This window comes from Enterococcus sp. AZ095b (assembly GCF_051714725.1).
Lineage (GTDB): Bacteria > Bacillota > Bacilli > Lactobacillales > Enterococcaceae > Enterococcus_B > Enterococcus_B pernyi.
This window is the reverse complement of record NZ_JBIOSL010000001.1, coordinates 1080001-1137671: the sequence shown is the minus strand read 5'-3', so window position 1 is coordinate 1137671 and position 57671 is coordinate 1080001. Positions and strand designations below refer to the sequence as shown.

Annotated in this window: 51 protein-coding genes, 1 tRNA gene, 2 pseudogenes and 1 riboswitch (2 of these 55 only partly in view); of the genes and pseudogenes, 16 read left to right on the top strand and 38 right to left on the bottom strand. The window is 37.6% G+C overall.

Annotated features, from left to right (window positions below; genetic code table 11):
• From IGJ99_RS05480 to IGJ99_RS05470, 3 genes are all read right to left on the bottom strand, one after another.
• Positions 1 to 1293: the 5' portion of a cation-translocating P-type ATPase gene (locus tag IGJ99_RS05480; protein ID WP_438770916.1), read on the bottom strand. 1077 nt of this gene lie to the left of the window's left edge; 1293 of the gene's 2370 nt are visible here — the first part of the coding sequence; the start codon lies at positions 1291 to 1293; the stop codon falls past the left edge of the window.
• A 248-nt stretch (positions 1294 to 1541) separates the two neighbouring features.
• Positions 1542 to 2378 (bottom strand): DUF368 domain-containing protein, encoded by an 837-nt coding sequence (locus IGJ99_RS05475; RefSeq protein ID WP_041684401.1) that lies wholly within the window; start codon positions 2376 to 2378, stop codon positions 1542 to 1544.
• A gap of 102 nt (positions 2379 to 2480) precedes the next feature.
• On the bottom strand, positions 2481 to 3110 hold the full coding sequence (locus IGJ99_RS05470; protein ID WP_010735791.1) for a lysozyme family protein: 630 nt from the start codon (positions 3108 to 3110) through the stop codon (positions 2481 to 2483).
• Between the two features lie 210 nt (positions 3111 to 3320).
• Between IGJ99_RS05470 and IGJ99_RS05465 the strand changes: the two genes are divergently transcribed.
• Together IGJ99_RS05465 and mprF are read left to right on the top strand one after the other, a co-directional pair.
• Positions 3321 to 4037, top strand: a complete 717-nt coding sequence (locus IGJ99_RS05465; protein WP_010735792.1) for an alpha/beta fold hydrolase — start codon at positions 3321 to 3323, stop codon at positions 4035 to 4037.
• A gap of 23 nt (positions 4038 to 4060) precedes the next feature.
• Positions 4061 to 6646 carry a bifunctional lysylphosphatidylglycerol flippase/synthetase MprF gene (gene mprF, locus IGJ99_RS05460; protein WP_178946743.1) on the top strand — a complete coding sequence of 862 codons (2586 nt, stop codon included), beginning with the start codon at positions 4061 to 4063 and terminating at the stop codon, positions 6644 to 6646.
• Between the two features lie 74 nt (positions 6647 to 6720).
• Here mprF and fic read toward each other — a convergent pair.
• The 3 genes and pseudogenes from fic to IGJ99_RS05445 form a co-directional block, all read right to left on the bottom strand.
• Positions 6721 to 7233, bottom strand: a pseudogene (fic, locus tag IGJ99_RS05455) (protein adenylyltransferase Fic); the annotation flags it as partial.
• Between the two features lie 180 nt (positions 7234 to 7413).
• The gene (gene tuf / locus IGJ99_RS05450) at positions 7414 to 8601 is read right to left on the bottom strand and encodes an elongation factor Tu (protein ID WP_438770667.1); all 1188 of its coding nucleotides are present in this window, start codon (positions 8599 to 8601) and stop codon (positions 7414 to 7416) included.
• Positions 8602 to 9008: 407 nt separating this feature from the next.
• A complete protein-coding gene (locus tag IGJ99_RS05445) occupies positions 9009 to 10892 on the bottom strand; it encodes a glycosyltransferase family 2 protein (RefSeq protein WP_023519459.1) in 1884 nt (627 codons plus the stop codon).
• A gap of 241 nt (positions 10893 to 11133) precedes the next feature.
• Between IGJ99_RS05445 and IGJ99_RS05440 the strand changes: the two genes are divergently transcribed.
• Complete coding sequence (locus tag IGJ99_RS05440; protein WP_029594083.1) at positions 11134 to 11490, top strand: YxeA family protein; 357 nt, start codon at positions 11134 to 11136, stop codon at positions 11488 to 11490.
• Between the two features lie 129 nt (positions 11491 to 11619).
• Here the strand turns inward: IGJ99_RS05440 and IGJ99_RS05435 are convergent, their stop codons facing one another.
• Positions 11620 to 12624: a nucleoid-associated protein gene (locus IGJ99_RS05435; RefSeq protein ID WP_019723512.1), complete on the bottom strand. Its 1005-nt coding sequence runs from the start codon at positions 12622 to 12624 to the stop codon at positions 11620 to 11622.
• Positions 12625 to 12783: 159 nt separating this feature from the next.
• Here IGJ99_RS05435 and IGJ99_RS05430 point away from each other — a divergent pair, with 159 nt between their 5' ends.
• The 3 genes from IGJ99_RS05430 (at position 12784) to IGJ99_RS05420 (ending at position 14952) form a co-directional block, all read left to right on the top strand.
• Positions 12784 to 13635 (top strand): aldo/keto reductase, encoded by an 852-nt coding sequence (locus IGJ99_RS05430; RefSeq protein WP_010735800.1) that lies wholly within the window; start codon positions 12784 to 12786, stop codon positions 13633 to 13635.
• Positions 13636 to 13657: 22 nt separating this feature from the next.
• On the top strand, positions 13658 to 13903 hold the full coding sequence (locus IGJ99_RS05425) for a hypothetical protein (RefSeq protein ID WP_010735801.1): 246 nt from the start codon (positions 13658 to 13660) through the stop codon (positions 13901 to 13903).
• 308 nt (positions 13904 to 14211) lie between these two features.
• Positions 14212 to 14952 carry a hypothetical protein gene (locus tag IGJ99_RS05420; protein WP_438770666.1) on the top strand — a complete coding sequence of 247 codons (741 nt, stop codon included), beginning with the start codon at positions 14212 to 14214 and terminating at the stop codon, positions 14950 to 14952.
• 122 nt (positions 14953 to 15074) lie between these two features.
• Here IGJ99_RS05420 and IGJ99_RS05415 read toward each other — a convergent pair whose 3' ends face one another.
• From IGJ99_RS05415 to IGJ99_RS05400, 4 genes are all read right to left on the bottom strand, one after another.
• Complete coding sequence (locus tag IGJ99_RS05415) at positions 15075 to 16676, bottom strand: phosphatase PAP2/LCP family protein (protein WP_077151656.1); 1602 nt, start codon at positions 16674 to 16676, stop codon at positions 15075 to 15077.
• A gap of 20 nt (positions 16677 to 16696) precedes the next feature.
• A complete protein-coding gene (locus IGJ99_RS05410; RefSeq protein ID WP_010735804.1) occupies positions 16697 to 17836 on the bottom strand; it encodes an FtsW/RodA/SpoVE family cell cycle protein in 1140 nt (379 codons plus the stop codon).
• Entirely contained in the window at positions 17826 to 18971 is a 1146-nt protein-coding gene (locus IGJ99_RS05405) for an FtsW/RodA/SpoVE family cell cycle protein (protein ID WP_438770665.1), read from the bottom strand. Before IGJ99_RS05405 ends, IGJ99_RS05410 begins: the two co-directional genes overlap by 11 nt.
• 84 nt (positions 18972 to 19055) lie before the next feature.
• Positions 19056 to 19223, bottom strand: a riboswitch (M-box (ykoK) riboswitch).
• Between the two features lie 393 nt (positions 19224 to 19616).
• Positions 19617 to 22055 (bottom strand): hydroxymethylglutaryl-CoA reductase, degradative, encoded by a 2439-nt coding sequence (locus tag IGJ99_RS05400; RefSeq protein ID WP_084812837.1) that lies wholly within the window; start codon positions 22053 to 22055, stop codon positions 19617 to 19619.
• A gap of 455 nt (positions 22056 to 22510) precedes the next feature.
• On the opposite strand from IGJ99_RS05400, the gene IGJ99_RS05395 reads away from it, so the two are divergent.
• Positions 22511 to 23668 (top strand): hydroxymethylglutaryl-CoA synthase, encoded by a 1158-nt coding sequence (locus IGJ99_RS05395; RefSeq protein ID WP_062805420.1) that lies wholly within the window; start codon positions 22511 to 22513, stop codon positions 23666 to 23668.
• 30 nt (positions 23669 to 23698) lie between these two features.
• On the opposite strand, the gene IGJ99_RS05390 is transcribed toward IGJ99_RS05395, so the two are convergent.
• Entirely contained in the window at positions 23699 to 24421 is a 723-nt protein-coding gene (locus IGJ99_RS05390; protein ID WP_438770664.1) for a class I SAM-dependent methyltransferase, read from the bottom strand.
• Between the two features lie 202 nt (positions 24422 to 24623).
• Positions 24624 to 27290: a cation-translocating P-type ATPase gene (locus tag IGJ99_RS05385; RefSeq protein ID WP_010735810.1), complete on the bottom strand. Its 2667-nt coding sequence runs from the start codon at positions 27288 to 27290 to the stop codon at positions 24624 to 24626.
• Positions 27291 to 27626: 336 nt separating this feature from the next.
• On the opposite strand from IGJ99_RS05385, the gene cls reads away from it, so the two are divergent.
• A complete protein-coding gene (cls, locus tag IGJ99_RS05380) occupies positions 27627 to 29078 on the top strand; it encodes a cardiolipin synthase (protein WP_224434639.1) in 1452 nt (483 codons plus the stop codon).
• Positions 29079 to 29192: 114 nt separating this feature from the next.
• Here cls and thiD read toward each other — a convergent pair whose 3' ends face one another.
• The 3 genes from thiD to IGJ99_RS05365 all read right to left on the bottom strand — a co-directional run bounded on the left by thiD (position 29193) and on the right by IGJ99_RS05365 (position 32191).
• The gene (gene thiD, locus IGJ99_RS05375; protein ID WP_062805421.1) at positions 29193 to 30008 is read right to left on the bottom strand and encodes a bifunctional hydroxymethylpyrimidine kinase/phosphomethylpyrimidine kinase; all 816 of its coding nucleotides are present in this window, start codon (positions 30006 to 30008) and stop codon (positions 29193 to 29195) included.
• 149 nt (positions 30009 to 30157) lie between these two features.
• A complete protein-coding gene (locus IGJ99_RS05370) occupies positions 30158 to 30598 on the bottom strand; it encodes a universal stress protein (protein WP_010735813.1) in 441 nt (146 codons plus the stop codon).
• Positions 30599 to 30793: 195 nt separating this feature from the next.
• Positions 30794 to 32191 carry a glycoside hydrolase family 1 protein gene (locus IGJ99_RS05365; protein WP_224434638.1) on the bottom strand — a complete coding sequence of 466 codons (1398 nt, stop codon included), beginning with the start codon at positions 32189 to 32191 and terminating at the stop codon, positions 30794 to 30796.
• 153 nt (positions 32192 to 32344) lie between these two features.
• Here IGJ99_RS05365 and celB point away from each other — a divergent pair, with 153 nt between their 5' ends.
• The 4 genes from celB (at position 32345) to IGJ99_RS05345 (ending at position 36494) form a co-directional block, all read left to right on the top strand.
• On the top strand, positions 32345 to 33616 hold the full coding sequence (gene celB, locus IGJ99_RS05360; RefSeq protein WP_010735815.1) for a PTS cellobiose transporter subunit IIC: 1272 nt from the start codon (positions 32345 to 32347) through the stop codon (positions 33614 to 33616).
• A 303-nt stretch (positions 33617 to 33919) separates the two neighbouring features.
• Positions 33920 to 34642, top strand: coding sequence for a GntR family transcriptional regulator (locus IGJ99_RS05355; RefSeq protein ID WP_224434636.1), 723 nt, complete (start codon positions 33920 to 33922; stop codon positions 34640 to 34642).
• A gap of 251 nt (positions 34643 to 34893) precedes the next feature.
• Positions 34894 to 35871 carry a ring-cleaving dioxygenase gene (locus IGJ99_RS05350; protein ID WP_023519446.1) on the top strand — a complete coding sequence of 326 codons (978 nt, stop codon included), beginning with the start codon at positions 34894 to 34896 and terminating at the stop codon, positions 35869 to 35871.
• A gap of 20 nt (positions 35872 to 35891) precedes the next feature.
• Positions 35892 to 36494 (top strand): alpha/beta hydrolase, encoded by a 603-nt coding sequence (locus tag IGJ99_RS05345; RefSeq protein WP_153830369.1) that lies wholly within the window; start codon positions 35892 to 35894, stop codon positions 36492 to 36494.
• A gap of 207 nt (positions 36495 to 36701) precedes the next feature.
• On the opposite strand, the gene IGJ99_RS05340 is transcribed toward IGJ99_RS05345, so the two are convergent.
• From IGJ99_RS05340 to IGJ99_RS05285, 12 genes and pseudogenes are all read right to left on the bottom strand, one after another.
• Positions 36702 to 36965, bottom strand: a complete 264-nt coding sequence (locus tag IGJ99_RS05340; protein ID WP_010735819.1) for a hypothetical protein — start codon at positions 36963 to 36965, stop codon at positions 36702 to 36704.
• A gap of 372 nt (positions 36966 to 37337) precedes the next feature.
• Complete coding sequence (locus tag IGJ99_RS05335; RefSeq protein WP_023519445.1) at positions 37338 to 37643, bottom strand: hypothetical protein; 306 nt, start codon at positions 37641 to 37643, stop codon at positions 37338 to 37340.
• Positions 37644 to 37652: 9 nt separating this feature from the next.
• Positions 37653 to 38900: a lipase gene (locus IGJ99_RS05330; RefSeq protein ID WP_438770662.1), complete on the bottom strand. Its 1248-nt coding sequence runs from the start codon at positions 38898 to 38900 to the stop codon at positions 37653 to 37655.
• The gene (locus IGJ99_RS05325) at positions 38897 to 39292 is read right to left on the bottom strand and encodes a hypothetical protein (RefSeq protein WP_375152662.1); all 396 of its coding nucleotides are present in this window, start codon (positions 39290 to 39292) and stop codon (positions 38897 to 38899) included. Before IGJ99_RS05325 ends, IGJ99_RS05330 begins: the two co-directional genes overlap by 4 nt.
• A gap of 70 nt (positions 39293 to 39362) precedes the next feature.
• A complete protein-coding gene (locus IGJ99_RS05320) occupies positions 39363 to 39770 on the bottom strand; it encodes a hypothetical protein (protein WP_410779309.1) in 408 nt (135 codons plus the stop codon).
• Positions 39771 to 40011: 241 nt separating this feature from the next.
• Positions 40012 to 40410 (bottom strand): hypothetical protein, encoded by a 399-nt coding sequence (locus tag IGJ99_RS05315; protein WP_244062939.1) that lies wholly within the window; start codon positions 40408 to 40410, stop codon positions 40012 to 40014.
• A gap of 19 nt (positions 40411 to 40429) precedes the next feature.
• Entirely contained in the window at positions 40430 to 40675 is a 246-nt protein-coding gene (locus IGJ99_RS05310; protein WP_244062940.1) for a hypothetical protein, read from the bottom strand.
• On the bottom strand, positions 40672 to 41067 hold the full coding sequence (locus IGJ99_RS05305; RefSeq protein ID WP_438770661.1) for a hypothetical protein: 396 nt from the start codon (positions 41065 to 41067) through the stop codon (positions 40672 to 40674). Before IGJ99_RS05305 ends, IGJ99_RS05310 begins: the two co-directional genes overlap by 4 nt.
• Before the next feature lie 8 nt (positions 41068 to 41075).
• Positions 41076 to 41354, bottom strand: a pseudogene (locus IGJ99_RS05300) (lipase); the annotation flags it as partial.
• Positions 41351 to 41758, bottom strand: coding sequence for a hypothetical protein (locus IGJ99_RS05295; RefSeq protein ID WP_041684184.1), 408 nt, complete (start codon positions 41756 to 41758; stop codon positions 41351 to 41353). The gene IGJ99_RS05295 and the pseudogene IGJ99_RS05300, both read right to left, overlap by 4 nt.
• Positions 41739 to 42035 carry a hypothetical protein gene (locus IGJ99_RS05290; protein WP_438770660.1) on the bottom strand — a complete coding sequence of 99 codons (297 nt, stop codon included), beginning with the start codon at positions 42033 to 42035 and terminating at the stop codon, positions 41739 to 41741. Before IGJ99_RS05290 ends, IGJ99_RS05295 begins: the two co-directional genes overlap by 20 nt.
• Positions 42032 to 42439, bottom strand: a complete 408-nt coding sequence (locus IGJ99_RS05285) for a hypothetical protein (protein ID WP_438747826.1) — start codon at positions 42437 to 42439, stop codon at positions 42032 to 42034. The genes IGJ99_RS05290 and IGJ99_RS05285 overlap by 4 nt, the downstream gene beginning before the upstream one ends.
• 464 nt (positions 42440 to 42903) lie before the next feature.
• Between IGJ99_RS05285 and IGJ99_RS05280 the strand changes: the two genes are divergently transcribed.
• Positions 42904 to 44124 (top strand): MFS transporter, encoded by a 1221-nt coding sequence (locus IGJ99_RS05280; RefSeq protein ID WP_349520185.1) that lies wholly within the window; start codon positions 42904 to 42906, stop codon positions 44122 to 44124.
• Positions 44125 to 44259: 135 nt separating this feature from the next.
• Here the strand turns inward: IGJ99_RS05280 and IGJ99_RS05275 are convergent, their stop codons facing one another.
• From IGJ99_RS05275 to IGJ99_RS05245, 7 genes are all read right to left on the bottom strand, one after another.
• Positions 44260 to 44928: a DUF624 domain-containing protein gene (locus IGJ99_RS05275; protein ID WP_062805430.1), complete on the bottom strand. Its 669-nt coding sequence runs from the start codon at positions 44926 to 44928 to the stop codon at positions 44260 to 44262.
• 12 nt (positions 44929 to 44940) lie between these two features.
• On the bottom strand, positions 44941 to 45777 hold the full coding sequence (locus tag IGJ99_RS05270) for a carbohydrate ABC transporter permease (RefSeq protein ID WP_019724157.1): 837 nt from the start codon (positions 45775 to 45777) through the stop codon (positions 44941 to 44943).
• Between the two features lie 13 nt (positions 45778 to 45790).
• A complete protein-coding gene (locus IGJ99_RS05265; protein ID WP_224434631.1) occupies positions 45791 to 46687 on the bottom strand; it encodes a carbohydrate ABC transporter permease in 897 nt (298 codons plus the stop codon).
• 219 nt (positions 46688 to 46906) lie between these two features.
• Positions 46907 to 48172 (bottom strand): ABC transporter substrate-binding protein, encoded by a 1266-nt coding sequence (locus IGJ99_RS05260; RefSeq protein WP_010735826.1) that lies wholly within the window; start codon positions 48170 to 48172, stop codon positions 46907 to 46909.
• Positions 48173 to 48207: 35 nt separating this feature from the next.
• Positions 48208 to 49341, bottom strand: a complete 1134-nt coding sequence (locus IGJ99_RS05255; protein ID WP_438770659.1) for a glycoside hydrolase family 88 protein — start codon at positions 49339 to 49341, stop codon at positions 48208 to 48210.
• 11 nt (positions 49342 to 49352) lie between these two features.
• Positions 49353 to 51140: a DUF2264 domain-containing protein gene (locus tag IGJ99_RS05250; protein ID WP_224434629.1), complete on the bottom strand. Its 1788-nt coding sequence runs from the start codon at positions 51138 to 51140 to the stop codon at positions 49353 to 49355.
• On the bottom strand, positions 51049 to 51354 hold the full coding sequence (locus IGJ99_RS05245) for a hypothetical protein (RefSeq protein WP_438770658.1): 306 nt from the start codon (positions 51352 to 51354) through the stop codon (positions 51049 to 51051). The genes IGJ99_RS05250 and IGJ99_RS05245 overlap by 92 nt, the downstream gene beginning before the upstream one ends.
• Before the next feature lie 331 nt (positions 51355 to 51685).
• On the opposite strand from IGJ99_RS05245, the gene IGJ99_RS05240 reads away from it, so the two are divergent.
• The gene (locus IGJ99_RS05240) at positions 51686 to 52741 is read left to right on the top strand and encodes a LacI family DNA-binding transcriptional regulator (protein ID WP_023519434.1); all 1056 of its coding nucleotides are present in this window, start codon (positions 51686 to 51688) and stop codon (positions 52739 to 52741) included.
• Positions 52742 to 52922: 181 nt separating this feature from the next.
• On the opposite strand, the gene IGJ99_RS05235 is transcribed toward IGJ99_RS05240, so the two are convergent.
• Positions 52923 to 54596, bottom strand: coding sequence for a hypothetical protein (locus IGJ99_RS05235; protein WP_375152181.1), 1674 nt, complete (start codon positions 54594 to 54596; stop codon positions 52923 to 52925).
• Between the two features lie 3 nt (positions 54597 to 54599).
• On the bottom strand, positions 54600 to 55448 hold the full coding sequence (locus IGJ99_RS05230; protein WP_137072144.1) for a hypothetical protein: 849 nt from the start codon (positions 55446 to 55448) through the stop codon (positions 54600 to 54602).
• A gap of 596 nt (positions 55449 to 56044) precedes the next feature.
• Between IGJ99_RS05230 and IGJ99_RS05225 the strand changes: the two genes are divergently transcribed.
• A complete protein-coding gene (locus IGJ99_RS05225) occupies positions 56045 to 56761 on the top strand; it encodes a helix-turn-helix domain-containing protein (protein WP_224434627.1) in 717 nt (238 codons plus the stop codon).
• Positions 56762 to 56928: 167 nt separating this feature from the next.
• The gene (locus IGJ99_RS05220) at positions 56929 to 57474 is read left to right on the top strand and encodes a hypothetical protein (protein ID WP_438770657.1); all 546 of its coding nucleotides are present in this window, start codon (positions 56929 to 56931) and stop codon (positions 57472 to 57474) included.
• A gap of 191 nt (positions 57475 to 57665) precedes the next feature.
• Here IGJ99_RS05220 and IGJ99_RS05215 read toward each other — a convergent pair.
• A tRNA-Leu gene (locus IGJ99_RS05215) sits at positions 57666 to 57671 on the bottom strand (it continues 78 nt past the right edge of the window).

The following is a 57671-nucleotide window of genomic DNA, read 5'->3' as shown; positions in this document are numbered from 1 at the left end:
AGCAATCGGTTCAACCCCTTGAGGATCGCCTGAAGACAACGTTTGATTGGGAGCAAGACCTAACATCAATACACGAAACCCGTTGGCCTGGGCTTCCACTAAACTTTCCGGCAACTGATCGTCTGCCACTAACCGTTCCGGAGCCCCGACATAGACTACACCTAGTTCAGGAAATTCCATTGCGCCCCATTTGCGGTCAGATGAAAAGGCTAATTTTTCTCCGACATCGTAACGATTAGAAATCTCGAAATACTCTCTCAACGCACGCATTGTGACATTGTTATCGCTACTTTCAGCTAAATATGTCCCCATGATGGTTGGAATCATTTTTTCATAGGTTTTATTTAAGGGTTCGACTCGTTGGATGCTCATTTTTCCTTCGGTGATCGTCCCTGTTTTATCAAGACATAATGTATCTACATGTGCCAATGTTTCGATCGAATACATATCTTGGACTAAGATTCGTTTCTTCGCTAGTTTAGTTACACCAGTCGTCAATGCGATACTGATCAATAACACTAATCCTTTTGGTAACATTCCCAGTAAGGCCGCCGCAGAAGCAACGACTGATAGTTGGATCGACGCATTTCGAATGAACAAAGCTTCCAAGAATAAGATGATCCCTAAAGGAATGATCACAAAACTTGTAAACTTAGATACTTTGCGGATCGATTCCACAAGTTCCGAATGAATTTCCTTGTGTGTTTTTGCTTCGTTGGTCAAGCGGACAGCATAATTATCTGCCCCAACACGGATAACTGTAGCAAAGACAGAGCCACTAGTCAGGTAACTACCAGAAAGTAATTCTGCTCCTGACTCTTTGACGATCAAATCAGATTCACCGGTCAGTAAAGCTTCATTTGCCTCTGCCCGACCACTGATCACTTGCAAGTCTGAAGGAATCTGTTCACCCGCACCGATTTTTACAAGATCGCCTAAAACTAGTTCTTTCGTTGCAATCATCTGTTCTTTCCCATCACGAATGACGGTTACTTCCGCCTGTGAGACGATTGATAATCGGCGCACAAGATTACGCGCATGGATTTCCTGATAGATCCCCATGGTGATATTTACAAAAATAATTGCTAAGTAAGCCATGTTTGAATAGGCTCCAACTAGTAATAAGCAGAGTCCTATTCCTAAGTTCAAAAAATTGAATAATGTTAAAATATTATCGCTGAAAATTTGTTTCGTACTTTTTGTAGCATCCTCTTGGTAATCATTCTGTTGACCAGAGGCACGTCTTTGGCTCACTTCATTTTCTGTAAGTCCCTTTAATTCTTTCATTTCCATATCACGCCAACTTTCAAAAATAATCACTTCAATTAGTCTAGCTGTTTCTACGATTAAAAACAACTCGTTTTTTTAATTTTAAAAAAAGATAGAAAAATCAAAAAACAGCGGATCTGTTTTCTATTTTTCTATCTCACCATATACTTCACCTAGAAAAATCACAGAAGAGAATCGTTTCTTCGAACCATCTATCAAGAACTTGGCTGATTGAATACAACGATCACGTGACTTTTCTTCTTGTGCTTCTTCTACTTATACTGCTCTTCTAAACGGCTCATCCACCAGCCTAGTGCAGCACCAGCAATGAATAACACTAGACATGCCAAGATACCTAAAATGCCAAGTCCACTATAATTTGTAGGAATGATCATGATCGTGGATGCAAAAACAATGCCTAGAATAAAATGGAATAATTTGCTATAAGCTTTTGAGAAAATAAAATCCATTACTTTGGAAAGACCTAGTACACACACGATTCCGCCGATTGCAATAGGAATGATCACTTCTAAACGCACTTCTTTAAATCCATCAGCCATCGCTTTATACAGTCCCATGTAAACTAAAAAATTCGATGGACTTAATCCAGGAACGATCATTCCGAGACCAATCAAACCGCCTGCCATCATCCAGGTATAGACATTTTGTTCTACTTGCCCATCAAATAAACGGGCACCATATAACAAGAAAAGATAACCTAAAATAAATGTCACAACCATAATAATGAGATCTGTATTGTTTCGGCCTTTTTTCCCTGACTCTTTCCATAAAGCGGGCACCGTTCCAGCAATACATCCCACAAAGAACCACAAAATCGTTGTTTCATAGGCCCCTAGTAAAAAACTGACTAAAAAAGACAGCAAGAATACACCAGTGACACCACCTAAGCCGACTGGTAAAAAGAATAAGACGTTTTCTTTAAAGTTTCTAGTGATATGTGCTAAGAAAGAAATCAGCCGCTCATACATTCCAAATACTGCTGCTAAAGCTCCTCCGCTCACTCCCGGCAAGATAAATCCTGAGCCGATAAACATTCCTTTGAAAAATCTTAATCCCCAATCTTTCGTTGTATTCTCTCTTTTCTCCATTACTTTTTGATTTTCTTCCACTCGTCCAAGCACTCCTTCTTTCCATTCATTGTATTCATTATTCGTCTTGCTTTGATTTGCAGTTGGTTCGATCCAACAGGCTTAAAAAATATTTTCATACCATTCAAGAAACTGTTGGTTCATCTTCACTACATCTGCATAAAACATATTACCACCATTATGGTATAAATACCCACCATTATACAATAATGACTGGATTCGCCAATAGCGATAGGTTTTTTTGTTGTCATTGCCTAAAAGCGGACTCAACACATCCCTAGAATACTCTTCGGCTAAACGGACCGTGTTCTTCCCGCCTCTTTCGTTGACGTAAGCAATATAGTCTTTGCCAAAATTGTACGCTTGGATCGCTGTCGCCAGATCGCAACCTAATGCTTTCGCCTCAGCTATCATCTCTGAGAGGTATTTGACTCCTTGGTCAATACTTCCTTCTTGTGTCGTGATCGCCTCCATCTGTCCATAGGCACTTTCCGAACTTTGCATCAAATCGACACCATTTCCTCTTGATTCAGTAAGTATGATTGCCTTCACTAGATTCTCATGTTCTTGCATTTGATACTTTTCTAATGCTGACGAAATCTCTGGCTGATAATTTTCTACACGCTTGATCGATTGATATGTTCTACCGAATAGAAAAAGAATCGTTGCCAGAATCGTGAAGACAAATAGACCTACGATCATACGGAAGATTGATTTTCTTTTTTTCTTCATTCAAACCCACCTAGCTATTTGACATCTTTTTTTATCTTACTATTTCTTTTCATTCTTGGCTATTTTTTCTCTGTTTTTTCTTATTTAATTTAATAAAAAATGAATGTTTCATTTTCCCTTTCATCTTACGAAAATGATCGTTCGTTTTATAGAGTTTCGATTTCTAAAATAGATAAAGAGCGTTATAATTCAAAATAGTAGGTGATAAATGTGAAAAGAGAAAAGAAATTTGCAAAAATGGCAGATGGTACTGACATCTATTATGAAAAAAGTGGACATGGATTTCCCCTCTTGCTACTTCATGGAAATGACGGGAGCGGTGATTTCTTTTCAGAACAAGTGCCCGTTTTAGAACAATACTTTACGATCTATCTCATCGATAGTCGCGGGCATGGACAATCGACAAATCAAGCAGGAACATTGAATTTTCGTTTGATGGCAGATGATTTATTGACAGTCATGCTGCTGGAACAAATCTCACAAGCGAATATCTTGGGATTTAGTGATGGAGCCAATCTTGCCTTAGTTTTTTCAAGCAATTATCCAGATAGGGTCAATCGCTTGATTTTAAATTCGGGTAATACACGGTTGAATGGGGTTCTCTGGTCCTCACGACTACTCAGTGCTTTTCACTATTTCTTTGTTTGGTTGCGCGCACTGTTCCAGCCACATTTACGTCAGCATTTATTGGTCATCGATTTATTGCTTCATGATATTGGCCTCACGACAGAACATTTAGAAAAAATCAATTGCCCAACACTGATCATCGTCGGTAAAAAAGATGTCATCAAACTGAAACATTCGCTTTATTTAGCGAAAACGATCCCTAATGCTTCATTTGTTCTCGTCACAGGACAAGGACACCAATTAGCTCGCCAAAACCCAGAACGCTTCAATCAAGAAGTTTTAGACTTCTTGACAAAATAAATTTGAAAATAGTAGGTGATTTTTTGTTCAAGCCAATCATTCAGTGGTTCAAAAGCCACTTGAGACTTATCAAAACGATTTTTTTGATTTCTGTATTAGTGATTATTATTCGTGAATTGATGACAATCAGTACTTTGTTATCTGCGGACCAACTAGCTCAAACATTTTCCACGATCCCACTCTGGAAAATTGGTGTCATGTTTTTGATTGGGTTGATTTCTATTCTACCCATGATTGGATATGATTTGATTTTCAACAAGTTACTAAATCAAAAGCAAAAGCCATTATATTTATTTGAAACAAGTTGGATGATCAATACCATTAATAACATTGCTGGATTTGGTGGCTTTGTCAGTATCGGTTTACGATCCGAACTCTACGGTCAAAGAAAAGATAGCAAACAAGTCATGCAAGCTTTATCTAAAGTATTTTTATTTTTGATGGCGGGTTTATCTCTGTATAGTTTAGTCTCGTTTTTTATGGTCTTCTTTACTCCTGTCGCTCCGTTTCTTAAACAGTATTGGATTTGGTTGATTGCCGGTGGTTTGTATTTCCCCATCGTTTTTATTTTTACCACGATCAAAAAAGAAGGCTATGTTGGTGGTCTTTCAATTAAATCCCAAGGGCAATTGTTACTCGTTTCCTTATTGGAATGGACGGGTGTCTTAGGAACCTTTCTTGCAGTCGGCTATTTGATGGAGATCCCCATCGATCTATGGCAAACAATCCCTCTATTTATCGCTGCTTCAGTTATCGGGATCATCTCAATGATCCCAGGAGAAATCGGTAGTTTTGATGTGATGATGATCTTTGGTTTATCAGCTCTAGGTATCCCTAAAGAAACCGTTGTGATCTGGATCTTGCTTTATCGGATCTTCTATTACTTTATTCCATTTTTCATTGGATTAGTTTTCTTCTTTAAAAATGTCGGTGTATCGATCGACCAACGATACTCTGGTATTCCAAAGCAATTAGCGACCCAGATTGCCCGGAAGATCCTGGTGATCTTAATGTATTTTTCTGGCATCATGTTGGTTCTTTCAGCAACGATCCCGCAAGCATTTACTGAGTTTCGTTGGTTGCATCATATCAATCCTATAAAGATGCATTTTATTATGCAATTTCCAAGCATATTGTTAGGCTTCTTGTTTGTTATTATGGGACGAGGCATCGCAGCCAGAGTCAAGCGTGTCTACTGGCCAACCATTTTTTTGATCCTTGTTTCATTAATTTATGTTGGACTGAATGATCTAAGCACTACTGGCATTATTTTCTTACTATTGCTATTAGGTATCGTGATCGCTTCACGTAATGAATTGTTCAGAGATCAATTTATCTACTCGTGGGAATGGTTGACGATCGATGGGTTGATCATAGGTGCATTGACCGTTTTATATATCGTGATCGGTGTTTATAATATGCCCACTTTCCCACATCGTAATCATCGGTTTATTTCATTTTTTCTATTTCCATCAGAAAAAATTTGGTTGTCTGGTTTTCTAGCAATTTTAGCAGTAGCCTTTATCATGATTTTATTTGTCCACTATCTCCAAGGTAAAAAATCACAAGTTGGACAAGAGTTAGATGAAGCGGTCGCCACCACGATTTTAGAAACTTACGGCGGTAATTCAGATAGTCAACTGATTTTTTTGAAAGATAAACGGATGTTTACCTATGAAAAAGACGGGGAAGCAACCGTCTTGTTACAATTTGCTAGTTATAACAATAAGTGTGTGGTGATGGGCGATCCCTCAGGCAAAAAAGAAGATTTTCCAGAAGCGATCGAAGCCTTTATCGCAGAAACAGATCGCTTATGCTACTTGCCAGTCTTTTATGAAACGAGCGAAGAACTGGTTATGATCCTTCATGAATTTGGCTATGATTTTATCAAAATGGGCGAAGAAGGCCATGTTTCGTTAGCCGACTTCACGACTTCTGGGAAAAAAATGAAAGGCACACGTGCGATACTGAATCGCATCGAACGAGAAGGATTCACGTTTGAGGTACTTCAGCCCCCATATTCATCCCAACAAATGGCTGAGCTTAAAACCATTTCTGATCGTTGGCTAGGCAGTCGCAAAGAAAAAGGCTTCTCATTAGGTTTCTTCTCAGAAGACTATTTACAGCGAGCACCGATTGCAGTCGTCAAAAACGATCAAGATGAGTTGGTCGCTTTCGCTTCGATCATGCCGACTTATACGAATGATAAGATCGGAACGATTGATTTGATGCGCTATGATCCAGATACTGCCCCTTCCGGCAGCATGGACTATTTATTCATCCATCTTTTTGAATATATGAAGGAGGAAAATATCCGATGGTTCAATTTGGGTATGGCTCCTTTGTCTAATGTTGGGACTTCAAGAAAAAGTTTCATTCAAGAACGGATTGCTTATCTAGTCTATGAATTTGGCTCACATTTCTATTCTTTTCAAGGGTTGAGAGAATACAAAGATAAATATGCCACCAACTGGAAATCTCGCTATACACTTTATTCAAGAGATAGTTGGATCGCTTATGTAATGATCACGTTATTGATCATTGACAATGCGCCCGTTGATCAAAAAACAAAACCTTTGAATGGCTTAAAAAAATGGTTCCGTAAATAAAAAAACGCCTGATTTTGCTGTTTTAGTCAAAATCAGGCGTACTTTGTTTATTCATAAAACATTTTTTCCTTCTGTTATAAATCATCAATCGTATATTCAGAGTAACCTTCATAAAAATAACTCACATCGATCCCTTTCATATACAGTTCACGATCGGAAATCTTATCTGTCAACGCGTTATAAATCAAATAGCTGATTTCTAAGTCATTGATCGGACTACGTTCCATTGCAGATAAATAATCCGACTTGTCAATTAGATTCCAGTCAACCACTTTCTGTATCTCCGATTTCAAAATGAGATCTAACCAAATTCTAGTACTCCTACCGTTCTCTTCACGAAAAGGATGAGCGATGTTCATCTCTACATTTTTTTTGATGATTTCTTCAAAAGTAGACTGTAGCATTTGGTCAATATGTTTTAGAGAATACTCTAAATACATGACCGGCGCAAACCGAAAATTTCCCTTTGCACTATTTACTGAGCGAATTTCCCCAATAAAATCATCGATTTCAGAAAACAAATAGTCATGGATTTCGCTCAACCCTTTGAACGTTCAAATTTCTAATTCATCTATTCTTCCAGAATCTCATAAAATGTTGTTCGAAGATTCCCCCCACAAAAAAAAAGCGAGAAACCCAAAAATTCAAAGAAATTTTCGAGTTTGCTCGCTTTTTTATCGGTGATTAACACTTCTATTACAACCATTGGACAAGATATTCAAGTAAATACCTTGTCCACAGGTTTTATATTTTTTTTATATAAATACTTACGCTTCGATTTCTGTTACCATTCCTGAACCGACAGTTCGACCACCTTCACGAATAGAGAAAGTCGTTCCTTGTTCGATTGCCACTGGATGGATCAATTCTACGTCGATGGTTACGTTGTCACCAGGCATAACCATTTCTGTTCCTTCTGGCAACACGATCGTACCTGTTACGTCTGTTGTGCGGAAATAAAATTGTGGGCGGTAGTTATTGAAGAACGGTGTATGACGTCCGCCTTCTTCTTTCGTCAATACATAAACTTCCGCTTTGAATTTTGTATGTGGTGTGATTGAACCAGGTTTCGCAATTACTTGACCACGTTCAATATCTTCTCTTTGAATACCACGTAACAAGATTCCGACGTTATCTCCAGCTTCGCCATAATCTAACGTTTTACGGAACATCTCTACCCCTGTCACAACCGCTTTTTTCGTTTCAGGTTTGATTCCGATGATCTCGATTTCATCACCGACACGAACAGCTCCACGGTCGATCCGACCAGATGCTACCGTTCCGCGACCAGTGATTGAGAAAACATCTTCAACTGGTAAAAGCAATGGTTTATCGGTATCACGTTCTGGTGTTGGGATATAGTCATCCACTGTTTCCATCAATTCATTGATCGCAGCTTCTGCTTCTGAGTCACCTTGCAATGCTTTCAATGCAGAGCCTTTGATGACAGGTGTGTCATCACCTGGGAAACCATATTCATTCAATAATTCACGAACTTCCATTTCTACAAGATCGATCAATTCTTCATCATCGACCAAATCAACTTTATTCAAAAATACAATCAAATATTTTACACCAACTTGACGTGACAAAAGGATATGCTCGCGAGTTTGAGGCATTGGTCCGTCTGTCGCAGAAACAACTAAGATCGCACCATCCATTTGAGCGGCACCTGTGATCATGTTCTTCACATAATCCGCATGTCCTGGTGCATCGATATGTGCATAGTGACGTTTATCAGTTTCATATTCTACGTGTGCTGTGTTGATGGTGATTCCACGTTCACGTTCTTCTGGAGCTGCATCAATGCTTGCATAATCTTGAGGATTTGCTAAGCCTTTTTTCCCTAATACTGTCGTGATTGCAGCAGTCAATGTGGTCTTCCCATGGTCAACGTGCCCAATGGTTCCGATGTTTACGTGTGGTTTACTTCTATCAAAATGTTCTTTTGCCATAATTAACAAACCTCCTAAATAGTCTTATGCACTGAATGATTTCAGCTCATCGTCCATAACAGTTTTTTCAGTATAAACTCAAAAAAATCATCTACACTTACTTTTTGTAAGTTATGAACAAACCCTATTATACGTCAAAATTGGTCAAAGTCAATTAAAGTGTTTCGATACACTATTTCAATAAAAAGTGAGTGGGACATTAGTCTTCACGCATATTCTAAAAGGGAATATACAGCGGGGACAGAAGTAAACTCTTCGGAAATAAGACGGCAGCCACAAAAATTTGAAGAACAATTTACGTAGCTGTCGTCTTATTTCTCGAGCCTAAATACTTCTGTGCCGACCTCTGTCATAACGCTATTGTTATTATTGACAGCGTTCGTTTTCTATTAGTAATAGTCATACTCTCAACTTTGTAAAGTATCGGTTTCCATATCGAATTCTAATTGTTTTGCTGCATTCAACTGATCACTGTAGTAACTTGCAAGTTCTTCTGCAGAAGCTTGTGTCAAATTGTTAAATGAGAAAGTCGCATATCTCCCATGATTTTCTTTACATATCGAATTGATTCTAAGTCCAGTTTTCTCATCCATAAATAAATAAGCTTTCCCAGGTGTAAAAGTGGGAGTAACTAATTTTTTGGAACGAAGTCTAAATCCGTTATAACTCATTTGATACATCTCAAATGATTGGGATAGATAACTTAGTTGTTTCTTTGTTACAATGCTCAATGCTTCACTGTCGCTTTCAATTGTTCGATTTTTACCAATCAAAATCGCATAGAATAATCCATAGAGGTTATACACTGACCATAGAAGTGTCACAATATAGCCTGTTTCATATCCTTCTCCTCGATAAAGTCGGTACAATGCAACGATAGAGGCGAAAGCGATCCAACCAAATAGTAACATGTGAGGAAAAACTGTTCGCCAATCAAATGATTGACTGTCAACAAGTTCCTTTTTTGTCACTTTGAATTTTTTTTCCGAATGAAAGAACTCTTTGATCAATGCTCTAGTATGGATCGGCGCGACAAAACAATCATAGATATGCGAAGTAGTAAGATTCCTGATTTTAGGAACATACAACCGAAACGAAAGAGAAATCATGACAAACGGTGGTAAAAAGAACAATAATAACTGATTGTTGTTACTTCGAACAATAAATATATCAAAGACCATAAAAAGAGTTGGTGCTAATAAAAAAATGATTTTTTGAAATGAAGTAAACCAGTACAAATAAGAATTATAGTAACACAATTTTTGCATACGAGATAACCCTTTAAATTTACGTGGTTTAAAATGGTCAAATATTTGCTTTGTACCTTGGGCCCAACGTGTCCGTTGAGAGGACAGCTCTCGAGCTGTATAAGGCGTGATTCCCAAAGCATAAGCTTTATTTATGAAAATCGTTTCATAACCAGCATTTTGCAATAACATCCCTGTTGCCATATCTTCAGTAATGCTTTTTGTTGGGACGCCACCTATCTCCTCTAAAGCACTGCGTCGAATGATAGCGTTGGTCCCGATATGGATCAACGCATTTTCACGTGAAAGAGCTGGTTCTAAAAAACGCATAAATAATTCCTGTTCATTGTAAAATGATTTTCTCAATAATTGGAAGGGATCTTTATTATAAAAAGTTTGAGGATATTGAATTAACGCAACCTTTGGATTTCTAAAATAATCGATAGCCTCGTAAATAATATTTTTCTTAACGATGAAATCAGCATCTAAAAGCAAAATCAAGTCGCTACTTGTTTGTGAAAGTGCATAGTTGATATTTCCTGCCTTTGCGTTCTCGTTACCTTCTCTTGTCAGATAACCAATATGGTATTTTTCTGCAAGTTCTTTCAATTCCTCACGATGACCATCATCACAAATATATATTTTCTTATTTGGATAACGTAACGCTTTGACAGCCAAAGCAGTCGCAATCACTAATTTATTATCCTCATTATACGTACATATAAACGCTGCTACACTTGGTTGAAATGGCTCCTCATCGTAATGAACTCTCATGGACTCTTTCGACAACTTATTAGAAAACAAGTAAATAAAAAAACCATACACAAATAAACCAATAAATTCTGCCACATATAAAATAAGACCGAAAGTTAATGATATCACGCCATCATTTGGGATCGTGTAGAAAAGACGCCAGATCAAGTATACAACCAAAAATGCTAAAGTTAATTTGGAAAAGAATGGTTTTATCTTATTGTTTCTTTTTGCTAACACATAAAGTCCAAAAATTATACCAAACAAACCAACTAAATAATACAGTTCCATTTTAATACCACCTTTCATAACATTATTATATAATTTGTGTTTTTTTAAGCAAAGCAACTAGCTCTCCTAAAATTCGATTATCGTAAGCTCAACTTTGAAAAATGTTCTCACAGAAAACTTAAGTATTTTATACATAAAACGGCGAATATGCCATTATTATATATAAATACGATAAATTTTGGACTTTCGATAGACGAATAATAGATTTTGTTGAATAATAGTATCCGAGGTGAAAAAAATGATAAAAAAATTGATAGCATTATTGATTGTATTGGGAATTTTCCTAGGAGGAAGCTTTATCGCTTATGATTATTTCTATGGCGGTGAAACTTATTATACAAAAATCACCACTAACGGAGAAAAAGAAGTTGACTCAGCAGACAATGACATGGACGTTTCTATTTATGTATACGACCAAAATGCTTACAACGCACAAGGAGAAGAAAAAGCAGTCACTTTACGTGAAGCGAGAGAACGTCCTTTAAAAATGGATGCTTATTTAAAACTAAAAGTCAATTCACGTAAAGGCGTCATCAGTTGGGAAGAAGTAACAGCTTCTCAAGTGCCGGACAAAGCGTTAGATCAATTAGATCAATGAACCAGTTTACAATAAACAACACAAAAAAGGCAGTCAACACCCACAAGACTTGAAAAACGATCTTCGTGGATATTGACTGCTTTTTTACTATTCACTTTTATTTGGTTTCTTTGATTCATCTAAAAGAAACTATAGACGATTCAATACTTCATCCACATTTTTAATCATGACAGAGATCGTACCATCAGGATTATTGACAAATTCAATCAGATCCGGGTTACGATAAACGTCTACTGGTACAATCAATTCAATGCCATTTGATAAACGGAATTTTTGCTTTCCGAATTTTTTCTCTGAGATTTCTTGTACTTCTTTCACTGGTGGTGCTTCTGGAATAAAGCCTTGTTCTTTGACTTCTTCTTGGAATGCTAACTTGGCAGTGATATTTTCTTTGAATACTTTCTCCGCGATCATTTCATGATCCAATCTACCTTTTTCTTCGATCGTATCATACACAGCTTCTTTTAAGTCCGCCATGATATCGAATTCTTCTGCTTCAAACTTCTTGCCTAGCTGCTTCGCCACTTTTTTTATCACTTTGACGTTGTCTTCCAAAGAAGGTGCCGGGACGCTCTCAATCACTTTTCCCGAAAAGTACCATTCTTTTTTACCAGAGAACTCATAGCGTTTTTCAATCAACTCATACGTCAGATCTGTCAGATTGACTGCTAAGGCTTCATCTGCTTTTTGAGATTTTGAGCCAAGGATCGCTCGGTTCAAAATCAAACGGTTGTCAATACCGGCTTCATCTGCTTCCACATAGTGAGTATAAGCATCACGATAATTCACTTTCAATAAGGCTAAATACATCACAGTGTCTACTTCATACAAGACAACGAAAACATCTGCACTAGGTGCTTCCTCACTTTCTGCATAGATGTCAAACCACCGTTGGACTAAACGCTCACTTTCTTCGACAAAATTTTCTTGACACTGTTTCAAGTTTTGAGAAAATAGGCTTTCTTCAGTGAGTTGCCCTGTTTTAGTTTGTGCAGAAGAGATTTTTTGGATCTTCTTTTGTAGAAAGTCCCTGACAAAATCTTTCGTAAGATCCAGTTCTTGTTGTGAAAATACAGGAGATCCTGTTTCTCGATCAATAATATGCAAGATTGCTTTTTTTAAATAGATATCCATCGTTTCATTCCTTTCTGCTCTAGTTTACGGAAAATCAAACAAAAATACCAGAGACAAAATGGAACGAACAAAAAAATATTTTATAACAAACAAAATACATTTCTTTTTTTAGAAAATAAGCTACACTTAAAGTGTACTAAAATCAAAGGAGCTGAAAGTATGAATTCACTAACATCTACTTACCGTTTATCAAATGGCTATGAAATCCCTGTTGTCGGTTTCGGTACTTGGCAAACCCCTGACGGAGACGTTGCTGTTTCCTCAGTTAAAGAAGCATTAGCTGCCGGTTATCGTCATATTGATACCGCTCAAGGGTACAAAAACGAAGAAAGTGTCGGACAAGCAATCAAAGAAAGTGGTGTTCCAAGAGAAGAGATTTTCTTAACGACTAAACTTTGGAACGAAAACCATAGCTACGATCTAGCAATGTCCTCTTTCGAAGAGTCCTTAAAAAAATTACAAACAGACTATGTGGATCTTTTCTTGATCCATTGGCCTAATCCAGTTTCTTTCCGCGAAAATTGGCAAGAAGCGAATGCCGAAACATGGCGTGCTTTTGAAGAGTTATACGAAGCTGGCAAAATCAAAGCGATCGGTGTCAGCAACTTCTTACCGCATCACTTAGATGAACTTGCAAAAACAGCAAAAATCATGCCAATGGTCAATCAAGTATTTCTTGCTCCAGGCGAATTGCAACCACCTGTTGTTGAGTACGCGAAAAAACATGATATGGTCCTTGAAGCATATAGCCCTCTTGGCACTGGTAAAATCTTCGACGTCACAGAAATGCAAGAGATTGCCAACACACACAATAAGAGCGTTGCCCAAGTAGCGCTACGTTGGTCATTACAACACGGTTTCTTACCATTACCAAAATCTGTTACACCAAGCAGAATCAAGGAGAACACTGAATTATTTGATTTTGAGCTATCAGAAGAAGAAATGAAGACGATCGACCAATTAGATGGTGTCGTTGGCAAAGCAAAAGATCCAGATACTACACAATTTTAAAGGTAAAGGATAGTGATATTCTATGAACCCCGTGGACCGCTTAGATCGTTTATCTGAAAAAGTGACTCAGACATTTGATCCAGATTTTATCTTTTTGATCCGTCCAGAAAAAATCCAGCATTTTCCTGCTCGAAACTGGTCAAGGGATGAAAAACTTGCGGAAATAAAAAAACGTTTGGATCATTCATTGATGACGATGCAATGGCAAGGACATGAGGTCATCTATTCACCTGAACTAGTCACCTTTGCCTTATTGCCAAAAAAATAACTAGATGAGGGAGCATTAGTCTGTGGACTTTTGCTCCCCTTTTTGAGAGATTGGAACAGAAGTATTTAACCTCGAGAAATAAGGCGATATCTACGAAATTGTTCATCAAATTTCTGTGGATGTCGCCTTATTTCCGAGAAGTTTACTGCTGTTTCCACCGTTTATTCAGTTTTAGCATATGTGAGAGGTCGATTATCCCACTCAATTTTGTTTTTCCATCGAAGTAATAAAAGTTTTTTCTTGATAAACCTTTTCATTTGCTCGTTTTTTTCTTATAATCGAAAGGGTATGAATGAAGGAGAGTATCTATGAAGAAAAAACAAAAACAAAAATTATTAAAACAATTCCGTCCTTCTTTAGATGGAATTCGCACACAATTATTCCGTTCATTGGAAGAAGAAAGTTTACGCCGTTATGGTCTGCCATTGCAAGTCATGCTTGATCCTAAAAACCGTCAAGTCTTAATCATTGGCTTAGCAGGACAAGCAAATGAAGATACACGCATCAATGTACCAATCGACGATAACTTTACTGCTGTCTTGAAACGTATTCGTTCTGGTGAAGCAACGATTTTTGAACGTTTCCGTGACAACCTATTGATTGAGATTGTTTCTTACTGGAATGATCAACGCATGAAAAAAGATCAACCAACGGCTCAACCTGCAGCGACACCAGTCACTAATGACGCGTCCGTAAAAGAAACACCAACAAAAGAAGTTGAAAAAGTTGAGACAACTTCTCAATCAGTCAGTAAAAAAGCAACAACTGACAAGAAAACAAGTGATGAAAAAGTTGAGACAGATTCTTTGACTTTCGATGATTTTGCCAAACAAGTAGCAGAATATCCGAAGTTCACTGCTGAAAAAACAGCAGATGCTGTAGTGATCAATGAAACAGTCAAAGACGACACACGAAAATTAGCAGAGATCTCTATGTCTGCTGTCAATGAATTTACGATCGAAAAAGCTTTAGAACGTAAATACAAAGTGAAATTAACATTAGTGCCATTGATCGAACAATTTGCCACTACACCGATCAACGAAAGATAAACGCAAGCAAATAGATTGCGTGATGATTTTTACCTAAAAAAGCAGCTGAAATGACGATCATCGTTCATTTCAACTGCTTTTTTTATCATTTATAAATGTAAAAAAGAGAATATCGATTGTTCCTATTGTTGCGCTGCGTTCTTCCCTGTTGTTTCTAATTGCTCTTGCACCAACTGCATCACTCTCATCCGTTCCTCATCGGGTATCTTCTCATAGTAGATCCCTGCTTCTCCCAAGATGCCATCACCAATATATTGTTCACCTTTCAACTGATGGTTCGTGATATTGGATAATGCCGAATGGTATTCATTCATCATTCCGAGCATTTCATCTAAGGACATATCCGTTGTCCCATTTTCACCGACTACCTCTAAAAGCTGGCGATAATTGAATAAACTTTTCACAGATAAGAACTCATTGACTAAAATGTTGACGACTTCCCTTTGCCTTTTCTGTCGCCCATAGTCATCCTCAGGATCTTCTGCTCGCATGCGCGCATACTGTAATCCTTCCCAACCATTTAATTCTAGCGTTCCTTCTGGATAATGGATGTCTTCTGCTGTAAACTCAAACGCATTATTTACAGTGATTCCTCCCACAGCATCGATCAACGCTTCTAATCCATCCATATTCAACGATACATAGTGATGAATCGGTATATCAAGATATTGTTCAACCGTATCCACCATCATGTCGATACCACCGTAAGAATGAGCATGGTTGATTTTATCAACCAGTCCATCCATATTGGCAATTTCTACGAAAGAATCTCGAGGAATACTCGTGATCGTCGTTGTTTTCTTTTGATTATTCAATGTCACCAACATGATCGTATTTGCACGATAGTCCGTTTTTCTAATTGAATTATTGGCGATACCTAAAACTAAAATGCTGACTGGCGTATCCTTTTCCCGCTGAACGGTTTCTCTTTGTAACGGTTGTTGCATCGAAGTCACGGTCTGTCTGGCATCGTAGTAAAAGCGAACACCATACGCAACTGCAGAACCTACTAATAGGAAAAGAAATGCCATAATAGACAATAAAACTTTTTGTTTTCTAGTGAATATTCGTTTTTGTTGGTGCTTTTTTCTTACTGTTTTTTCAGTGATAAAAGAGAAAAACAGACTATAGCATAAGAAAACAACTGAAAAACTCAGTAAAAAACCTGCCAAGATATCGCTAGGATAATGTACTCTCAAATAAATTCTAGAACTAGCAATCAATAATGGATATAGAGCCCCCACCCATACTAGTTTATTTACCCTTTTCTCGCGATAAATAATGTACATGGTGATCAAAAATACTAAGAATAGCGTCATAGACAAAATCGAATGACCACTTGGAAAAGAGTAAGAAGATCTAGGAATCAATTGCTCCACATCAGGTCGTGTCCGCTGGATAGCTTGTTTCATCACGTAGCCAATCAAACTAACTGTCAAAACCATTAAGACTTGCCAAATGGCTAATTTGTGGTACTGTTTCCGCCAACTAAAAATTGCAAGCAACCCTGTGAAAAATAAAGTAGGAATAATCGTTGCTAGTTTTGCAAAATAACTAAAAAATGTTGTTAATACTGGGAATTCGATTAATCGCTCCTGTTGATAAATGGCTAAATCAAGTTGGTTGAATAAGGTGTTTTCTGTCATAACTAGTGTGGTCAAAGTCGTCAATAAGACGAGTGATACGAATGCTACCACCAATGTTCCTTTTGGCATCTGTTTCATAATAACTTCCCTTCTACTTCTCATTCATACTTTTTAAATCCTAAAATAATGCCTAAACCACAGCCAATAACCAAGAGGGAAGTTCCTCCTTGACTTAAAAATGGTAAAGGAATCCCTGTTAATGGGAGTAGACCGATCGCAGCTCCAATATTTTCAAACACTTGGAATAACAAACCAAATACGAAGACAATCGCAAAATACACATTTCCTTTATTATTTGTTTCGATTGCGCTATAAATGATTTGGTAAAAAAGATAAAAATATAAAAAGAGCACAGAAACGCTTCCTAAAAAGCCAAATGTTTCAGCAATCACTGTAAAGACCATATCTGATTCACGAACGGGCACATAGATAGGATTGATTGCTTCGGCCCTGCCACTAAACCCACCTGCCCCGATAGAAAGTAAACTTTGTGATTGTTGATAACCAATCGATTGGCTATATGCAAATGGATCAACCCATGCGCGTACTCGATCTAACTGATAAGTCTTAAAATTCAGACGATATAAAATCTGGTGTCCGTATTCAGTAAAAACTAAAGCAATCAAAATGGCCCCGAGAATAACTAGAATCGAGGTTATTGCCGTCATGATCTTCCAATGTACCCCAGCGATCATGAATAATGCCCCCAAGCATATGACAAAAACCAAACTTGTTCCAAAATCTTTTTGCATGTACATCAATAAAAAGGTCGGTAAACTAACCAGTAATATCTTTCCTACATAAAATAAATCAGTTTTAACGGTTCGTTGCTTCACCTTTTGCTCATAGATCAAGGTCAAATAAACAACCACTAAGATAAAGGTGAGTTTCACTAATTCAGAAGGTTGAAATGAAAAGCTGCCGATCCTAAGCCAACGTTTGGTGCCTGTGAGTTGAAACATCACCGGATCATAAAACTGATACAACAGGCCCATCACAAAAAGTGAAAAGCCATAAAGATAAGGAGAATATCTTAACAATACGACTGTTTTCACTCGTTGTGTTAGAAACAACAGCCCGACCGACATCAAACAAAACACGATTTGTCGAAGCACGACTCCTCGGACTGGAACTTGGTCATAAACAGCTGCCCCATATTGCACACCGACACTTAATAAATATAAAAGAAAGATTGGTAAAAATAATGCATAGTTGAATTCATTTATTTTAAATTTCATTTTGCTTACCTCGTGAGGACAGTTTCAGGCAAACACCCAAAAGCATGGACAAAATCAAATAGCTTGATCCTCCATAACTAATAAAAGGAAGCGGAATACCTGTCATTGGGATCATGCCACTGATACTTGCAATATTGATACTTGTCTGTAGCAATAACAACATCCCTGTTCCCAAATAAATCAACCCGATCTGCTGATTTGGTTCATTCGCACTCAAGACAAATAAGCGCAAAATAATCGAAAATAACATTGCTAGAATCAGTAAGCCTACGATCAGGCCTAACTCTTCTAAAATAATCGAAAAAATAAAATCAGTCTCGGCTACTGGTAAATAGCCCTTTTTGGTAATACTATTTCCCAGTCCTAATCCAAAAATCCCACCGTTGTACATGGCATAATAAGATTGACTCATCTGAAATCCTTTTCCATAAGGATCTAAAAAAGGATTAAAAGCAATGCTCAAGCGATCATAAGTATGAGCAAAAATACTTGGTAATAGGTCATTTTGCCCTAGTAAATAAATAATGCCGCCAAGGAGCAAAAAGAGACTGAACAGTCCTGCAAAAAACAATAAAATATAGCGAACTGGTAATTGAACCGTCGTGATCATGATTGCAGCTAAGATGATCAACAAGATCGCACCAGCTACTTTTGGTTGGAATAAAATCAGCAGAGAACATAAAGCGATGATAAAAAAGGGTTTTTTTAATTCATTCAATGATTGCTTGGGTTTTCTAAAATAATAAGCTAAATAAAAAATCATACCGACATTGACAATTTCAGCAGGTTGAAATTGAAAACCTGCAATTGAGATCCATCGTTGCGCACCACTGATATTGACACCAATCCCAGGTACCTTTGTCAAGATCAGCCCCACGATACCGATCCCCATCATTATTTTTACGATTCGATGATTGAGTATAAATGCAGGTTTCACTCGGTAAATGAAAAAAATCATTGCCCAACTAAGTGCTACAAATACCATTTGTCGAACTAAAAGTTGATTTGTACTTTGATCGAATGACATCAAACGGAACGTACTCGCACTATAGATCATCAATAATCCTATTACACTGATCAACAGATATGGTACGAGCAAATACAAATCTATTTTTCTTATGTCTTTTACACCCATCCTATATTTCTCCTTTGTGTTACAGCGGAGATACGTCACTTACCCATCTTGAATAAAAAAAGCCAAACGAAAAAAACGATTGGCTTTTCAGTCTCATCGTGTGAGTTTTGACACTAAACAACGTAAAGATTTCTCTTAGCTATCTTATGAAGAGCCTTAATCCGACAATTCCTGTTTTACACATTGGCGTCTTTCGACGTTTCTGCGCAATAGCCTATGTTTGTTTAGGAGTCTCGCCTAACAAGTTATTCTATTTGAGGAAAAGTATACCTGTTAGATTATTTATTCACAAGAGAACCTCAAATAAGCTTAAAAAACTTTAGCTTTTTTTAATGTTATATAAATTATTTTTAAAATTTAATAATATATGTTCTATATTTTTTAGATCAGAGTATGTAAAAAAACGTAACAGAAAACCTTTAATCGACAAGGTCTGTTACGTTTTGTATGATATTATACAACCTCAAAAAAATGAAAATAGCATAAAAAGACGTGATGGCCTCTTATGAAAAAAATAAATTTCAGATTATAGATTCTTCATACTTAGCATAGGTATTTTTTTATGTGTTTTTAGAGGCACGTTATAATAATGAAAATTATTTGTCATTTTTCCCTCAGCTACTACGCCCATTTCGCAAATTATTCCTAGTTTTTGCTCGCCTGGATAGCTTCTAAGGCAGCTAGTGCGCTTTGTTGGTTGATCGTTCCTGACTCCCTAAGCTTTGCGGCAACTCTCTCGATTTCGTCCCCTTTGGCACCAACTGTGATTGCCAATGCTCTCGCTTGTAAGGACATATGTCCTTTTTGGATACCGTCACTAACAAGTGCACGCAGTGCCGCCAGGTTTTGTGCTAAACCAACAGCTGCAATCACTTGTGCCAATTCTTGTGCAGAATCAATTGCTAACATATCTAAAGAAGCTTTCGCTTTCGGTAAAACTCGGGAAGCGCCCCCTACTGTCGCAACAGCTAAAGGAACCGTCAATTTCCCTACCAAATGATCTTCCTTGATTTGCCAGTCAGTCAACCCTTGGTAACTACCATTTCGAGCAGCATAGGCATGAATAGCCGCTGCGGCTGCTCGTGTATCATTTCCTGTGGCTAAGATGACCGCTTCGATACCATTCATGATTCCTTTGTTGTGGGTCGTTGCCCGATAAGGATCCAATTTTGCGTATTCACTCGCTTGACGAATCTTTTCAGCAATCAGTTGACCCGTTTCTTTGTCCTTTGCCAATCGCTCAAAAGGAATCATACAAGTCGCGATTGCTAAAGATTCCGTCGCCAGATTACTTAAGATACTGAACAAGATTTCTTGTTCAGGGAACCATTCTTTGATACGAACCGCAACTCCCTCCAAAATCGAGTTGATGATATTCGCACCCATCGCATCTTTGACATCCACTAAAAAATCAAGTGAAAGATAGGCATGCTCGCTCCCCATAAATTCTCGAGTAGAAATTTCTCGGACACCTCCACCACGCTTGACGATCGAAGGATAGCTTTCGTTTGCACAAGTGACCAATTCTGGTTTTCTTGCTTCAATGACTTCTTTGATTTTTCGATAATCACAACGACCAGTTAAGACGATCTGCCCACGCATCAATCGTTGGGGTATCTGAACGCTGATATCGCCACATATTTTTGCGCCATTGCTCGCTGCAGCAATTACAGAAGGTTCTTCCGTTGCCATAGGAATCCATTTTTTTTGACCGTTCACTTGAAAATTCAATGCGACACCTAATGGGATCTCTACTTGGCTGATTTGATTTTCAATCAAATGGTTGGCGATATCTTCTGTTAAAACAGATTCTTTAAAACCTGTTGCTTCTGCTTGGGAAATCACTTTTTCTTGAACTAATCGCTGTCTACGTTGTTCTGGCGTTAGTTCATAAAACTTTTTTTTTTCGTTATCACCAGTTTCTTGCAAATTAGCTTCCAAAAGAACAGCTAATCCAAGACCGCCACCAATACATAATGAAGCTACTCCGTATCGTTGGTGCTGCCTTCTTAACGCATAGCCTAAAGTAGTCAAGATACGAGCGCCACTAGCACCAATCGGATGGCCTAACGCAATCGCACCACCATAAATATTGACTTTCTCTGATGGGAGATTTAATTCACGATTCACAACGATCGATGACGCAGCAAACGCTTCGTTAATTTCAAATAGATCGATGTCGTCCAAGGAAAGCTCTGTTTTCTCCATCAAGGTATTGATTGCTTTGATTGGAGCTACCCCCATGATACTTGGATCGATCCCAACTTCAGAGACTCCTTTGATCGTAGCTAAATACGGTAAGCCATGAGCAATCGCATAGTCTTTAGACGCTAAGATCAGTACAGAGCCACCATCGTTCAAAGGTGAAGCATTTCCAGCAGTAACTGTGCCGTCCTCCGCAAAAACCGTCCGTAAGGTGCTTAATTTTTCTAATGTACTATTTCCTCGCACTGCTTCATCTGTTGCAAATACTTCTTCATTACGGGAAATTGGAATGATTTCTTCCTTGAAGACCCCTGACTCGCTGGCTTGTCCTGCTTTTAATTGTGAAGCCAGTGCATATTGATCTTGCTCTGCTCTCGTCACAGAAAATTGTTTTGCCACATTTTCTGCTGTCAGTCCCATATGAGTATTGGAAAATGCATCGGTTAATCCATCATTGACCATACTTGAGATTTCTTCGATTTTCTCGTTTTCTGGATCGCTCACTTGGATCATCGGCGCTCTAGTCATGCTTTCAACACCACCGGCTATGATCAGGTCCGCTTCGCCTAGTTGGATTTGTTGACGCGCAAGGATCACTGATTTCATCCCAGATCCACAAACTTCATTGATTGTCATTGCCGGAACACTAACGGGGATTCCGCTATTGATCGCAATTTGTCGTGCAACATTTTGCCCATTCCCTGCTTGAAGCACATTTCCAAAAATGACTTGATTGATTGCTTCTTTGTTTATCCCTGTTCGTTCAAGGATTTCTGTTGTAATGAATGTTCCCAACTCAACAGCAGAATAACTGCTTAAGCTACCACGATACTTTCCAATCGGTGTTCGTGCAGCATCTATAATAACGACTTCCTTCAAGTTAAGCCACCCGTTGCCAAAGCCTATAAATTTACTTATCCACGTATTATATAAAACGCGACAGATTTATAGGTGTTACAATCTTTTGCGCAAACGGATTCCCTCCTTATTTCTCATATATTTGCGAACAACGTCACGCTGTAACCGACGAGACATTCTTCAAAACGTTTGTCTATATCAAATGGATAGAACAATGTGAATGGTTTCGTAAAAATTAAAATACACTTCTTATTAAATTGTATAAAAGATGGACAGTTGATTATTTTCTAACTGTCAAGTATCTCCTACAAAAATATACCATTCTTTACCGGAAATACAAATATAACATACACCTTTTAAAAAAAGCGCTATATTTTTTTACAAATCCTTAAAAATTAGCTTTTTTGTATTTCTTTTAGCGATTTTGTGATACTTTAATAAAGTAAGTTTTTTATCATGAGTAAAGAGGTGTTGAAATGAAAATAGGGATTGATCGTCTTTCCTTTTTTATTCCTAATTTATTTTTAGATATGACTGAATTAGCAAACAGACGTGGAGATGATCCTGCCAAATACCATATCGGGATCGGTCAAGATCAGATGGCTGTCAATCAAGTTTATGAAGACATCGTCACGCTAGGAGCAAATGCAGCGAGTAAAATCGTCACAGAAGAAGATCGTGAGAAAATCGATATGGTCATTGTAGGTACCGAATCAGGCATCGACCAATCAAAGGCAAGTGCTGTGATCATCCATCATTTGTTAAAAGTTCAACCTTTTGCTCGTTCATTCGAAGTAAAAGAAGCTTGTTACGGGGGAACAGCAGCTTTGCACATGGCAAAAGAATATGTCAAAAATCATCCAGATCGTAAAGTCTTAGTGATTGCGAGCGATATTGCTCGCTACGGTTTAGCAAGTGGTGGTGAAGTGACTCAAGGTGTAGGTGCGGTCGCTATGATGATCACACAAAACCCTCGGATTCTTTCTCTTGAAGACCACAGCGTCTTTTTAACAGAAGATATTTATGACTTTTGGCGTCCAAATTATAGTCAATATCCTGTAGTAGATGGTCCTTTGTCCAACTCTACTTATATTGAGTCTTTCCAAAAAGTCTGGAATAGATATAAAGAAACAACAGGTCGAACACTTGCTGATTATGATGCGCTTACCTTCCATATTCCTTACACAAAAATGGGGAAAAAAGCGTTACAAAGTGTGATCGAAGAAACAGATGAGGCAACGCAAAAACGTTTGATGGCTCGTTATGAAGAAGGCATCACCTATAGTCGACGAATAGGAAATCTATACACTGGGTCCCTTTATTTGGGATTGATTTCTTTATTAGAAAACTCTCAAGCATTGAAATCGGGTGCCCGTATCGGATTATTCAGCTATGGTTCTGGTGCTGTGAGTGAATTTTTCACTGGATATTTAGAAGAAGGCTATCAAAACTTCTTATCCAAAGAAGACAATCAAGCGATGTTAGATAACCGTGAAGCATTGACGGTTGATCAATATGAAAAGATCTTCAATGAAACATTACCGGGAAATGGTGAAACAGCTGAATATCATTCAGATCTACCTTACTCGATCTATAAAGTTGAAAATGATATTCGTTTTTACAAAGAAAAATAATGAATGCAAAAAACTGACCTCGATCGTTGACTAATAGATAGTCAATAATCGATAGGTCAGTTTATTTGTACTCTGAATTGTCTCACTGTTTTTAAATAATTCTTGGAGAGCTGACTGGAAACGTGGATCATCTTGCATTTCTTCATAATAAGCCCGCAAAAATGAAGGCGTGACTTCTTCCTGTGAATCATAAGTGAATTCAGTTCTCTTATAAGAAAGGTGTTTCTTTGATAAATACGTCTCAAACCGATCCATAATAGTTGACGAGGTGTTAGGGTCAGATTCCTCGATCCCTAAATACCTTTCAAGGGGTACGAAGACACTATCTTCTGAGGAGACTACTCTTAGGATCAAACAAGCTCTCATCGCTTTCCCACGCAGTTGTTCCAATTGTTCACAAGAAACCAAGGCGGGATTTGCTGCCGAAAAAACAAGTTCATAGGTCTTCTCTTCTTGTAAAAAATTAGTAAAATCTTTCAAAATGAATTGACAGTTATTTAGCCCCAGTATTTGTGCTTCATGTTCAGCATATACAAGCATTTCTTCTGAAAAATCAATCAACTCATATTTTTCTATTTCTTTTGCTAACGGCAGATAACGCCCTGCACCACCGGCAACATCTGCGAATGAGCCAGCTGGTAATAAATCCTCGCTTTTTAGATAAGCAACGACATCCTCTACGATCGTCGTACTAGATTCTTTTTGTGATTCGTAATAGTCTTTCGCAAAGGTATTCCATTCTTCTTTGTCCATTTGGATATTTCTCCTTTTATCTTCACTTTTCGGAATAAATATTTTATCAGAAAAACGATGATCTTTGTTTCTTAGTATAAATCAAAATCCACGAAAATCGAAGAAACGATTCTCGTGGATTTCTTTTTGATTCGAAAGGCTAAAAACTATCACATTTCATCGTTATTCGTAAGTGATAGATGAACTATTTTTTCTTTGATGATTATTTGTTTCCTTGTACACGTACCAAAATCATTTTAGTGATTTCCATCAACACAACCGTTACAAGCGCGATTCCGATACAAGTGAAGACTTCAGTCAACCCAAATGCCGCTGGGATCGAGAAGACTTCTTTTAGTCCTGGGATCATTGCAATACAGTAAAGCGCACTACATACAGCAACTGCTAATAGAACACTGCGGTTTGAGAAGAAACCAGCTTGAATCGCTGTTTGGGTATTTGAACGGGCTGGGAATGTTTGCAATGTACGACACCAGATCAACGTTGTGAAGGACATCGCTACGCCAAATTCAGGTGAATGTTGCATCCCTAACCATTGAGCAAAAATAACTGCAATACCGATCAATACGCCACGATACGTCACAGAGATCAATGTTTTGTCCGTAAAGATACCTGAATTTGGATCTCTTGGTGGACGTTTCATTGTCGCTGGCTCTGCTTTTTCAGTTCCTAACGCGATTGCTGGTAATGAGTCGTTGACTAAGTTGATGAACAATAATTGTAAGGCTGTAAATGGATTTGACCAATCTGCAACTAAGGCAAAGATGATCGCGATGATCGCACCTAGGTTTCCTGAAAACAAGTAAGAGATGGCCTTTTTGATATTATCAAAGACATTACGTCCTACTTCCACTGCACTGACGATCGATGCGAAATTATCATCTGTCAGAACCATTGCTGCAGCATCTTTGGCTACGTCAGTACCTGTACCCATTGCAATACCAATATCTGCTTGTTTCAAGGCAGGAGCATCATTTACTCCGTCACCAGTCATCGCAGAGATATGACCTTTTGTTTGCCAAGCACGCACGATACGGATTTTATTTTCCGGAGATACACGCGCATAAACCGTTACTTTTTCCAATACTTCATTCAATTGATCTTCTGATAGCTCATCTAATTCTGTACCAGTCAAGGCTTGATCACCTTCAGCAAAAATACCGATTTCTTTTGCAATAGCAACTGCAGTTGTTTTATGGTCACCAGTGATCATGATCGTTTTGATCCCAGCACTTTTTGCTTCTTTGACCGCTTGAGTTACTTCATCTCTTGGCGGATCGATCATTGCCATGATCCCAACTAAGATCAAATCATCTTCATCATCAAATGACAATTCTAGGCTATTAATTGGACGATAAGCAAAGGCTAATACACGCAATGCGCGTTTTGAGAATGCTTCGTTTTGTTCTTGGAATTTTTTTCTTAACTCATCTGTCATTGGCACGACTTCACCATTTACTAATGCTTTTGTACTGCGGCCAAACACGATATCTGGTCCACCTTTGACAAATAAGAATTGTTGATTGTCGATTTCATGTGCTGTTGACATCAATTTTCGATCCGAGTCAAATGGTAATTCTGCTTGTCTTGGATACGTTTGGCGGATCTCGCGATAAGGTTGGTTCATTTTTTCACTGAAGTCAACAAAAGCGACTTCTGTTGGATCACCTAGTTTTGAACCATCTTCACTGATCGACGCATCATTTGCCAAGACACTGATCTCAATTAAACGACGTTCGTCTACAGACCAGTTTTTTGGATCATTTGAAAAATCACCAGTTGCCCCATTCGCTAAATAATAATCAACAACCGTCATTTTGTTTTGTGTCAATGTACCAGTTTTATCCGTACAAATGATACTCGTTGAGCCTAATGTTTCTACAGCTGGTAGTTTACGGATGATAGCATGTCGTTTGGCCATTTTATTGGTTCCCAGTGACAAGACGATCGTTACAATCGACTGCAATGCTTCAGGGATCGCTGCTACGGCAACCGCGACTGCAAACATGATGGCACTAACGATATCTGCTGTCATATCTCCTGTTCCGCCACCCATATAGATACGGAATAACTGGATACCTAAAATCACCAATGATAAGCCTAAAATGGCTAAACTTAACTTCTTACTGAATTTATCTAATCCACGTTGTAATGGTGTCACTTGTTCCGTTGTTGATTCTAATAAACCAGCAACTTCACCGATTTCTGTATTGTTTCCTGTAGCAGTTACTAAGAATTTCCCACGACCGTAAGTAATGATTGTACCACTAAAGACCATGTTCAAGCGATCACCGATCGGCACAGTCTGAGTGATTTCTACTACTTCTTTTTCTGCTGATGTCGACTCACCTGTCAACATTCCTTCGTCAACTTTTAATGAACCAGCTTCTAACAAACGTCCATCTGCCGGTACATAATCACCTGCATCAAGTAAAACGATATCCCCAACCACTAATTCATTCGCCGGAATCGTCATTTCTTTTCCGTCACGAATCACTTTTGCATCTGGTGCAGAAAGGTTTTTCAATGCTTCAAGTGAACCTTCTGCTTTTTTCGTTTGGATCACACTAATCACTGAGTTCAACATCAACACGGCAAAGATAACGAAAAATTCGATATAGTCACCCATCACCATTTGAATCAATGCAACAACTAATAACACAATTACCATAGCGTCTTTAAAAGTTTCGAGAAACAGTTTCCAAGTTGGCTTCTTCGGTGCTTCCTTCAGTTGGTTCAAGCCGTCTCTTTCTAATTTTTCTTTTGCTTGCGTACTACTCAACCCATCTGGTGAGCTTTGCGTTTGTTGCATCAACGTGTCGATCGATTCTTTGTAGACCGTTGATTGTGCGTGTTCCTTGTTTTCCAAATTTCATCCCCCATTTTAGTTATTGTTTCCGCTATCGCCTGAAAAAAAAGAGACCTAAGACAAATACGGATTTGTCTTAGGTCTCACCATTTCATACAATACCAGAAAACCATTTGGTTAACTTACTGTTGATATTATCACAACAAATGTTGTCGGTTACTCCCCTAAGGAGATATTCAACTGTACATTTATCCTACATGATTTGTTTTTAAATTGCAACAACTTTCGCTTATCCACTTGATATTTTCAAAATATTTCCACCTTTGTTTTCTTGTGAATATGCTTCTCCCCTTTCTCATGCTATACTAGTGTTATTATATAAAGGAGGATTCACTCGTGGTAGGAAGCATTATTACTTTTTTATATGTATTGAACGCACTTATTGCTCTTGTAACTATCTTGATCAAACCTCGTGACGTCGCAGCAATCTGGGCATGGTTACTTGTTTTATTTGCTTTACCTGGTTTTGGTTTTATTCTCTACCTTTTCTTTGGCCGTGGTTTGACCGACAAGAAAAAATTCTATCTGCGTCAGAGTGATTTAACAGAACTGGAAAATTTCCAGGATTTCAAGGGGGATACCTTGGAACATTATGATCCCATCATCCAAAATGAAGATCATCAGCATTTCGTTGATTTCTTTTCATCCTTGAATCAAATGCCACTCACACGAAAAAATGCCGTCACTTTACTGACAGACGGTCAAGAAAAATTAACAGCCGTCCTGAAAGATATCGAAGCAGCTGAGCATTCGATCCATATCGAATATTATGCCTTCGTTACTGACAACATCGGCCAACAAATCTTGAAAGTATTGGAAAAAAAAGCAGCGGAAGGTGTCGAAGTCCGTTTACTCTATGATGCCTTTGGCTCCCATGGCACAAAAACAAAAGATTTTAAAAAGTTAGTCGAAAATGGTGGTCATGTCCACACGTTCATCACTTCCCAGCGGGCACTTCTACGCTTTCGTCTGAATTATCATGATCATCGAAAAATCATTGTTGTTGATGGCAAGATTGGATACACAGGTGGTTTCAACATCGCCGATCAATATGTCAACCACACCAAAAAATTTGGCTATTGGCGAGATACGCATATTCGTATTTATGGGGCCGCTGCCTCTTTATTACAGCTTCGCTTTTTGATGGATTGGAATGTCTCTGTTCCAGATCAAAAAAAAGTCGGCTATCATTTAGATTATTTCTTTAAAGCAGAGAAAGAAAATCAGGATCAACTATACCAAACATCGATCCAACTTGTATCTAGCGGACCGAACAATGAACGGGAACAGATAAAGTTATCCTTTATCAAGCTGATCAGTTCAGCAAAAAAACGTGTATGGATCCAAACACCTTATTTAGTACCTGATGAGAGTGTGATTGCTGCGTTAAAAATCGCTGCCGCTTCTGGCGTAGAGGTGAAAATCATGATCCCTAACAAACCAGATCATCCTTTCATCTACCGAGCAACTCAGTACTACGCTCGCCAATTGATCAAAGAAAATGTACAGATCTTAGTTTATGAAAATGGCTTTTTACATGCGAAAACATTGATCATGGACGACGAAATCTGCATAGTCGGATCAGCTAACCAAGATATTCGTAGCTATCGTTTGAATTTTGAAAGTAGTGCAATCATTTATGATCCAGCTTTCTTGCAACAACTAGCCGACCAATTTGTACTTGATGAACAAGCAAGCAATCCGATAACTACTGAAACAGTCAAAGAAATGTCAAATTGGTTGTTGTTCAAACAACAAATCTCCAGACTATTCTCACCGATTTTGTAACCCAAAATTGTTAGAAGAACAATAAATGATAAGCTGGCTTACTCAAACTATTTTGAGCAAGCCAGCTTATTTTTTTAGTCCATAATATGAATCGTTCAAACAGGTATGGCGTTCTTAGTCGATCGTACTTGCCGCCCAATGATTGATTGGGCCATATTTATGTCCAATAAAAAGTTCTTCTTTGATTGCTTGATTGACATATTGTTTCGCAATACGGATGGCTGCTTCCACCGTTTCTCCTTTTGCTAATTCAGCAGCAATACACGCAGATAAAGAATCACCTGTTCCATTGATGCGATCTGTTGCATAAAATGGTGCTTCTAACCAAAATGTTTTTCCTGAAGCTAAACGAACATAATCCCTCACTGTTTGTTGATTGGAATCACTAGTATGATGTCCTTTGATCAAAACATTTTTGGGTCCCAGCTCTTGGAGGATCTTAGCCGCTTTTTCATAATCTTCTTCTGTTCTCAATTTGAGACCAGTCAGTTTTTCTGCTTCATAAAAATTAGGAGTCACTACTTCTGCCAATGGCAGTAATGCTGTTTTTAATGTAGTCAATGCTTCTTCTTCCAATAATTGATTGCCATGTTTCGTCATGATGACTGGATCAACTACCAAGGGACCGAAATCATACCTTTGAATATTTTTGACCACGGTATTGATCAATGTTGCATCTGCTAGCATCCCAGTCTTTGCTGCTTTGACTTGGTAATCATCTGCAAGCAGTTCAAATTCTTTATCGATAAAATCCGTAGGTAACGGAACACTTGCACCGATTCCATAAGAATTTCCAGCGACACAAGCAGTCAAAACAGATACCCCATAGACCTTTCTTGTAAAAAACGTATGCAAGTCTGCTTGCATCCCTGCACTTCCATCGCTATCTGATCCAGCGATCGTCATTACTTGGACATATTGTTGTTCCATTTCATCCATCTCCTATTTGAAATACGTTTGTCTTGTTTATCCTACCGCATTTTCTGCTGAAACACAAAAAAGGATGCGCAATGAATCATGCAGCATCCTCAAAAACGGATAAATTATATGTTAAAAGTAAATAGTTCGAACAACATCTTCTATTTTACTACTAATACATTGCATTTCGCGTGATTTACCACATAAGAAGTCGTTGAACCAACCAATGCACGTTCAACGGCGTTTAACCCAGTCGCTCCCATGACGATCAAGTCAATTGGCTCTTCTGACTCGTTGAAGTTTGCGATCAATGTTTTAGGATAACCGTATAACACATATGTTTTAATATCCGTCAAACCTTTTTCGATCGCTAGATTTTGATGTTCCTTCATTTGTTTATCTGCCACTTCATCTAACTCTTCTTGTAAACTTGTTGTGACAAAAGCAAAGTCACCAAAATAATTCCCTGACACCTCATTTACATACAAGATGTGTAATTTTGCTTGATTTCGTTTTGCTGTTGCGATTGCTTCAATAAATGCTTTTTCTGATTTTTCTGAACCGTCGATTGCTACTAAAATATTTTTATACGTGTCTACCATTGAAACCGCCTCCTTCTTTTCTTTTAGTGTAGCACGATTAGAAACGAAGAACAATTCTTATGGATATGGTTCAAAAGCCCATGGCTCCAACAGAAAAAATAAGGCAGAAAATCTAATTTTTAGATTCACCGCCTTATTTCAAAATAATTTATCCCATTCATTTAGTTATAAAATACTTGTTTTTTAAGCCATTAATTAAGCGTCAAAACCATTATTTGTTGCTACTTCTTTAAACCAGTGTCCTGATTTTTTGATCGTCCGTTTCCCATCTTGATCTAGATCGACTGCGATAAAGCCATAACGGTTTTTATACGCATTTGTCCATGACCAGTTATCCATACATGTCCACATATGATACCCTAAACAATTTGTTCCTTCTTGAATGGCTTGATGCACATATTTCAAATGATCTGTCACAAACTCGATACGATAATCATCTTCGATCATGCCTTGTTCATTTACGTAGCGCTCTTCCCCTTCGACACCCATGCCATTTTCAGAGATAAAGCATTTGATATTGCCATAATTTTCTCTCGTATTCGTCAAGATATCATAGATACCTTTCTCATAAATTTCCCAACCACGATAAGGATTCATTTTTTTATTCGGCATATCGTAGTTATCGAAATAATCATCTGGTAACGGCGCACGATCTTTGTCGATCGGTGTTTCTTTCGCTTTGATCCGTCGTGGTTGATAGTAATTGATTCCTAATAGATCCACTTTATTTTCTTGGATGATCGTCAAATCGCCTTCTTCCATAACAGGCATGATATCCAATTCTTTGACGATATCGATCAACTCTTGTGGAAATTCACCTTTTACTGCTGGATCAAGGAATGAGCGATTGAAAAAAGCGTCCGCAATCGCCGCAGCTTTCACATCGGCCGCATTATTTTCGTCACGTGGATAACTTGGAGTCAAATTCAGGATAATACCGATCTCCCCATCTTGTCCTGTTTCATGGTAGATCTGAATCGCCTTCGCACTTGCCAAGTTTTCGTGGAAACCCACTTGAACTGCTTCTTTGAAGTCCACATGATTTGGATAGTGGAACTGATAAAGATAGCCACCTTCTACAGGAACGATCGGCTCATTGTGCGTAAACCATTTCTTCACAAGATCTCCGAATAGCTCAAAACATGTTTTGGCATACTCAGCATAAGCATCAACAGTCTCTCTTGCTAACCAGCCACCTTTTTCTTGTAAAGGCATCGGCATATCAAAATGGAAGAGATTGACGAAGGGTTCAATACCATTTTCAATCAATTCTTCAAAATACGTACGATAGAAAGTGACTGCTTGCTCATTTACTTTCCCTGTACCATTAGGAATCAAACGACTCCACTGGATCGATGTTCGGAACGTATTATGACCAGTAGCTTTCATCAATGCGACATCCTCTTTATACTTCGTGTAGACTTGAGAAGTCTTGCTTGGTCCTACTTGATTGAAAAACTTCTCAGGCTCCAAGTCGTACCAATGATCCCAAATATTTTCTCCTTTTCCATCTCCTGCTACACGTCCTTCTGTTTGTGGTCCACTAGCAGCTGAACCCCACCAAAATTTTTCTGGAAATACATAGTTTGTCATGTTTAGTCCCTCACTTATTTTTCTTTTGATAACGTAATCATACCAAACCTTAAAAATAAATCAATACTTTTTAAATAAATGACTAGACATTTAACTAAAATGAAGTTATACTCATTTTGTAATCGATTGCAAATTTAAATAGAGGTGAATAGAATGAACGGTTTTATGGATAAACTTGCTCAGAAAATCATGCCTTTAGCGAACCTACTAGGGCAAAATCGTTACTTGACAGTGTTACGGGATGCATTTATGTTGTCGTTTCCTTTAACAATGTTCGGATCGATTGTTGTCGTTTTCAATAACTTACCTTTCTTTAGTGATGCGACTAAAGGAACGTTGTCTAGCTTATTTGGAAATGGACAAAATGCAACAATGAGTATCATGTCTGTCTTTGTTACTTTTGGTATTGGCTATTATTTATCTAAATCATATGATGTAGAAGGTATTTTTGGAGGGGCTGTCTCATTCGCCAGCTTCTTGATCTTAACACCTTTCGTCATGACAACTGTTGGTGGCGAAGAAGTATCAGGTGTGTTGACTCTTGATCGCTTAGGTGCAAAAGGAATGTTCATCGGTATGATCGCAGCTTTCATCGCAGGTGAAATCTATTGCCGAATCACTAAACGTGGTTGGCAAATCAAAATGCCTGCAAGCGTACCACCAGCTGTGACGAAATCATTTGCTGCGTTGATCCCAGCAGTGGTTACTTTAACTGTCTTCTTGATCATCAATGCAGTGATGACCGGTGTCTTCCACGCAAACTTGCATGATGTGGTTTACGAAGTTATCCAAAAACCATTGACTGGTTTAGGAAGTAGTTTACCTGCAACTTTAATTGCTTTGTTCTTTGTACAATTCTTATGGTTCTTTGGTCTTCATGGTCAAATCATTGTCAACTCTGTGATGGACCCGATTTGGAACACACTAATGCTTGATAACTTAGAGGCATATCAAAATGGTCAAGAATTGCCACACATCATCACAAAACCATTTATGGAAACATTCACTGTCGGAATCGGTGGCTCAGGTATGACTTTAGCAGTCGTACTATTGATGGCCTTTGTTTTGAAGAAAAAACAATATCGTGATGTCGGTCGTTTAGCTCTTGCACCAGGAATCTTCAACGTGAATGAACCAGCAATTTTTGGTTTACCGATCGTATTGAACGCTACTATTTTGATTCCTTGGGTTGTCGCACCATTAGTTGTAACAACGTTCAACTACCTTGTAATGGCAGCAGGTATCGTACCAGCGCCAACTGGTGTCTCCGTTCCATGGACAGTGCCAATCATCGCGAGTGGTGTCTTAGCCACAAACTCATGGTTAGGTGGCTTACTCCAAGTGATCGATTTTGTGATCGTTGCAGTTATCTGGTATCCATTCTTGATGATCTTAGATAAACAACCTGATTTGGATGTTGTTTGATCCTATACTAAAGGAATGTAGTATTTGAAGTTGAAATAAACATATTCACGAACAATAATCAAAGAAGCATCCACGAAAATTTGCTCGTTGCATTTTCATGGGTGCTTCTTTAAGTTTTGAAACATACATAAATTGGTATTTTATTGATCGCAATGAGCAACTGTCCTCTATAAAACATCAGTCAGCTATTTCCTGTACCAAAATTAAAAAGTAAATTCTCTGATAAAGCTATCCGCGCTTCTCATGCTTTTATTGGTTGTCGGCGCTATGATCTTTCGTTATACTCAAAGTGAGGTGAAAAACGTGCCAAAATATGAAGAAATCGCAAATGTCCTAAGAGATCGAATTCGTTCAAAAAAATATCCACCAAATAGTTTTTTACCAAATCAGGTGGATCTAGTCGAAGAATTCAACGCTAGTCGAATGACGATCAAAAAAGCCATCAACATCTTAGCCATGGAAGGACTCGTTTATTCCCAAAGAGGGTCTGGAACTAAGATTTTAAGCCATCCTTATTTAAACAAAGATACTTCTCCAGCTAATGAATACGAAGGATTAAGTTTACAAATGAAACGCCGACAACGCTCGCTGACAAGTCAGATCATTCAATTCGATGTTGAGTTTCCTAATGCTTTTATTCAAGAACGCTTGATGATCGATGCGGAACAGCCTGTGTATAATATTCATCGCCTACGTATCTTAGATGATGAACCGTATATTCTAGAACATACTTTTATGCCAGTTCAACTTGTTCCAGGATTAAAGAAAGAGCATCTCCTATCATCGATCTATGATTATTTGCACAAAGAACTCAATGTCCATTTTGCCGGAGCCTATCGCGCGATCTCAGCAGATAAAAGCTCTGCATTTGATCAACAATATTTGAGTTGTGCAGAGACCGATCCAGTTCTTGAAGTCCAGCAAGTAGTCTATCTAAAAGATGGTCAACCCATCGAGTATTCCTCAAGCCGCAATCGCTTTGATGTCCGCAATTATTCACTGTTGGATGTCCGTGGAAATCAATAAGCATTCTGACTTTTCCTATCGTCATTTCATCTAAGCAACGTCTACGATCTTACTATCGTGAGCGTTGCTTTTTTATATCGTCTTAGCTGACTACACCTCTTCCTCTCATTAAATCGAGTGAACAATATTCCAGAAGCAACCTCTCTTTCAACTAGTAAGACATATTTATTGCAAAATTTTTGGTGACGCCCTATACTAACTTTAATAACATTCACTTACTTTTTGTAAGTTAAAAGAAAAGAGGATAAATTATGGATACAACAATCAGAGGCGTCCACCATGTGACAGCAATGACATCTAGCGCAACAAAAATCTATCGCTTCTTTACAGACATTTTAGGCATGCGTTTGATCAAAAAGACAGTGAATCAAGATGATATTGAAACTTACCACTTATATTTCACCGACGAACATGGCTCTGCCGGTACAGATATGACCTTTTTTGATTTTCCCAACCAGCCAAAAGGAACGAAAGGAACGGATACGATCGCACGTACGTCTTTTCGTGTCCCTTCCGATACAGCATTAGAGTATTGGTTGGCTCGCTTTGAAAAATACCAAATCACTCATTCTGAGATCAAAGAACGTTTTGGTAAGAAATATCTTGAATTTGAAGATTTCGATGAACAAGCGTATCAATTGATTTCGGATGAAAAAAATAGCGGCGTTCCTGCGGGTGTTCCTTGGAAAAACAGTAGTATACCGACAGACGTGGCAATCACTGGACTTGGTCCGGTCATCGTACGTGTGAGTGATCTTGAGCCGATCCGAACAGTATTGCTGGCCTTACTCGGTTTTAAAGAAACCGAACAAGTGGATGATTTTTATTTGTTTGAAGTTAGTGCTGGTGGAAACGGCGCTAGTATCATCGTCGAACATCGTGCCGATCTACCCAAGGCCATCGAAGGGTACGGCAATGTCCATCACCTCGCTTTACGTGTCGCTGATCATGAAGCACTACAGTTTTGGATCAATAAAATTAGTCAAACGTCCCTACCTAGCTCTGGATTTGTTGATCGCTTTTACTTTGAATCTGAGTATTTCTTAGCTTCTACTCATGTCTTATTTGAATTAGCCACCGATGGCCCTGGATTCTTTGGAGATGAACCCGCTGAAACAGCTGGAGAGATCCTTGCTTTGCCACCATTATTAGAAGCAAAAAGAAAAGAAATCGAAGCGTATGTTCGACCTTTTGACACGCGTGATGCAAACCAAAAACGGGTAGATTAACGACGACAGGAGTGAGTCATTTGAAGTATCTTTATAGACAAGGAAAAGCAACACAAAAAAAATTGATTCTACTTCATGGAACTGGCGGCGACGAACACTCACTTTTGGAAATTGCAGAGTTTCTTGCACCTGAAAGTACGCTTTTATCCTTTAGGGGGAATATCAACGAGCAAGGCTTGAATCGTTTTTTCAAAAGAAACGGCTTGAACCAATTCGACTATGACAGTTTAGCTGAAGAATCTACAAAACTATATAATAAAATCAAGGAAATCAGTCACTTACAGGATATCCCATTAACTGATTGGATCGTTGTTGGTTTTTCAAACGGGGCAAATATTGCCGCTCATATCATGTTGGCTCAACAGACAGAACTAAAAAAAGGGCTCTTCTTTCACCCGATGTCCTTAGATGACTATCAGGAAAAATCAGAACTCCCTGACACTTCTGTCTGGTTATCCTTTGGCGAAGGAGATCCAATCGTTTCTAATACTTCATTTAGTTATTTAGTTCGCGAATTTGATTCACGAGGCGCCAAAGTAACAACACAAATCACAGATCAAGGACATCAATTGACAATGGATGAGTTGACCCATGCCAAGCAATGGCTTGATACTTTAGACTAATGCATAGCGTGTTTTTTGAAACGAAATCCATCATCCAACATCGAAAAAGAACTTGGGAAAACAAATCGTTTTCTCAAGTTCTTTTTTACATTTTAACTCCACTTGTTGGACGAGGTAGCTTGCAGTTCGGATAAATCAATTATAAAAAGAAACACAGAGTGAACAGCCCGCCAAACTAACACTTATTATTCTCATGATAACACTGATTTATTCAAACACTTTCAATTCTTTTTCTTGTTCATCGAATACTTCTATTACCTTTTTGGCAAATCCTCCTTTTAAAGAATTTTCTAACTGATCACGACTACTAGAAAATGAATTTTCCGCTTCCTTTACCGCATCCTTATGGGTTTTATCCGTCGTTTTCTTTTCTGCCGCTAAATTTCCCTGCATGGCAATTCCCACAGTTTGGACATTCCATCGCTCTAAAGTTTTTCTTAATTCATTTAACAAATCTTCTAATTCATCCATGACTTCCCGTTGCCAAAAATCTATAATTAGTTCCTCAAGATAAAGTTATCTAACATCTAATTTATAGAGATTATATATTTTGACAAACTAGTTTCCTCCTTATCTACCTCTTATTTTTGAGAGACTTTACGCTATAACCAACGAAAGCGCTCCTCAATCATTCTTAAATTCCTCTTTTGATTGATACATTTTTATAGACTAATCTATATGAGACAATTGCCAAATATAGAAAATTCGAATTTCAAAACTCCACTTTCATTGAGTAAAGCAGAATGAACTTTTAGTATAATTTCTCCTCAACCACAAGCTACGCATTATTGATCCATTTAAAATGACATGTGGGTATGTTTTTATGTAATTATTGCTCTTTTATCACTGATTTAACTTTCGATAAGCCGCTTGATACTCTCGTTCTAAATCATCAAATCGTTGATGTAACTGACGTCGTTCTGAATTTAATGCTGTCTTATATTGCTCTTCTGCAATTTGATATTGTTTCCTTGCTCTCATCAATGGTTCGTTATCACGGGCTAAACCATTTAGACTTCGCCTTAACAGTTGTTCAGATTGTTCAACTACTTCTTCTCCTTTTCGGTTGAAATATCGCAACAAGTCTTCCTCTTCTTCTAGTTTGATTCGTTTTCTCTGATAGTCTGCTTGCAACTCTTCAATCGTCATTTTCTTCCCTCATCCCTTTAGTTGATTGGCTAATTCTTGATCTCGTGCGACTAAATCATCGATTTTATTTTTGATTTCTTTCGCCAATTCGTCATAGCGTTCGCCTTTTCGTCTGGCTTTTTGGATTCTTTGTTGACACTTTTCCTTTGGCGTCATTACGTGTGTTTCCCATGTCACGCCAACAGATGCCAATGTTTCTTTTACTTCCCAAGCAGTCAAAGAAGGTGCAGCATGTTCCGCTCTTCGTAGCTCTTCTGCCCAATTCATTTCGATTCGTTCAATACTACTCTGATTGATTCGAATGACTTTTTCCATTGCACTTTTAGTCTTTCGTCCCATTGTTTCTACAACTACCTTTGTTTGACTATGATTCAAATAAATTCGCTCATTCGCTGATAAATGTCCTCCACTCGCAGTAAACTTCTCACGCCATTTTTTCAACGTTCCCAAATGACTTGAGAAATCACTCATTGCTTTATGTTTTTCCTGTTGTATACTTGCTTTCGTATTATAGTCGTTCTCTGGAATGATCAGATTTCCGTATTTATCAAACCTCCAAATATCTAAACCATGATAATCAAACGGATTCATTAACCCCATTTCCATGCTTATTTTTATTTCTGCGCCTGTTCCATCTCCCATGAGATTGCCAAGCAATTCATCCCCACGATTACGATAATTCGTCAACATCCCCGGATTTTCCTTTATCCATTTTTTGGATTCTGGAGATAATAGTTCGTAAGGATCTGGTCCATTGAACCCAACATTTTTCCATTGGTTTTCAGCTGCGACATACAAGGCTAGATACTGTCCTAATGAATGTCCAGTTGTAGAAATTTCGGCATCTTTATACTCATTCTTTACCTCTTTCGCAAACTCAGTAGCTGACGTCAATTGCCCTGAAACACGTGCTTGACTAGGTGTCATAGAAAAACCCGGACTAACTGTTTTATCAAAAAAACCACCAATCGTTCGTATATCTGTTTCTATATCCTTAAAATCTGATGTATTTGTTCCTGCATAAGAAATCACTACTTGGGAAGTATCAACGTTCCCTTTTTCATCCAGCGGAGCAACTGCCATAGCTTGCATGCCATCTGTTTTAGAGTTTTCTTTAAGTTTTAGTATTTTGAATTTTTTCCCGCAAATAAATTTTATAGAACCTTCTCTAAAACTTGTATTATGCTTTAAGTGCTTAGGGTCTAACCAATATACTCTATCGCTAAGCCACTGATACTGCTCATCTGTAAATGTCATATTTCATCCTCCTGACCATTACTATAAGTTACTTTTATTTTTCTTGTGGTTATTCCTTCTTTTTGTATATCTATATCTTCTATTCCATAAGCGCCTAATTTATTTGTTTGTGATATAAAGCCATAATCAAAATAGACTGACTCTCCTTTAGTATTTGTCATTGTGACCATTGCTCCATAAAATCCAGTCATATCATTTCTATCAAATTGTTCAATTTTCACTTCTGCAATATCCGCAAATGTATTTTTTAATACTCGTACCGATTGTTTCTCTACTGCTAACAATTCTTGTGCTTTTCTTTCTTCTCTCTTATCCATGTATAATTTCCCTCCAATTACGATTATTACCAAACTGAGCATGAATGTTATACCTATTAACAGTTTTTTATTCATTCGTTTTTTCATAATCCCTCTCGCTTCTTATCGATATCGTTAATACACCAATCTGCCTATTTCACTAGGTTCAAACATCTTCCTCCTCCCCATTAGAATAAGTTACTTTTACTTTGGTATTAGTTACCCCTTCAATTTGTATATGGCTATCTATAATTCCATAATCACCAATTTCTTGACTATGTTTTCCAAATCCATACGAAAAATAAACTGATTGGTCTTTAATATTCTTCATAGTAAGAAACATTCTATATGAACCTGTCATATTGTTATAAGCTGTATCCTCAATTTTCATTTCTAAAATATCCGCAAATATATTCTTCAAAGCTTGGACCGATTCTTTTTCTGCGATTAACAATTCTTGTACTTTTCTTTCTTCTCTATTATCGATGTATACTTTCCCGCCGACTCCAATCATTACCAAACTAATTATTACTGTGATGCCTATTAACATTTGTCTTTTCATTCGTTTATTCATTTTCTATATCCTTAATATCTTATATATTTGTTCTTGCATAACAAATCACTACTCGGAAAGTATCAACGTTCCCTTTTTTCATCCAACGGAGCGACTACCATAGCTTGCATGTCATCTGTTTTCGAGTTTTCTTTGAGTTTTAGCATTTTGAATTCAACCCCACCGAAATTTTGAATAATCCATTCCTTTAAATCAATATTATATCTAGGATGTTTAGGATCTAGCCAGTATACCTGCTCACTTAACCATTGGAATGAATCACTTTTACTTTATTTTTCGTAATTCCTTTTACTTGTATTGTTCTATCTATAACTCCATAGCTATCAATTTCACGACTATGGTTTCCAAAACTATAGGAAAAACAAACAGACTGGCCTTTAGTATTTGTTAGAGTAACGCGCATGCCATAAGCCTCCGTCATGGAAACTTTGTCATATCCTGCATCTTCCATTTTCACCTCTAAAATATCCGCAAATATATTCTTCAAAGCTTGGACCGATTCTTTTTCTGCGATTAACAATTCTTGTGCTTTTCTTTCTTCTCTCTTATCGATGTATACTTTCCCGCCGACTCCAATCATTACCAAACTAATTATTACTGTGATGCCTATTAACATTTGCCTTTTCATTTGTTTATTCATTTTCTATATCCTTAATATCCTATATATTTGTTCCAGCACAAGAAATCACTACTTGGGAAGTATCAACATTCCCTTTTTCATCCAGTGGAGCGACTGCCATAGCTTGGTTGCCATCTGTTTTAGAGTTTTCTTTGATTTTTAGTATTTTGAATTTTTCCCCGTAAATAAATTTTATAGAAGCTTCTCTAAAATTTTTATTATGTTTAGGGTCTGTCCAACAAATATACTCACTTAAATATCTATAATTTTCATCAGTTAAAATCATATTTCCTCACCTTTACCGTTTGAATAGACTACTTTTATTTTTTCAGTAGTTCTCCCACTTTTTTGAACTTTTTCGTTTTCTAAACCATATCCCCCAATCTTCATGGAATTTTTTGAAAAAGGATAATCAAAACTAACTGATTCTCCATTCGTGTTTGTCATTATAATAAAACCACCATATGTACCTGTTTTTTCGTTCCTAACAAAATGTTCAATTTCCACTTCTGCAATATCCGCAAATGTATTTTTTAATACTTGGACCGATTGCTTCTCGACTGCTAACAATTCTTGCGCTTTTCTTTCTTCCCTGTTATCCATGTATACTTTCACGCCGATTCCGATTATTACCAAACAGATCATTACTGTTATACTTATTAAAATTTGCTTACTCATTCATTTTTTTCATTTTCTATATCCTTAAAATCTGATGTATTTGTTCCTGCATAAGAAATCACTACTTGGGAAGTATCAACGTTCCCTTTTTCATCCAGCGGAGCAACTGCCATAGCTTGCATGCCATCTGTTTTAGAGTTTTCTTTAAGTTTTAGTATTTTGAATGTAGTCCCGCTAAATTTCCGTATTTCTCCTTCTTTTAAAGTAGGATCATAGTAAAGATGGTTAGGGTCTATTCTATACACTACTTCATTTAATTTGTTATAATTTTTATCTGTAATTTTCATACATAGTCCACCTTACCGTTTGAATGAATTATTTTGACTTTATTTTTTGTAATTCCTTCAATCTGTACACTGCTATTTTCTATTCCGTAATCCCCCATTTTTCGGCTATGCTTTCCAAATCCATACGAAAAATAAACAGATTGGTCTTTGATATTCTTCATAGTAACAAGCATTCTATATGAACCAGTCATATTGTTATAAGCTGTATCCTCAATTTTCACTTCTACAATATCCGCAAATGTATTTTTCAAAGCTTGGACCGATTCTTTTTCTGCGATTAATAATTCTTGTGCTTTTCTTTCTTCTCTCTTATCCATATATACTTTCCCTCCAATTACGATTATTACCAAACTGATTATTACTGTGATACCTATTAACAGTTGTTTATTCATTCGTTTTTTCATTTTCTATATCCTTAATATCTGATGTATTTGTTCCTGCATAAGAAATCACTATTTGAGAAGTATCAATGTTCCCTTTTTCATCCAGCGGAGCAACTGCCATAGCTTGCATGCCATCTGTTTTAGAGTTTTCTTTGAGTTTTAGTATTTTGAATTCGGTACCATTAAAGTCGCGTATAGCTCCTTCTTTTAAGCTAGAATCATATTTCTTTTTATTGTTAGGATCTGTCCAATAAACGACATCACTATAAGTTTGATAATCTTGGTCTGTAATTGTCAAATCTCTTCTTCCTCCTCACTAGTATAAATCACCCTTATTTTATTTTTAGTAATACCTTTTATTTGTATTGCTCTATCCTCGACACCAAGTTCCCCTAACTTATTAGATTCTTTCCAAAATCCATACGAAAAATAAACTGATTGTCCTTTTAGATTTTTCATTGTTACAAATAATCTATACGAACCAGTCATGTCATTTTTAGCAGAACCTTCAAATTTTATCTCTGCAATATCCGCAAATGTATTTTTTAATACTCGTACCGATTGTTTCTCTACTGCTAACAATTCTTGCACTTTTCTTTCTTCCCTGTTATCCATGTATACTTTCCCGCCGATTCCAATCATTACCAAACTGATCAGCACTGCCATACCTATTACAAGTTGTTTGTTTGTTCGGTTTCTCATCTATCCCTCTTTTCCTTTCAAAAATAAAGTTTCGCTTCTCTATTTAATAGATACGTCAAAGACAATCAAAAAACGAAAAACTGAGAAACATCCTCTAAACAATTTATCAGCTACTTCTCCATCAAAATAAATCGTTATTTAATAGTTGCTCATTTTTGGAAAATCCAAAATCAATGCGGTTGATTCATCTTTATATTTAAGGATTAAATTTCACTACTATCTCTTAGATCAATTTATTACGCAACTCATCCTATCATTTTTACATTGTTATTTATTACATTCCTAATAAAAGATCTTTTTAGTATCATAATCGTATGCATAAATACTTCCCTCCTATTTGTTCTTTACAAATTTTTTTAGATATGATAAATTCGTGACAGCAATTAGGACACATTCTCCGAAAAACCCTTTTGGGCATATAAATTGTTAAACACATGATTTATATCAAAAGGGAGAGAATACAAATGTCAAAAATTATTTATGATGAAAAGAATTGGAAAACGAACATAGCATACTTACTAACATCGCAAGCCATCTCAATGATCGGAACGATGTTGGTACAGTATGCTATTATTTGGCATGTCACATTATCAACCCAATCAGGAACGATGGTTGGTTTGATGAACGCTATTGGCATCTTACCAATGGTGCTGGTCATGCCTTTTGCAGGAGCACTTGCTGATCATTACGACCGAAAAAAAATCGCTATTTTATCTGATAGCTGCGTTGCACTTGCTTCTTTGTTCATGGCGATTTTATTGATGATAAACAAAGAAATGGAGCATAATCTTTTCTTATTATTGGGACTGATATTCATTCGCTCTGTAGGTCAAGGATTTCAAACGCCTGCTGTCTCTTCGCTCATTCCACAAATTGCCAAAGAAAAGCACTTAGTACGGATCAACGGCATTGATCAAACGATCCAAGCTGTGATGATGCTTGCAAGTCCTGCATTAGCAGCAACATTACTGACAGTTTTACCTTTAGAGATGATATTGATGATCGACTTTGTGACAGCGGTTATCGGTGTGACTATGCTGTTTTTTCGAGTAACAGTTTCTCCAATGAAATCTCAAGAAACAAATAAAATAAACATGTTATCCGAAATAAACTCAGGTATCAAATACCTCCGTACTCATAAAATCCTGCTCGCACTGATCCTTGTTGGTTTTATGGGCAGTATATTTTCTACACCTGCTGCAAATTTAGCGCCTTTACAAATCACTCGTAATTTTCATGACGGACTATGGCAGCTATCAGCCATTGAGATTGGTTTTGCTGCTGGGATGTTAGTTGGAGGATCTGTGATGAGTACTTGGGGAGGTTTCAAAAATAAAATCAAAACGATTGCTTTAGGCTATTCATTATTGATCCTTCCTTTTTTTATATTAGGTATCACATCAAGTTTTTGGTTGTATTTCGTCATGATGGTAGCAATTGGTTTTATTGTGCCCATCTCACGAACTGCTATGGTTTCATTCTTTCAAGCAAAAACGGATAACGCACATATGGGGCGTGTTATGAGCTTAGTAACGATGGCGATCAGTAGTGCTTCTCCAGCTACGATGTTGATCCTAGGTCCATTAGCAGATATGCTTTCAATCGATTGGATCATGATAGCAAGTGGGCTTATGCTGATACCACTTGTCCTATGGCTATTGGTCGGAAAAAGCTTTCGATTTTAGGATCTATTGACCTTTTTTCGAAATCTTCCAGCCACCGATAAATGAATACTATTTGAAATGATTAGCCCCCAAGAGTTAGATTTTTTGGTCTAACCTTTGGGGGCCTATTCGTTTTCATTTTTTATGTGTTAACAGCTACTTATTTTGATTTAGATAGCGATACGTCTGCTTGCAGTTCAAATAAATCAAACCTAAAAATAAGCAGGGTGTGACCAAGAAACCAAATTGGGGCTTAACGACCATCACGACCAACAAAAGAAACACCAACACAGTATTCAATAAACTAATGTACCATTTTCTCACTACATAATAGAAAGAGACATGGTAGATTTTTCGTATGGAGATTTCTGGATTTTTCACTTGGAGATAAAAATTATTGATCATCAGATTAATGGCCAAGATAATGAATATAAAAAAGAAAGGAATGAGCCATTTTCCGATTGGTTGGTCCATGAAAAACAGGATATCGACAAAAGAAATCACGATTACAAGATATCCTGGACCACCTAAGTACATACTTTTTTTCCATAACGAGCGATACAATTGAAAAAAAGTTTTGACTGGTACTTCATTTTCTTGGATTCCCTCGACAAACCAGGCAAAAGTTGTCATGGTGGCAGGTAAGAAAAAAAACAGACTTCCTAAGAAAAAGAGGCTATTCCTGATATCGATTGCAGTAGTTACTACGACTAAAAAAAATGGGAGATTCACAAGTAATAAGCATAAATTACCCGCCAGAAAACTATATGCTAAACGAAACAGCTTCATGTAAACATTCGTTTCAAATGTTTGCTTTTTAAACATAGCCTTTCCTTTCTATCCTTTGACCCCAGAAGAAGCAATACCTTCAACAAAATATTTTTGCATGGCTAAAAAGACGATCGCAACTGGTAAAACAGACAACACAGACGCTGCCATGATCAAGGCATATTCAGTATCATACAATCCGACGAACATTTTTAATCCTAATTGGATCGTTTTATTTTCTGTAGATGACAGATAAATAAAAGGTCCCATGTAGTCATTCCATGTATTGACAAAAGTGATGATCGTCAAACTAGCCAAAGCTGGTTTAGTCAATGGTAAGATGATCCTGCGATAGATGCCCCATTCGGATAATCCATCGATTCTTGCACTTTCGCAAAGTGAATCGGGAATACTACTATAGTATTGTTTCAATAAAAATACGCCAAACGCACTAAATGCTTGTAACAAAATCAAAGAAAGTAACGTATCAGATAATCCTAATTGCCGCATCATGATAAATTGTGGGATCATATAGGATTGCCATGGAACAGCGATCGTACCAATATATGCAAGAAAAAGGAGGTTTCTTCCTTTAAAGTGCATTTTGGAAAATCCATAAGCAGCAAAGCTTGATGTAAATAACTGGATCAGCGTAATCACGATACTTAAAATAGCTGTATTTTTGAAAAAGGTCAATAATGGAATGCGTGTCCAAATGACCGAATAGTTTTCTGGATGCCAGGTTTTAGGTATCCATTGGATCGGAACCGAAAAGACATCATTGTTTGCTTTGAATGACGCAGAGATCATCCAGATAAAAGGGATCAAAGTGAGCAGTGAAAAAATTAGAAGTAACGTAAATACTAAAATTTTGTGAAATGATTTTTTTTCTGATCGATTATTCATCCGTTTTCCTCCTTTACACTTTCTCTCGGATCTGATTCCATTTAAACTGGATGACTGTAATCACAAGGACGATGACAAACAAGACCATAGCAATCGCTGAAGCATAGCCGAAATTGAATTTTACGAGCGCTTCACTATAAACTTGATAAACTAACACATTGGTCGCACGCCCCGGTCCTCCATCAGTCATCACTTGAACAAGGTCAAAAATCTTGAAGCAGTTGATAACCAACATGATCGTCACAAAAAAGGTTGTTGGGCGCAATGCAGGCACGGTGATGTGGATGAATTGTTTCCATTTATTCGCACCATCCATTGCAGCTGCTTCGTACAATTCTTTCGAGATCCCTTGTAAGCCAGCTAAGTATAAAATCATGTAGTACCCCATTCCTCGCCAGACACTAACGATAATGATCGCTGTCAATGCCCAATCTGAACTAGACAACCAACCAGGGGGATTTTCGATAACCACACGTAAAAACTGGTTAATCGGTCCCATAGTAGGATGGAACAACATACTCCACACCACTGCGATTGCCACTAATGATGTGACATACGGAAAGAAAAAAGCTGTCCGAAAAAATTTGACTCCTTTGATTTTCTGATTCAATAAAATGGCCAAGCCCAATGAACATACCAATGTCAACGGAACCACACCGATCGTATACAAAAAGGTGTTTTTAAGAGAGAGCCAAAATGTATCATCCGATAACATGCGAGTGAAATTTTGCAGACCAACAAATTCGGGTGTACTAAAGGAATCCCATTTCATAAAGGCTAAAATCAATGAAAAAACAACAGGTACTAAAGTAAAAATCAAAAATCCAATAAAATTTGGCGCAATAAATGACCAAGCAATCAATGTATTTTTACGTTTTAGTTTACGTGAAGCTGACTTCGTTACTTCCATAGCTTGATGTTAAAAGAACCAATTGGTTCTTTTAACGCTCCCCCTTTCATTAAAGGCAATAACAGGTATTCCTGTTAGCTATACACTGAAGGCGTAGAGAAAGCTCCTTCAGCATATAGTTGACAAGATAGCGGAGGAAAATCATTTATCCCCCTTATTTATTTGATATGAAAATGAAAAAAATCTTACACCTTCAAGACAAAATTGCCACACACCTTTTTATTCACTTTCTTGTTTTACTCGTTTTTCCATATTACCAATTGCTTCTTTTGGTGTTTCGTCTCCTACTAAAATCAGTTCATGTTCTTCTTGTAAAATCTTATCGATAGCTGGTCCGTTTTCATCCACTGGAAACTCAATAGCGATTTTCTCCGGCTTGAAAGCTGTTTGTGAGACTTCGTCATTTGGCATTCCGTTGTGGCTAAAGTACAACTCATTGATCGCATCTGTTCGATAAGAAGGTACTACACCTACTTCTGCTAATACTTTAGCTCCCGCTTCACCCGAACAAAAATCAAGGAATTTTTGCGCTAGTTCTTGTTCTTTCGAGTTCTTATTGATTGCAAAGGCTGTTGGTGACCCAAATGTTTGGATTTCCTTTCCTTTTTCATTTTGTGGCATTTGAGAAATCCCCCACTCCACATCTGTTGTTCCAGCATCGATATTAGTCAACAAAGCGCCCATGTACCAAGAGCCCATATACATCATTCCTGCCTTGGAGTTTTCAAATTGAGATTGATAGGTCACATTCGTCGACTTGGCCGTACCAAAATCCATCTGTGCTTGGTCTTCTTGCATCCGCAATACACGGTCATAGTACTCACCTAAAAATCCATAATCTGGCTCCACCAGATTTTTATTATTTTGCGCAGCAGCAATCGCTTGAACAGTCGAACGCCACGTATGTTGGTATGCACCGTATACTTGCTCTTCTGGTTTTGAAAGTTCTTTCGCTAATTCTTCGTATTCTTCCCAAGTCAAATTATCTGGATAAGGCAATCCTGCCTCATCAAATAAATTTTTATTATAATAAAGCACCCAAAAGTCTGTACGATACGGTTGCGCATAGGTTTTTCCATCAATATCATACATCTCGTAGCTTTCCATTGCAGGGTCTGTGTCTAAATCTTTGATGTGTGAAGATAGATCGACTAATTGATCTCTTAATGCATAGTTTGAATAAGACAAGAGATTTTTCATCGTCAACACGTCTGTCGAATCTCCGCTAGCTAACATCGTGGTCAATTTCGTATCATAATCATCTGAAGCAATATCTACTGGTTTCACTGTTACCCCAGGATTTTCCTTTTCAAATGCCCGAAAAAGTTTGTCAAATTCTGGCGTAGTATCATAATTCCATGTACTGACTGTCAACACCGTTCCGTCCGTTTGATCTTGTGCTTGGTTTTCATTTCCGCAGGCCCCCAACCATAGCCCTCCACTAACAAGTAATCCAGTAACTAAACTTTTTTTCCAAAACTTCATATTCCAATTCCCTCCATTTCTTTCATCTTAGTTTTTTACCAGTAACTGTACCAAACTTTTTTCAGTCTTATCATGGCTTCTACATAGTAGTAATCCCCCCAGATCATGCACTCCTTCACTCCTTTATTTGATTTTTTGTCATAGACTCCTTCAAGTAACAAGCCGTTCGATTGTGGCGAATCCACACTTGTATATTTAGTTGATAACGTTTTCATAATTGTGATAGCAACAGTCCGATAATATTCTTTTTTCGGATCGCTTAATGGCAGTTGCTTCGCCAGTTCCAATAAACCACACACCGCGATTGCCGCAGCGGAAGTGTCTCTTTCTTCACCACTGCCATCATGAAATACTAAATCCCAATAACAGATAGTGTCTTCTGGTAAGCAGTCGATGAAATAGTTAGCCAGTTTTTTGGCTGTTTCTAAAAACGTGTAATCACCTGTATGATTATAACTCAGTGTAAAGCCATAGATTCCCCATGCTTGCCCACGCGCCCAACAAGAATCATCTGAAAATCCTTGTTGTGTCTTACCACCGATTGCTTTGCCAGTTTTCGGATCAAAATAATACGTATGATATGTCGTAAAATTATCACGAACGATGTAACGTTGTGTTTGTTTGGCATGGGCATAGGCAGCTTCTTTATAACTGCTCTCTCCCGTCATATTAGATGCAAAATACAGAAGCGGTAAGTTCATCAGACAATCGATGATCATACGCCCACGTTGGTGCTCATCCTTTAAATCTCCCCAAGCTTGAATGATCTGTGTATTAACGTCATAACGCTTCATCAGCCGATCCGCTGCTTGAATTGCTAATTCTTTTGAAGATTCCCGTCGGTTCACTTGATAATCAGCTACTGCTGAGAGTGTGTACAAAAAACCGATATCGTGCGTTTCAAGCGCAATGTCATTTTCAAGGCGTTGACGAAAAGATGCCAATTGTTTTTCGATCGTTGCATCAACCGCTTGGTCATTCGTCAGTTCTTTTACTAGGAAGAGCATCCCTATCCAAAAACTAGCTGTCCAATCCGTGTTTTCCTCTGGAACGTAGACAAGGTCTACGCTCGCAGCAGGTGGTACGGTATCTTGAAAAAGTGTCAGATTTTTTTTGACTTTATTAGTTACAAAATCAATTTCATGTGTCAACCAATCAAATTGTGTCATTCCTACCTCCATTATCTAATCGTTAGTTCGATCGTTTGATTCTTTTGTTGGATAAGTAATTTTTGTCCTTTTTGCTCAATAACTGGCTGGATCACTGTTTCACCAGGTAAAGTCCCTGAAACAAGGGATACAAGCAAGTGTTTGCCTGAGGAGATCTCAGCTGAGACAAAAGGTATCATCGTACGTGGGTAAAAGAGATTCGTATTTGGTTCCGTTCGCACAACATCCGCTTTTTCATACCCGATGATGCCCTCGATCTTTGAGATTCCGATACTTGTTTTTGCTTCGATACTTAACGTGTCTGCTTTTGGCAAAGTCTGTTCGAGAGGGACACTAAAACCTCCGTCATAAGCATGTATAGAATCTGTTGTTTCAATTTCATGAACTCTGACATGACAGTTTTCCAGTGGAACGATCGTGGAATGAATTTTGACGTCTTCCCACGGAGACCACTCATGGATGATACGATCAGGTAGAACAGAAAAATCTAGGTCTAACCCTTTCGGACGGAAATAATGACCATCTTTTGCCAAAGCTAACGTACTGTCGTAAGCACCTTCGTAATACCAATAATCAGATTTTGGGACACTGAAACCGAAGCGTGTCGAATAGACGAATTTACTATATTTGGCATGTGGGAAGCTTTGCTGATTGACAAACTGCCCAGCTGGGAAAGCTTGAAGATGCGTCAATGACTGATTGTATTGGTAAAAATTTTTACTTTCCGGCAATGCTAGCGTCTTTTCTTCAATTTGTAGTGGACATATTTCTGCTTGCCAATACGGATGATCATCAGGTACAGCCAATAAGAGAAAACTCTTCATTGCCCAATAAGGAGAACCCGGTCCGTTATACCCTTCTCCAAACACTAGATTTTGATAATGATATCCAACAGTTAGAAGCCCATCTGTCGAGAAAATCTCTTTATCCATCCAGTTTTCTAAATGACGACTAAGCAACCCTTTGATCTCACCCCAAGGGAGTGCTTCCACATCAGCGAACACCAAGGCACTGAAAAAGCTCGCTTGGGCAAAGCGGTATGTCAAGCTACGACCAAAAGGTAATGCTTCGCCATTAGCATCAAACCAATATTTAAATGTTTGAGCAAAAAGAACGGCCCGCTCTTTGATCCGTTTTGTGCGGACTGGATCTTGCTCTGCCATAAAACGGGCATATACTAAGCTGTAATAATGGATCGCAAATGAGACGTAGTAATCATATTGCGTATCTGCCCCGTCAAAATACCAACCATTGTCATTGTAAAAATGCTCGATCACTTCAAAATCTTGATCGATTTGTTGCTGTGAATAGGATTTGCCACATTTTTTCAATGCGATATTCACCAAGATACGGAAAAAATACCAATTATTTTTAGGTATTTTATGCGAATTGACTGTGAATAACCATTCTGCCAAGTTCGTCTGTTCCATCGAAGTTAAACGTCCCCAGATTTTTTCAGGATTCAAAAGCAACGTCGTACTTATTGAAGCCATCTCGACAATCAACTGGTCATAGTCTGTTACTGTCCCCCAATACTCATCACTCTGTGGATCAGTCCCTGCAATGATTCCTTTCAGATAATCAGATGCTAATTCAGCATCATCTTCGTCGACCAGATAAGGACCAAATCCCCAGAGTGGTCGTAAAAATGCTTCAACTTCTCTTGTTGCCTCTGAATAGACGGTGCCATGTGTTCCTAGTTTTAATTTACCCGGTTGATTTTTGTAATAAGGACGTAACGGTGCCATTAACTGACGAAAATTTTCTTGCCATTGTTTTTTTGTACGAAATTGTTGCATGTATATTCTCCCTTTCAATTAAAAATCCTTTGATAAACCCATAATATTCTCCGTAAACGATCACTTCATCGCCCACATTGATTGATGCTGCTTGTTCATTGAATACTTGGTAATCACTGGAACCACTTCTCAGAATAAAGCGATCGCCTTTTTCTATTTGTTCTTTACCATCTGATCGTATAATTTTTCCTTCGATTTTTACCCACTGATGCAATGGAACCTTCGCTGACTGATATTCTTTTTCAGTAAAAACATGCGCCTTTTGCTGGATTTCTTCTTTGATTTGATTTTCAAAAGCCTTCTCTTGTTGTCGGCTATTTGTTTGACATCCTGTACAAAAACTAACGATAAAAATGAATTGTAATCCGAAGAGAAATCGTTTGATTTGGCTCCCCTCCTAATGAAATCGTTTTCTTTTACTAAATTTTACCTAAAATTAGTAAAAAGTCAACATTTTTTTGGTAAAAAAATAAACATTTTTACTTGCCTTTTTACTGAAATCACCTATACTATAATTAATAAAGTCTATTATCCGGAGGTAGCTTATGGCGACGATCACCGACATCGCAAAGGAAGCAGGCGTATCGATTTCTACTGTTTCACGCGTTTTAAATTATGATGATACACTCTCAGCAACAGAAGAAACCAAACGTAAAGTTTTCGAAATTGCAGAAAAGCTGAACTACACTAAATATAAAAAGAAGGCAAAAAAAAATGGCAATTCTCACTCAGCAAATGGACTGTTGAAAAAAAAAGGTGTCCTTGGTTTGATTACTTGGCGCACGAGTGACGAAGAACTAGAAGATATTTATTACATGTCCATTCGTTTAGCTGCCGAAAAACGTGCAGTAGAACTTGGCTATCACGTCATTAACTTTTCCCAAAACGAACAACATCAAATCCAAGCAGTCGATGGCATCTTAGCAATCGGTAAATTCACGCAAGAAAAAATTGATGAATTAAATACTACTGCGCCAAATCTATGCGTCGTCGGATCAAATTTTCCTTTTCACGATTATGACTGTGTCAATACTGATTTTGGTCAAGCCACTGAAGTCGCACTTACTCATCTCTTAGATTTAGGACATAAAAAGATTGCCTATATCGGTGCAGAAGAAAGTGCCAATCTCTACGGGTATCGAACCTACAAAACACCAACGACTAATACGTATATCGATATGATGAAACATCATCAGCTATTCGACGAAAAATATTTTTTCGTAAAAGAAAATAGTTCTCTTGACGTCAAAACGAGTGAATCACTGACAGAAAAAGCCTTAGTACAATGGCAAGACGATCTACCGACTGCCATTTTAGCCGCAAATGATGCTTTTGCTATCGGTATCATCCATACATTGAATGCTCATCAGATCCAAGTACCTAAACAGATCAGCGTGATGGGTATCAATGATTTATCAATTTCTCGCTACATCACGCCACCCCTTTCAACGGTCAGAGCTTATACAGAGGAAATGGGCGAAACAGGCATCAATCTTTTACACGAACGTATCCACTCCCCTGGTATTGCGAAACGAATCCTATTAGATACAGAATTAATCGTCCGTGGCTCAACTACCCCACCAAATAAAAAGAACTCATGATTGATAGATGAACTTCCGATAAATAAGCTAGAAAACCCGAATTTTTAAAACTTTGGGGTTTTCTAGCTTATTTACGAAGGAATTGCTTCTGAAACACCATTTATTCAGTTGCGAGGATGTGTGTGTCACTACCTCATTCCATTAAACAAGTCCCACGCTTACCGCTGATAATCACGTGCCCTCATTTACTTTTGATCGCAATCTCGATCTGGATTGTTTCTTCTTTCAGCAACTGATAAGTCGCTTGGATCAGCGTAGCTTCATTTTTTTGGCCATAGTGATCGTAATAACTTTCTTTGATCAACTGCACAGGTTTTGAAAAATACATCTCACACTTTTCTTTTTCTCCTGTGATACATACCGTTTTCCCTATAACTTCCACTGGATTCGTCGTTATAAAATTTTCAATAACTAACTGATTTTCTTTTTCGAATGTAAATGCATCACTCAAAACAAGTTGTCGTTTCGAACGATCCACTTCTATTGTCCGATCCATCTGGCGTAGTCCTATCTGCGAAGGATACGTGGAAGCCAATTCTGTCTTGAAGACTCCACCAGTTCTCGTTGATTGAAAACTCGTATGTTCTGCCGCAACAGCTCCAGGTAATTGGTAACTGTTCGCAACGATAGGAATACTATGCCCAAGTGCGCTGTTCACTAAGAAAAGATAACGTGTTTTTTCATCAAAGTAATCTTTTGTATATTCTCCCGCTCCAAGATCGGTAAGAAATAAGTCTTCTCTCGTACCAAATACGAAATGACCAATATCTATATGATTATGGCTTTCATCATTTCGTCCTCCCTTTGCTGCAAACACCAAATTTTCTTTCGAAGATTGAAGAACGCCCCATGCTACATCCTCAAAATAATGAAGGACTTCTTTTTGATTATTCACAATATGTCTTTTTGACCAGAGTAAATTACGTAATAAAGGGGCAAAACGATAACAATGATCAAAATCTAAGTCATTGATTCTCACAACTTCAGGAATTGCGACATGGAACCTTTCCTGACAGAAACTCAATAATCCACTTGGTAAGTCCGCTGGGTGGTAGTCGGAAAACGGTATAGCCTCTGTTTCAGCGAGCATCACATCATTAGGGAAAGCCGCGATCTTTTTCACTTTATCACCCAACAGATAGCGGTCATCATCATAAACTTGTTGGTATTTTTCTGCAAAATAAATATAATAACCAAATCCATATGCCCAATAGCTGACGCCTTCCTCACATGCGCCATCCATCCCAAAACTTCGTAAATAAGAGGCCATACAACGATCTACTTTCCTCAATATCTCCGCTTGTGATTTACCGCCTTTTTCTTGTATATCCAAGGCAGCCATACCAATCGAACCACCTACAACCGCACTCCAATTGTTCTCAAATGATTCAAACGGCCATGTGTTTGTTACAAAAGGAACGAAGAGTCGTCGATCGATTTCCGACCGGATTCGAAACATCAATAGTTCAGATAATTCTTTCTCAAACAACTTGACTATCTCTGCTAACATTTGTCCTGTCTCAGCTGCAAATAAATCGATCCATGTCGGGGAATCCACACGAAAGTGATTCGCTTCAATTGGTAAATGAGCTGGTAAACTCCAACTATACTCATTGCAGATCCCCCACAAAACTTGTTCTAACCCTTCAACTACTTCGGCTTCTTTTTTTTGCAATAAGGACAACGCCAAGACAGTAGCATGTTTACGTCTTGCAAAGTACGCCTTCTCAAAAACCAATCGCTCTCCAGTCATCAAAAACTCTCTATACCCCGAGACTGGCAACTCAGGAACTACTTTATTCGTAAGATACTCTTTTTTGGCTTCTGACAGTTGCTTCAAAAAGTATTTTTTCATTGCTTATCCTTTCATCGGCTGATCATTCATGCCCCACAATTCAATTTGCGTCAATGCAGGAAACGGCGATGGGTCATTCGCTTGAATAAGATCACAAAAGCGAATAGTTTTGGTCTTTCTTGCACTAAATGAAAAATATTGTGGTTGAGCTGTTTTTTCGGTCGCAAACGTTTCACTAGTTCCATCGTCAAACTGAATCGTCACATTCGTCCAGTAACTATCATGTGGAAAGTCTGCTCGCCATGTAAAACCAACTTTATCCAATTGGACCTCTCGACCAAAACCAATCGTCAAAGCTGCATCAGCTTGCTGATTGATGCCCCAAGATTGAAATGGGTATGAACCATGAGAATGATTCGCGTATACGCCATCAATCGCATTACATGCAAAGAAAGTGGCATCATTTCTCGTTTCCACATTTGCACTCGCATGTGGATACGCACCAGTTTCTTCTTTTTGATCATGCGGATTCAACGCTAAATTACGATACATCTTCACTTCCTCTTCAGAAGCACAACGAACACTTAGATAATGTCGTCCCCCAGAAAAACGAGTCTCCGGTCTGGCTTTGATACGATTGGAATGAAATGATACTTCATAGGTCCATTTATTTCCCGGTAGATAGATCAGTGAACTTTCTAAAGTTTCATCTAGTTTGACCCATAGGTACCTCCCAGACTCATCCATTTCGACAGCAATTTGATCTCCTTCTTGGTACTCAAATTTTCTCATAGACAAATGCACAAAATTTTCTGCTGTCACAACCAAATCTTTTTCTATTTCTTCTTCTCCTTGAAAACTTTTTCTTGGAACTCTTTCTTTATCATAAATCGCTAATGTTAACTTCGTCATTTCACTACCCCCTAGTGATCATTTTTATCTATTATAACGTGACTGGCAAGAAAAGAAAACGATTTATTTTACTAAATATTTAGTAATTTAATTTTCGTTATTTAGTTAGAAATACTATTTCCATTTCTAATAAATTCAGATTCAAACTTGTTACTACTGCTAAAAATCATTGTTACCAACTGAATATCTCACTACATATTTATATCCATAAAATAAGTTTTTATTTAAAATAAAATTAGATTAAGTAAATAAATAACCTTGTATCTCTAACTAAAATTACACAAAATCAATTATATTCATTATTAAATTTAAGAAAAATGAGATTCAGCATAACGTTTTATCTATTTAAAATAATATTTCATCTAATTCACAAATGAAATTCACCGCTTAAAAATAAGTTTTATCAAAGATAATGCCAAAAAAAGTCGGGTAAATCATCGCTCATCGGAAATAGTTAAATAAAAATGTGAAAATAATGATAAAAAAATTGATTAAATTTTAAATAACTAATACACTATTAGTAATAACTATATTTTCATCTTCTAAAGTGTACTTATTATCAAATTCTACATTTGTCTTAAAGAAAGGTTTCTCTCATGAATAATTTACCTATGACATTACAATTAGATAATCAATTCAAACGACAGTATAACTTACTACAGTTTATACGTACGCACCAAAGTAAGAATTTAACCCTTAGTGATCTATCACAAAAATTAGGAATTTCAAAACCAACTTTACGAAAAGATATCGATATTATCAATCATTCCTTACCTACGATTGATTTTCAGATTACTTACAATGAACAAGGATTCTTACAAATAGACCCTCAAGAAATCTCTGTCGATTCAGTCATTACTATACTAGCTAAAGATACAACCATTTATCGTATGATGGATCTATTGCTTCATAACAAAACGTATAGTACAGAACAATTATCGGACTACTTGATGATCTCTCGTAGTTCAATTTTCAATATCATTCGTCATATGAATGAAGTACTGAAAGAGTATCGCATATCGAAAGCAACCGGTCCGCTCACTTTTATTGGCAAAGAAGAAGATATTCGTTTTTTACTCTTTTCTTTTTATTCAAGCTTTGGTGATAGTCAGATCATCGATTCTGATAGCAATCACCATGCGCATTCAATTATCGCTCATGGTCGAAAAAGTGGGATAACTTTTCTACATTTTAGCCATTTTCGTTTTTCGCTTTGGTTATCGATTGCTAAAGTTAGAGGGCAGTCTAAAAATTTTTGTCACTTTAACAATAGCACCGTTGCTTTAGTCAAAAAAATCGAGGCAATCAGCTGATTGAACATCTGATTGCCTCCTACTATTCTTCACTCTTCAAGCTAACGATTCCTGAATCAGAATCGCTATGGCTGTATCTTGTTTTTTTACATTGTGTCTCTTATTCAAATTGGCAAGGATTAGATGAAGAACGAACCTACGCCTTTCGTTGTCAAGAAGGTGCAGTGGTGGTCGATGCAGTCCAACGTTTTTTATTACAGGTTTTTCCAAAACAGATGCTGGATAATGGTGCTTTAGATAAAATCGAAGCCTTCTTGATCAATACGAGATTACTCTCAAAGATGAGCCCTTCATATGAAATGACCTCTGTTGCTTTGATTGATTTAATGAAAAAAAAATACCCAGAGCTTTTTCACCTTTGGCTTCAGCATTTAGAGCGATTAAAAGTCCATCCGATGTTTGAGTTCACACATCTTGATCATTTAGTTGCTAGCCTGACCACGTTCCATGCAACGATTTTAAGGATCAACTCACAACAACCTCTGAGGGTCATCGTAGCACTACAAAGTTGTCCCTCGATGGACGATTATATTATTCAAGAAGCAGAATTACTCTTCTTGCGACAAATCTCAGTCAAATTTTTGATTGAACAACCAGTGACAAAAAAAGAAATCAATGATCATCAAGCCAACCTGATCATCTGCAACTATGATCTACATGTAAACGAAGATTTCCCGTGTCCGATTCACCGTTTGCCTAATATTCCTACATAAGAGGATTGGACGCTTCTAATGGATAGAATCACTCATTTAAATTCAGCCACTTCCACAACAAACTATACAGGCTATTTTTAATCACTTAGATATTTTTCCTGGCGTATATTATCCGTTCGTATATATGTCTCAATGCCGATAACGTCAAACAAAGAAAAAAGCACCAACGTATAGACTACATTAGTGCAAAATACCGG

Excerpts from the sequence above, each read along its gene's own strand:
- IGJ99_RS05475 (WP_041684401.1), bottom strand. The coding sequence starts at position 2,378 with ATGGAGAAAAGAGAGAATACAACGAAAGATTGGGGATTAAGATTTTTC.
- IGJ99_RS05470 (WP_010735791.1), bottom strand. The coding sequence starts at position 3,110 with ATGAAGAAAAAAAGAAAATCAATCTTCCGTATGATCGTAGGTCTATTT.
- tuf (WP_438770667.1), bottom strand. The coding sequence starts at position 8,601 with ATGGCAAAAGAACATTTTGATAGAAGTAAACCACACGTAAACATCGGA.
- IGJ99_RS05445 (WP_023519459.1), bottom strand. The coding sequence starts at position 10,892 with ATGGAACTGTATTATTTAGTTGGTTTGTTTGGTATAATTTTTGGACTT.
- IGJ99_RS05435 (WP_019723512.1), bottom strand. The coding sequence starts at position 12,624 with ATGGATATCTATTTAAAAAAAGCAATCTTGCATATTATTGATCGAGAA.
- IGJ99_RS05430 (WP_010735800.1), top strand. The coding sequence starts at position 12,784 with ATGAATTCACTAACATCTACTTACCGTTTATCAAATGGCTATGAAATC.
- IGJ99_RS05425 (WP_010735801.1), top strand. The coding sequence starts at position 13,658 with ATGAACCCCGTGGACCGCTTAGATCGTTTATCTGAAAAAGTGACTCAG.
- IGJ99_RS05420 (WP_438770666.1), top strand. The coding sequence starts at position 14,212 with ATGAAGAAAAAACAAAAACAAAAATTATTAAAACAATTCCGTCCTTCT.
- IGJ99_RS05415 (WP_077151656.1), bottom strand. The coding sequence starts at position 16,676 with ATGAAACAGATGCCAAAAGGAACATTGGTGGTAGCATTCGTATCACTC.
- IGJ99_RS05410 (WP_010735804.1), bottom strand. The coding sequence starts at position 17,836 with ATGAAATTTAAAATAAATGAATTCAACTATGCATTATTTTTACCAATC.
- IGJ99_RS05405 (WP_438770665.1), bottom strand. The coding sequence starts at position 18,971 with ATGGGTGTAAAAGACATAAGAAAAATAGATTTGTATTTGCTCGTACCA.
- IGJ99_RS05395 (WP_062805420.1), top strand. The coding sequence starts at position 22,511 with ATGAAAATAGGGATTGATCGTCTTTCCTTTTTTATTCCTAATTTATTT.
- IGJ99_RS05390 (WP_438770664.1), bottom strand. The coding sequence starts at position 24,421 with ATGGACAAAGAAGAATGGAATACCTTTGCGAAAGACTATTACGAATCA.
- thiD (WP_062805421.1), bottom strand. The coding sequence starts at position 30,008 with ATGGAACAACAATATGTCCAAGTAATGACGATCGCTGGATCAGATAGC.
- IGJ99_RS05370 (WP_010735813.1), bottom strand. The coding sequence starts at position 30,598 with ATGGTAGACACGTATAAAAATATTTTAGTAGCAATCGACGGTTCAGAA.
- IGJ99_RS05365 (WP_224434638.1), bottom strand. The coding sequence starts at position 32,191 with ATGACAAACTATGTATTTCCAGAAAAATTTTGGTGGGGTTCAGCTGCT.
- celB (WP_010735815.1), top strand. The coding sequence starts at position 32,345 with ATGAACGGTTTTATGGATAAACTTGCTCAGAAAATCATGCCTTTAGCG.
- IGJ99_RS05350 (WP_023519446.1), top strand. The coding sequence starts at position 34,894 with ATGGATACAACAATCAGAGGCGTCCACCATGTGACAGCAATGACATCT.
- IGJ99_RS05340 (WP_010735819.1), bottom strand. The coding sequence starts at position 36,965 with ATGGATGAATTAGAAGATTTGTTAAATGAATTAAGAAAAACTTTAGAG.
- IGJ99_RS05335 (WP_023519445.1), bottom strand. The coding sequence starts at position 37,643 with ATGACGATTGAAGAGTTGCAAGCAGACTATCAGAGAAAACGAATCAAA.
- IGJ99_RS05330 (WP_438770662.1), bottom strand. The coding sequence starts at position 38,900 with ATGACATTTACAGATGAGCAGTATCAGTGGCTTAGCGATAGAGTATAT.
- IGJ99_RS05325 (WP_375152662.1), bottom strand. The coding sequence starts at position 39,292 with ATGAATAAAAAACTGTTAATAGGTATAACATTCATGCTCAGTTTGGTA.
- IGJ99_RS05320 (WP_410779309.1), bottom strand. The coding sequence starts at position 39,770 with ATGAATAAACGAATGAAAAGACAAATGTTAATAGGCATCACAGTAATA.
- IGJ99_RS05315 (WP_244062939.1), bottom strand. The coding sequence starts at position 40,410 with ATGAATAAACAAATGAAAAGGCAAATGTTAATAGGCATCACAGTAATA.
- IGJ99_RS05310 (WP_244062940.1), bottom strand. The coding sequence starts at position 40,675 with ATGATTTTAACTGATGAAAATTATAGATATTTAAGTGAGTATATTTGT.
- IGJ99_RS05305 (WP_438770661.1), bottom strand. The coding sequence starts at position 41,067 with ATGAGTAAGCAAATTTTAATAAGTATAACAGTAATGATCTGTTTGGTA.
- IGJ99_RS05295 (WP_041684184.1), bottom strand. The coding sequence starts at position 41,758 with ATGAAAAAACGAATGAATAAACAACTGTTAATAGGTATCACAGTAATA.
- IGJ99_RS05285 (WP_438747826.1), bottom strand. The coding sequence starts at position 42,439 with ATGAGAAACCGAACAAACAAACAACTTGTAATAGGTATGGCAGTGCTG.
- IGJ99_RS05280 (WP_349520185.1), top strand. The coding sequence starts at position 42,904 with ATGTCAAAAATTATTTATGATGAAAAGAATTGGAAAACGAACATAGCA.
- IGJ99_RS05275 (WP_062805430.1), bottom strand. The coding sequence starts at position 44,928 with ATGTTTAAAAAGCAAACATTTGAAACGAATGTTTACATGAAGCTGTTT.
- IGJ99_RS05270 (WP_019724157.1), bottom strand. The coding sequence starts at position 45,777 with ATGAATAATCGATCAGAAAAAAAATCATTTCACAAAATTTTAGTATTT.
- IGJ99_RS05265 (WP_224434631.1), bottom strand. The coding sequence starts at position 46,687 with ATGGAAGTAACGAAGTCAGCTTCACGTAAACTAAAACGTAAAAATACA.
- IGJ99_RS05260 (WP_010735826.1), bottom strand. The coding sequence starts at position 48,172 with ATGAAGTTTTGGAAAAAAAGTTTAGTTACTGGATTACTTGTTAGTGGA.
- IGJ99_RS05255 (WP_438770659.1), bottom strand. The coding sequence starts at position 49,341 with ATGACACAATTTGATTGGTTGACACATGAAATTGATTTTGTAACTAAT.
- IGJ99_RS05250 (WP_224434629.1), bottom strand. The coding sequence starts at position 51,140 with ATGCAACAATTTCGTACAAAAAAACAATGGCAAGAAAATTTTCGTCAG.
- IGJ99_RS05240 (WP_023519434.1), top strand. The coding sequence starts at position 51,686 with ATGGCGACGATCACCGACATCGCAAAGGAAGCAGGCGTATCGATTTCT.
- IGJ99_RS05235 (WP_375152181.1), bottom strand. The coding sequence starts at position 54,596 with ATGAAAAAATACTTTTTGAAGCAACTGTCAGAAGCCAAAAAAGAGTAT.
- IGJ99_RS05230 (WP_137072144.1), bottom strand. The coding sequence starts at position 55,448 with ATGACGAAGTTAACATTAGCGATTTATGATAAAGAAAGAGTTCCAAGA.
- IGJ99_RS05225 (WP_224434627.1), top strand. The coding sequence starts at position 56,045 with ATGAATAATTTACCTATGACATTACAATTAGATAATCAATTCAAACGA.